Below are 57671 nucleotides of genomic sequence, written 5' to 3'. Positions count from 1 at the left end.
TTGAGGGCGTTGTCCTCCCCGTCGCCGATGAGCAGCATGATCGCGGCGACCGCGCCCGTGAGCACGCCCCAGAACACGACCACCATCCTGCCGGGTTCGAGCGAGCCCTTCTGGGAGAGCGTGCCCATGACGATCGACGCGGCGTCCGCGCCGGACACGAAGAAGATGCCGACGAGAATCATCACGAGCAGGCTGGTGGCCGTCGCGATGGGGTACTCGTGCAGCAGGCCGAAGAGCTGTGCCTCGGGAGTGTCGTCGCCCTTGAGGCCGCCGCCCTCCTTGACCTTCATCGCGCTGCCGCCGAAGACGGCGAACCAGATCAGGCTGACGGTGCTCGGCACCAGGATGACGCCACCCACGAACTGCCGGATGGTGCGGCCGCGGCTGATGCGCGCGATGAACATGCCGACGAAGGGCGTCCAGGAGATCCACCAGGCCCAGTAGAAGACCGTCCAGCCACTCAGCCAGGCCGCGACGCCTTCACCGCTTGAGGCCTCCGTGCGCCCGATGAGCTGCGGCAGATCGTCGAGGTACGCGCCGATCGAGGTGGGCAGCAGATCGAGGATGATGACCGTCGGGCCCGCGATGAACACGAAGACGACCAGGAGCAGCGCGAGCACCATGTTGATGTTCGACAGCCACTGGATGCCCTTCTCCACACCGGAGACGGCGGACGCCACGAACGCCACGGTGAGGACGGCGATGATGCTGACGAGCAGTCCGGTGCCCGCCTTGTCCATCCAGTCCAGTTCCTCGAAGCCGCTGCCGATCTGCAGGGCGCCGAGGCCAAGCGAGGCGGCGGAGCCGAAGAGCGTGGCGAAGATGGCGATGATGTCGATGACCCGGCCCCACGCGCCGTGCGCGTGCTTCTCGCCGATGAGCGGCACGAAGACGGAGCTGATGGTCTGGCGCCGGTTCCGGCGGAACGTGCTGTAGGCGATGGCGAGGCCGACGACCGCGTAGATCGCCCAGGGGTGCAGCGTCCAGTGGAACAGGGTGGTCGCCATGGAGGTCTCCATGGCGGCCGCCTTGTCCGCGGGGTCGGTGCCGGGCGGCGGCGTGGTGAAGTGGGCCAGCGGCTCGCTCACTCCGTAGAACATCAGGCCGATGCCCATGCCGGCGCTGAACATCATCGCGACCCAGGACACGGTGCGGAACTCGGGCTCCTCGCCCTCCTTGCCGAGCGTGATCTTGCCGTACCGGCTGACGGCGAGCCACAGGGCGAATACCACGAAGCCGGACGCCGCCAGCATGAAGAACCAACCACCGTTGTGGATCAGGTCTTCGAGCATGTCCGACGAGATGTCTTCGAGGGTGTCCGTCGCGGTGGCGCCCCAGACCACGAAGGCGAGGGTCAGTCCGGCGGTGACGCCGAAGACCACGCGGTCGGTCTGCGGGGGCCGGCCGCCGGGGAGGCCCGCCGATGTCGGCGGGCCTCCTCCGGCGTCCGCTTTCTGGGATTCCTGGGTCACAAGTGCACCTTTCGCGGAGTGTTTGATCGTCGTGGTGTTTCTCCGCTACCCCCTACCACATGTGACGTGCGCTCCGATGCCTCAACAGTCGGTGTCGGGCTGCCCCGTGACGAGGTGATAGGGCGCGCGTTCGTCCAGGAGCAGCGGTACGAGCGCACGTGCGGGCTGCCGCAACGGCACGAGCAGGCCCGTGCCGTCCCGCTTCACGGTAACGCCGTGGAGGCCGAGTTCATCCTTGACGTCGGCGAACTGTTGAGGTGTCAGCCGGTAGCCGCAGGCCGGATCGTCGATGACTTCGCCGGGTTCGGCGGGGTCGTTGTCGGCGCCGCCCAGGTAGACGGGTCCGCGGTCGCGCAGTCCGGCGAGACGGGATGCGGTGCTCGCCGCCTCGAGCTGCCACCGGTTCTCGTCCGCGTACGAGAACAGGCCGTCGAGGGCGGAGAGTTGGGAGTGCACCCGGCGGCGGTTGTTCAGGGCCTCGTCGTTCTTCTCGGCGTCCGTGAGGGGGTCGACGCGGCTTTCTATGAGGAGCCCGGCGGCGTGCTTGAGGCCGGAGGCGTTGCGCAGGATGCGCTCCTGGCCGTCGCCCGCGACCTGTTTGATGGGCTCACCGGTGACGGGGTCGGTCCAGATGCCGTACGTGCCCGTGGTGTAGCCGTCGGCCTCGGCGGCGGGCCTGACGTAGTCGAGCGAGAGCTTCTTGGCCTCGTCGTGCACCGCGCCGTAGGTGTTCAGGTTGCGCGGCCAGAGGTCGAAGAGGTCCTTGTCGTAGAACTTGGGGGTGGCGCCGTACTCGTGCAGGTCGTAGATGGCGTCGGGCTTGCGGTCGCGGATGACGGCGGCCATCGCGCGGCCCTCGGCGGTGGCGAGGGCGATGTGGTCGCGGTTGATGTCGACGCCGTCGGAGTTGCCGCGGGTGTTCGCGGCGCGCCCGTCGGGGTTGGCGGTGGGCACGACGAGGAGCGTGGTGCGGGACAGGAACCGCTTGGTCTTCTTGTCCTTGGCGTACGCCAGGTCGCGGACGGTGGTCAGGCAGGCCTCGCGGCCCGACGGTTCGTCGCCGTGCTGGCTGCACACGAGCAGCACGGTGCTCGCGGTGCGGCGCTCGCCTATGCGGACGAGCTGCACGGGCCGGTCCTGCTTGGTGGTGCCGATGCGGGTCAGGGACACGCGGTCGGTGGCCTTGTCGATGGTCTTCAGGAGCTTCTGCTCCTCGGGCCGGCTGGTCCAGCGCGCCCCGTTGGTCTCCTCGAAGCCGGTGCGCGGCGGTGCGGGCGCCGCCTGCGCGGGCGCCGCGAGGAGCGGCGCGGCGAGGACGGCACAGGCGCCGGTCAGGGCGAGGGCGCGGATGCGGGGTCTCATGAAGTACGGCCTCCAGGGACGCGGTCGATCGGACGCGGCGGTGCGACACCGTCGAGCCGGGACTCGCGCGGTGCGGGGATACGCGGGGCGGTGGTGAGGGCCTTGGCGCCGCCGACGAGCGGGACGCGGGCGACGGTGCGGGCGAGGTCGACGGTGAGGCCGGGGGTGTCGGCCGGGGGCAGGATGAGGTTCCGGTCGGTGCCGCCGACGATCAGCGCGAGCCGGTGGCCCTTCGGTACGACGTGGTCGCTCGCGGCGAGGTCGAGGGTGATGGTGTACGCCTTGCCGGGGGTCAGCGGGCCGCCCTGCTGGTCGGAGGCGTGGTTGCCGAGGTCGGCCCAGCCGCGGCTGAAGATGGTGTAGTCGACGTCGGCGGTCCTGGCCGCGGTGTTCTTGAAGCAGGAGCTGTCGCCGGTCGTGCTCGACCCCCAGCAGGAGCGGTCGGGGAGCGTGTTGATGCCCTCGTCGTCGTGGGCGTAGTCGCGGATGGTGTCGGGGCCGAGGTCGACGAGGACGGCGCTCAGGTGGGCCGTGGGCGTCGTGGGCGTCACCGTGACGGTCACCCGTGAGGAGCCGGAGACCCGCAGGTCGCGGGTGAGCGGCTTGGTGGTGAACCCGGCCTTGGCGGGCGTGGACGTGTCGATGGCCGCGGCCCAGTCGGTCTCGCCGAGCCGCCGGTCGTCGGTGAACGTCTCGGTGCCCTTGCCGCGGCTCGTGCCGAGGGTGCCGACGCCGGGCGCGGTGCCCTTGGCGGGGCGCAGCGCGGTGGTGTGGGTGGAGCGGGGCGGCCAGGTGCGGTCGGTGGTCCAGCGGTCGGGGGCGCGCTCGATGTCGGCCATGGGCTCGCGGTCGATGCCGTTGCGGTAGCCGAGGAGTTCATGGTCGAACCAGCGGTGCAGGGTGCGCACCCAGTCGGCGCGCCGGAAGTCGAACGGGTCGACGTGTCCGGTCTGGCTCAGCCAGATCTTCCGCTGCACGCCCGCGTCGGCCAGCGCGTCCCACCACCGCCCGAAGTGCTTGGTGCGCACGTTCAGGTCCTGAAGCCCGTGCACCACGAAGACGCTGGCCTTGACCTTGCGGGCGTCGGGGACGTGGTCGCGCTCGGTCCACAGGGGGGTCCAGTCGCCGCTGCGGGGCGCGCCGTCGATCAGCTTCTTCTGTACGTGGCCGCAGCGGGCGCGGGCCTCGGGGCTCTCCACGTAGTCGGACAGCCACTCGGGGCCGCCCTGCAGCGGGGCGCCCTTGGCGAAGTAGTAGTCGTACCAGGAGGAGATGGCGCCGATCGGCACGATCGTCTCCAGGCCCTCGACGCCGGTCGCGGCGACGCCGTTGGCGACGGTGCCGTCGTAGCTCTTGCCGATCATGCCGGTGCGGCCGTTGGTCCAGTTCGCGTCGGCGCGCTTCTCGCCGGTGCGCGAGGTGTAGGCGCGGGCGCGGCCGTTGAGCCAGTCGACGACGGCCTTGGCGGACTTGACGTCGGAGCGGCCGCCGACGTCGACACACCCGGCGGACCGGTTGGTGCCCGCGAGGTCGACGGCGACGAAGGCGTAGCCGCGGGGCACGAAGTAGTTGTCGTAGTAGAGCGGGAACCGCACGGGCTTGCCGCTCGCGTCGTACGTCTTCTTCTGGCTCTCGTTGCCGCGCCCGCAGCAGGAGTAGTACGGGCTGGCGTCCATGATCACGGGTATCTTCCGGCCCTGCCGGGCCGGTTCGCGGGGCCGGACTATGTCGACGGCGACGCGGTCGGGGGTGCCGTCCGCGTCGCCGTCGATCCGGATGTCGACCCACACGGACTCGCGTATCGCGTCCGCGTAGGAGTAGACGGGTCTGCTCTCCTTGGCCCGGCCTGCCGCCTCGGGGGCCGTCTGCGTGCGCGGCGCGGAGTGCGCGGCGCCGCCCGGCGACAGGAGGGTGGCGAGCAGGGCGGCAAGGGCCGCCGCCAGGAGAGTTCTCCAGGTCGTCGAGGTCGTCAGGCGCGTGCGTCGCGCGCGTATCGGCATGCGCGGAAGGTACACGCGTCAACAGCCGCCGGAAAGAGGGCCGCAGGTGTGTCCGAAAGGTCCATGGGGCGTGTTCGCACATGTCGGCCGAATGGCGATCGTGTGACATATGCGGCCATGGACATGGCCAGGGGTGACAGTGCTCAATAGGGTCGTCGCATCGTGAGCTTCAACCCCCCGCACCGCTCGTTGACTTGATGACTTGGAGAAACTCCGTGCACCGCAGACTCATCGCCCCTGGCGCGCTCGCGGCCTCGCTCGTCCTGCTGGCGATCCCGGCATCGGCCGCCGACTTCTCGCCCGGGGCCCCCGGGGCGGGCGACCCCTATTACCCGGACGCCGGCAACGGCGGTTACGACGTCTCGCACTACGACCTGCGCCTGAAGTACCAGCCGAAGACGGACCTGTTGGAGGGCACGGCCACCCTGCAGGCCACCACCACGCAGGACCTCTCGCGCTTCAACCTCGACTTCGGCCTGAAGGTCAGCGAGGTCCGCGTGAACGGCAAGAAGGCGGCGTTCGCGAAGACCGGCGAGCAGGAGCTGGAGATCACGCCGAAGGCGGGCCTGGCCAAGGGCAGTTCCGTGTCGATCGTGGTCCGCTACGCGGGCAAGCCCTCCGAGGTGAAGATCCACGGCTTCACCGCGTGGCAGCGCACCCCCGACGGCGGCGTGGCGGCCCAGGAGCCGGAGTCGTCGGCCTGGTGGTTCCCGGGCAACGACCACCCGCGCGACAAGGCGACGTACGACGTGTCGGTGTCCGTGCCCGACGGCACGCAGGCCATCTCCAACGGCGTGCTGCAGTCGCAGTCCTCCAAGCTCGGCTGGACGCGCTACAACTGGCGCTCCAACAAGCCGCAGGCCACGTATCTCGCGACGCTCGCCGTCGGCAAGTTCGACATCACGACGGACAAGACCGAGAACGGTCTGCCCGTCCTCAACGCCTACAGCAAGGACCTCGGCGACAACGCGGGGGCCGCGCGCGCCAGCATCGAGCGGACCACCGAGGTCGCCGAGTGGCTGGAGGAGGTCTTCGGCAAGTACCCCTTCAACGCCCTTGGCGGATACGTCCCGAACGTGCCCACCAGCTTCGCCCTGGAGACCCAGACCCGGCCGTTCTACAGCCCGAAGGCCTTCGCCAACGGCTCCAACGTCTCCATCGTGGTGCACGAGCTGGCCCACCAGTGGTACGGCGACAGCGTCTCCGTGGAGAACTGGAAGGACATCTGGGTCAACGAGGGCTTCGCCCGCTACAGCCAGTGGCTGTGGTCCGAGAAGGAGGGCGAGGGCACGGCGCAGGAGCTCGCCGACTACGTGTACGCGAACAACGCGGCGGACTCCCCCTTCTGGCAGGTCAAGCCCGGTGACCCGGGTCCGGACAACCAGTTCCACATCGCCGTGTACGACCGCGGGGCGCTCGCCCTGCAGGCGCTGCGCAACGAGATCGGCGACAAGGCGTTCTTCCGCATCCTGAAGGGCTGGCCGAAGGACCGCGCGTACGGCAACGCCTCGGTGCGGGACTTCGTGACGTACGCCGAGAAGGCCAGCGGCAAGCCGCTCTCCGCGCTCTTCGACACCTGGCTCTACCAGGCGGGCAAGCCGGGCAAGCCCGCCGCGACGGACGCCGGGGTCGCCCGGTCCGCCGCCGCGGGCGCGGTGGCGAAGCCGAAGTCCTGGAAGAAGATCGCGGCGACGAACTCGCTGCACGACCACGAGGCCGGGGCCGGGCACGCCAAGGGCCACGACCACTGACGTCGGCGCCGCTTCATGGCGGTCCCCCGCCCGTCCGTTCAGCGGGCGGGCGGGCGGGACCGCCGGGCGCGGTGGGCCAGTGGGGCGTAGCGGAGGCGCGAGGGCAGGCGGGGGGACACCCAGCGGACCACGCGGCCGAAGCGGCGCAGGCGGCGCTCCTGCGCGGGCGTCCACGCGAGGCCGATCGCCGCGCGGGCGTCGGCGGGCATCAGGCCCACGGTGAGGAACCGCCGGAACCGGGCGAGGCCGGGCAGCAGCACGGGCCACAGCACCCGCAGGACGAGCCGGACAGCCCGTGGGCCGCGGTCGGGCGGCGGCACCCAGCGGTCGACGGCGACGAGGTCACGTACGACCTCCGTCTCTTCGAGCTCCTCGGCCAGCACACGCCGGTAGTACGGCCAGAACTCCTCCAGGGACTGCGGCATGTCCCGGTCGTGGAGCCCGAGCACCCGGCCCACCTGGAGCCACTCCGCGTACAGCTGCCGCTCCTGCGCGGGCGTGAACGGCTGCCCCAGGTAGACCCGGGAGTGCCGGTAGACGGGGAACCCGGTGGCGTGCACCCACGCGTAGTTCGCGGGTGTGAGCGCGTGATAGTCCCGCCCGCGGGTGTCGGTGCCCCGGATGTCCCGGTGCAGCGCGCGCAGCCGGCGCCCTTCCGCCGCAGCGGCCTCTCCCCCGTACACCCAGAGCTGCAGGGACCGCAGCGACCGCTCGCCCCGGCCCCACGGGTCGGTGCGGAACACCGAGTGTGCGTCGACGCCCGCCCCGACGGCGGGATGCGCCACTTGCATGGCCATCGCGGCGGGCAGGGCGAGGAGCGTGCGGTACTCACCGGCGATGTCCCACAGGATCCCGTCGGGCGGGGGCGGGGGCGGCTCGGGGTCGGGCACGTCTCCAGTATGCGGCGGTGTGCCCGCCCGGTGCGCGGCGCCCGGGAGCCGTGCGGACACGGCAGCGGGCGGCGCCCCGAAGGACACCGCCCGCTGCCGAAATCCCCGCCCCGGCGGGAACTACTTGCTGAGCTCGGCCGCCTCGCGCTCGGTGTCGCGGTCGGCCTTGCGGCGGATCGCCCACCAGCCGACGGTGAGCGCGGCCGCCACGATCGGGATGAGGAAGAGCGTCTTGCGGCCCACCTCGGCGTCCTTCCACATCAGGCCGAGCACGGCCAGCAGGAAGGCGATCGTGACGTACTGCGTGACGCCACTGCCGGGAAGGCGGAAGCTCGGCCTGGTCAGGTGGCCTTCCTTGGCCCTGCGGACGAAGGCGAGGTGGCAGACCATGATGCTGATCCAGGTGCCGATGATGCCGAGCGACGCCACGTTCAGGACGATCTCGAAGGCCTGGTCCGGGACCACGCGGTTCAGCGCGACGCCGAGGACACCCACCGAGGCGGTGAGCAGGATGCCGCCGTAGGGCACCTGGTTGCGGTTCATCTTCGCCGTGAACTTCGGGGCGGAGCCCGCCATCGCCATGGAGCGCAGGATGCGTCCTGTGGAGTACAGGCCGGAGTTCAGCGAGGACATGGCGGCGGTGAGGACGACGAAGTTCATCACGTCACCGGCGCCCGAGACGCCGATCTTGGAGAGCACGGTGACGAAGGGGCTCTCGTCGGCCGAGTAGACCGAGCCGGGGAGCAGCAGCGCGAGCAGCACGACCGAGCCGACGTAGAACACACCCACGCGCCACATGATCGAGTTCACCGCGCGCGGGACGACCTTCTGCGGGTCCTTGGTCTCACCCGCGGCGACACCGACCAGCTCCAGGGACGCGTACGCGAAGACGACGCCCTGGAGGACGATCACGACCGGCATCAGGCCGTTCGGCAGGAAGCCGCCGTGGTCGGTGATCATGTTCATGCCCGGCGTCTCGCCGCCCACCTTGTGCTGGGTGGAGACGAGGAAGATGCCGATGAACATGAAGGCGACGAGCGCCGCGACCTTGATGATCGCGAACCAGAACTCCATCTCGCCGAACCACTTCACGGAGATGAGGTTCACGGCGAGGACCACAGCGAGCGCGGCCAGCGCGAGCAGCCACTGCGGGATGTCCGTGAAGAAGCTCCAGTAGTGGGTGTAGAGCGCGATGGCCGTGATGTCGGCGATGCACGTCGTCGACCAGTTGAGGAAGTACATCCAGCCGGCGACGTAGGCGCCCTTCTCGCCCAGGAACTCACGGGCGTAACTGACGAAGGAGCCGGACGAGGGCCGGTAGAGGACCATCTCGCCGAGGGCGCGGACCACGAAGAACGCGATGATGCCGCACACGAGGTACGCGACGGCGAGCGCGGGGCCCGCCGAGTGGAGGCGGCCACCCGCCCCGAGGAACAGGCCGGTACCGATCGCGCCACCGATCGCGATCATGTTGACGTGGCGGCCCTTGAGGTCCTTGCTGTAACCGGCGTCGCCCGCGTCCGCGGGGGCGGCCTGGGACGCGGTGCGGGCGTCCGCGGCCGTGTCTACGGCGTCGTTGCTCACGTGGAAGATCCACTCTGTGGTGCCCGGAAGAGGTTCCGGGGTCCGGATGTGCTGCGGGCCCGCCACACCCCTGACGTGGGCGGACCAACGCGACACCTTCCCTCAGAGGCCCCTCCGGATGCGGTGGCACAGATCACATAGCGGCACTTCTCACATACCGGGCGCCGTCTGTACAGGCCTACGTCATGCGGTGTACAGGCCTTCGATGACGTCTGCGTACCTGTCCCTGATGACCCGGCGGCGCAGCTTCATGGACGGGGTCAGCTCCCCGGACTCCGGGCCCCATTCCCGGTCGAGCAGGCGGTACTTCTTGACCTGCTCGGTGCGGTTGAGGCGCGCGTTGGCGGCCTCCACGGCGCGGGCGATCTCGTCCTGCACGGCGGGGTGGCCGACCAGATCGGTGCCGTCGGTCTCTATCCCCCGGGCCGCGGCCCAGGCGGGTGCCATCTCCGCGTCCAGGACGAGCAGCGCCACCAGGTAGGAGCGGCCGTCGCCGTGGACCAGGGCCTGGCCGATCAGCGGGTGCTCCTTGAGGGTGTTCTCGACGAGCGCGGGCGCCACGTTCTTGCCCGTGGACGTCACGATGAGCTCTTTCTTGCGGTCGGTGATCCACAGGAAGCCGTCGTCGTCGAGGCGCCCGACGTCGCCGGTCGCGAACCAGCCGTCGGGGTCCCGCAGGCTGTCGACGCCGCCGTCGGCCCGCACGTAGCCCTCGCACACGAAGGGGCCGCGCACCAGGATCTCGCCGTCGTCGGCGACGCGTACCTCCATGCCCTCAAGGGGCCTGCCCACCGATCCGACCCTGAAGGCGTCGGGGCTGTTGGTGGTGACCACGCCCGTCGTCTCCGTGAGCCCCCACGCGTCCACGATCACCAGGCCGAAGCCCGCCCAGAACCGGGCCACGTCCACCGGCATCGGCGCCGCCGCGCTCCCCGTCCACAGCAGCTGGTCGAATCCGGCGAGCGTGAGCAGCGGGTCGAGCACCTGTTCCTTGGCCGCGCGGTACGCCGCTTCCAGGTCGGCGGGCGGCTCCTCGCCGCGCTCGCGGCAGTCGACGTGCGCGCGGGCCGTCTCGTTGGCGGCCTCGATGGCGCGCCGCCGCTCCTCGGGCAGCCCGGCGAGCGCCGCCTTCACCGCCGCGGCGAGCTTCTCCCACACGCGGGGCACGCCGAAGAACTGGCGTGGGTGCAACTCGCGTGCGGTGGCGGCCACTTGGGTCGGTTCGGCGCACAGGTAGACGTGGGAGGCGCGCAGTATCGGCAGATAGATGCCGAGCATGCGCTCGGCGATGTGCGCGAACGGCAGGTAGGAGATGTGGCCCACGTGCCGCGGGAAGTCGATCACGGAGTCCAGGGCCATGCCGTTGCCCACGACGTTGCGGTGGGACATGCGCACGCCCTTGGGCTCGCCGGTGGTGCCCGAGGTGTAGACGACGGTCAGCGGGTCCGTGGCGCGGTTCTCCCGCCAGGCCTTCTCGAAGGTGTCCGGGTTGAACAGGCGCGCGCCGGTGGCGTGCAGCGAGCCGTACGTGCGGTGCGCTCCCGCGGCGGCGGGGTCGACGACCACCAGGCGTTCGAGGGGCGCGGTCGCGTCGTCCAGGAGGGGCTCCCAGCGCGGGAGTTCGCGCTCGCCCTCGATGATCGCGAAGCGGGCGCGGCTGTGCCGGACGATGTGCGCGATCTGCTCGGGCGCGGAGCTGCCGTACACGGTGACGGGGACGGCGCCGAGGTGGGTGAGGGCGAGGTCGCTCAGCCAGTGCTCGGGGGTGTTGCGCATCATCATGAGGACGTGTTCGCCGCGGCGCACGCCGAGCGCGGCGTACCCGGCGGCGAGGACCGCGGTCTTGCGGCGCGCCTCGCCCCACGTGAGCGTGGTCCAGCCGTCGCCCTCGCGCCAGGAGAGCGCGGGCAGTTCGGCATGGTCCTCGGCGTTGCGGAGCAGCAGGGCGGGGAAGGTGATGTCGGCCGGGTCTGCGGGAAGTCGCAGGATCGTGGTCATGACCGCCTCCTGGCACCATCGGTTCGCGCGCGGCTACATGGTGTGACTGGCCCGGAGACTTTCACAACAGTGGTGGCACAGCAATACTGTTGCACCGCATTGCTGCACAGCGGGTGCACCGCATTGCCGCACAGCCGGGGAGGTGACGCGGAGCCATGACGACGGGCACGGAGCGGTCGACGGAAACGGACGACGACGCGACGTTCACGGTCGACGAGCTGGCCGCGCACGCGGGGGTCACGGTCCGCACGATCCGCTTCTACAGCACCAAGGGCCTGCTGCCGCCGCCGGTGATCGGCCCGCGCCGCGTGGGCCACTACGGCCAGGAGCATCTGTCCCGGCTCGCCCTCATCGAGGAGTTGCAGCACCAGGGCATGACGCTGGCCGCGATCGAGCGCTATCTGGAGCAGTTGCCGCCGGGCCTGAGCGCGCACGACCTGGCCATTCACCGCGCGGTGGTGGCCTCGTGGGCGCCGGAGGGCGCGGAGGACATGTCCCGCGCGGAGCTGGAGCGCCGGGCGGGGCGCGCGCTGTCCGGCGCGGACGTGGACCGGCTCGCGGCCATGGGGGTCGTCGCGTACGCCGAGAAGCCCGAAAACACAGAGAACCCCGAAGACACAGAGAACGCCGAGGACGCAGACCGCTACCGCGTGGACACCGGGCTGCTGCGGCTCGGCGTGCAGTTGCTCGGCGTACCGATCGCGCACGAGACGATCCTGGCCGCGCGCACGGTCCTGATGGAGCACACGCGCTCGGCGGCGCACGAGCTGTCCCGGCTGTTCCGGGACGAGGTGTTCGGGCCCTGCCGCGAGCGGGAGTCGGACCCGGAGCACGTCGCCGCGATGCGGTCGCTGTCGGCCCATATGCAGCCGCTGGTGGTGCAGGCGCTGGTGACAGCGTTCCAGCGGTCGCTCAAGGAAGAGCTGAGGGAGTGGCTCAAGGAGACCTGAGCCACTCCCCCGCGGACGTCTCCGGCGCGATCAGCCGTCGCTGAACTTCTCGCCCTTGTCGGCCTTCTCCACGAGCAGCGCGGGCGGCGTGAACCGCTCTCCGTAGCGCTCGGCGAGCTCACGCGCGCGGGCCACGAACCCGGGCAGCCCTCCTTCGTACCCGTTGATGTACTGAAGGACACCACCCGTCCACCCCGGGAAGCCGATCCCGAAGATGGAGCCGATGTTGGCGTCGGCGACCGACGTCAGGACGCCCTCCTCCAACAGCCGCACCGTGTCGAGCGCCTCGGAGAACAGCATCCGCTCCTGCATGTCCCGGAACGGGATCTCGTGCCCGGGCTTCCCGAAGTGCTCGCGCAGCCCCGGCCACAGCCGCGCGCGCTTGCCGTCCTCGCCGTACTCGTAGAAGCCCGCGCCGCCGCTGCGGCCGGTGCGGCCGAACTCGTCGACCATGCGGTCGATGACGGCCTCGGCGGGGTGGCCCGCCCAGGTGCCGCCGGCCTCCTCGATGGCGCGCTTGGACTCGTTGCGGATCTTGCGGGGCAGCGTGAGGGTCAGCTCGTCCATGAGGGAGAGGACCTTCGCGGGGTAGCCCGCCTGGGCCGCCGCCTGCTCGACCGACGCAGGCTCGACGCCCTCACCGACCATCGCGACGCCCTCGTTGATGAAGTGCCCGATGACACGCGAGGTGAAGAAGCCGCGCGAGTCGTTGACGACGATGGGCGTCTTGTTGATCTGGCGTACGAGGTCGAAGGCGCGGGCAAGCGCCTCCTCGCCGGTGCGCTCGCCCTTGATGATCTCCACGAGCGGCATCTTGTCGACGGGCGAGAAGAAGTGCAGGCCGATGAAGTCGACCGGCCGGGACACGCCCTCGGCGAGCGCGGTGATGGGCAGCGTCGAGGTGTTGGAGCACAGCAGCGCGTCCGGCTCGACGACGTCCTGGATCTCCTGGAACACCTTGTGCTTCAGGGCCGGGTCCTCGAAGACGGCCTCGATCACGGCGTCGCAGCCCGCGACGTCCCCGGGGTCGGCGGTCGGCGTGATGAGGGCGAGCAGCGCGTCCGCCTTCTCCTGCGTCGTACGGCCCCGCGATACGGCCTTGGCGCACAGCTTCTCCGAGTAGGCCTTGCCCTTCTGCGCGGCCTCGGCCGACACGTCCTTCAGGACGACCTCGATGCCCGCGCGGGCGCACGAGTAGGCGATGCCCGCGCCCATCATCCCGGCGCCGAGCACGGCGACCTTGCGGACGGTCTTCGGCTCGACGCCCTTGGGGCGGTTGGCGCCGGAGTTGACGGCCTGGAGGTCGAAGAAGAACGCCTGGATCATGTTCTTGGAGACCTGGCCGGTGACCAGCTCGGTGAAGTACCGGGCCTCGATGGTCAGCGCCGTCTCGAAGTCGACCTGCGAGCCCTCGACGGCGGCCGCGAGGATGTTGCGCGGCGCCGGGTAGGGGGCGCCCGCGAGCTGCTTCTTCAGGTTGGCGGGGAACGCGGGCAGGTTGGCGGCGAACTTCGGGTTCGCCGGGGTGCCGCCCGGGATGCGGTAGCCGGGGACGTCCCAGGGCTGCTGCGACTCGGGGTGGGCGTCGATGAAGGCGCGGGCCTTGGCCAGCATCTCCTCCTTCGTCGCCACCACCTCGTGCACGAGGCCGTTCTCCAGGGCGCGCTTCGGGCTGTACTGGGTGCCCTGGAGCAGCACCTTCAGGAGCGCGTCGGCGATGCCCATGAGGCGTACGGTGCGGGTGACGCCGCCGCCCGCGGGGAGCAGGCCCAGGGTGACCTCGGGCAGGCCGATCTTCGAGCCGGGCGCGTCGAGGGCGACGCGGTGGTGGCTGGCGAGGGCGATCTCGTAACCGCCGCCGAGCGCCGCGCCGTTGATGGCGGCGACGACGGGCTTGCCGAGGGTCTCGATGCGGCGCAGCGAGTTCTTGATGCCCGTGCCCGTCTCGAACGCCTGCCGGGCGTTCTCCGGGCCGACCTGGATCATCTCCTTGAGGTCGCCGCCCGCGAAGAAGGTCTTCTTGGCGGAGGTGTAGATGAACCCGCGGATCGCGTCCTTGTCCGCCTGCACGGCGGCCTCGGCGCGGTCGGCGATCGCGGCGATGGAGTCCTTGAACGCCTGGTTCATGGTGTTCGCGGACTGGTTGGGGTCGTCCAGGACGAGGGTGACGACACCGGTGTCGTCCTGTTCCCAGCGGATGGTGGTGCTTTCGGTCATGTCATGTCTCCGTGAAGTCTGGCGCGGGGGACGGCTGTTGGGGGAAGCGCGGCGAAGCCGCTGGCGCTACAGCCGTTCCACGATCGTGGCGATGCCCATCCCGCCGCCCACGCACAGCGTGGCCAACCCGTACCGGAGGTCCCTGCGCTCGAGTTCGTCGACGAGCGTGCCCAGGATCATCGCTCCGGTCGCGCCGAGGGGATGACCCAACGCGATCGCGCCGCCGTTGACGTTGACCTTGTCCAGGGACAGGCCCATGTCCTTGACGAAGCGCAGGACGACGGCCGCGAAGGCCTCGTTGATCTCGACGAGGTCGATGTCGTCGATGCTCAGTCCCGCCTTGGCGAGCGCCTTGCGGGTCGCGGGCGCCGGGCCGGTCAGCATGATCAGCGGCTCGGACCCGGAGACGGCCACGGAGACGATCCGGGCGCGCGGGGTGAGCCCGTAGCGCTCGCCGATCTCCTTGGTGCCGATGGCGACCAGCGAGGCGCCGTCGACGATGCCCGAGGAGTTGCCCGCGTGGTGGACGTGGTCGATCTCCTCGACCCAGTGGTACTTCTGCAGCGCCACGGCGTCGAAGCCGCCGAGGTCGCCGATGTCCTTGAAGGACGGCTTCAGCCGGGCGAGCGAGTCGGCGGTGGTGCCGGGGCGCAGGTGCTCGTCGTGGTCGAGGACGACGAGGCCGCTGCGGTCCTTGACCGGTACGACGGACCTCTCGAAGCGGCCTTCCTTCCAGGCCGCGGCGGCCCGCTCCTGGGAGAGGGCGGCGTACTCGTCGACGTCGCGCCGGCTGAAGCCCTCGATGGTGGCGATCAGGTCGGCGCCGATGCCCTGCGGCGCGAAGTTCGTGTCCCAGTTGGTCATGGGGTCGGCGAACCAGGCGCCGCCGTCGGAGGCCATCGGCACCCGCGACATCGACTCGACGCCGCCCGCGAGCACCAGGTCCTCCCAGCCCGAACGGACCTTCATCGCCGCGAGGTTGACCGCTTCCAGGCCCGAGGCACAGAAGCGGTTCTCCTGGACGCCCGCGACCGTGTCGGGGAGTCCGGCGGCGATGGCGGCGATCCGCGCGATGTCGGACCCCTGGTCGCCGACGGGACCGACCACACCGAGCACGATGTCGTCGATGGCGGCCGGGTCGAGGCCGGGGAAGCGGGCCTGGATCTCGTGGATCAGGCCGACGACGAGGTCGATCGGCTTGGTGCCGTGCAGGGCGCCATTGGCCTTGCCGCGTCCGCGCGGGGTGCGGATCGCGTCGTATACGTACGCTTCGGTGGTCACGCGTCAAGCCTTTCGAGGGTGTTCCGGGGGGATACGAGGGGTACCCCGGAAGGGTTGTCCGGGGCGGGTGCGGAGGAGGTCAGCCGAGGAGGGAACGGCCGATGATCTCCTTCATGATCTCGGTGGTGCCGCCGTAGATGGTCTGGATGCGGCCGTCGGTGAACGCCTTGGCCACGCGGTACTCGGTCATGTAGCCGTAGCCGCCGTGCAGTTGCAGACAGCGGTCGGCGACGCGCTTCTGGAGCTCGGTGGCCCACCACTTCGCCATCGACGCGTGGACCGCGTCGAGTGCCCCGTCCGAGTGATCGGCTATGCAGCGGTCGAGGAACGTGCGCGTGACGGCGCACTCGGTGGCCATCTCCGCGATCTCGAAGCGGATGTGCTGGAGCTTGGCCAGGGGGCGCCCGAAGGCCTCGCGCTCCTTGACGTACGCCGTGGTGATCTCAAGCAGATACTCGGCGGCGGCGATCCCGGCGACGGCGATGCCCATGCGCTCCTGCGCGAGGTTCGTCATCAGGTGCACGAACGCGCCGTCGAGCTCGCCGAGGAGGTTCTCCTTGGGCACGCGCACGTCGTTGAAGAACAGCTCGGCGGTGTCCTGGGCCTTCTGGCCGATCTTGTCGAGGTTGCGGCCCCGCTCGAAGCCCGCCGTGCCGCGCTCGACGACCAGGAGGGACAGGCCGTGGGCGCCGCCCTCCGGGGTGGTCTTGGCGACGACGATGACGAGGTCGGCGAGGATGCCGTTCGAGATGAACGTCTTGGAGCCGTTGAGCAGCCAGTGGTCGCCCTTGTCCTCGGCCGAGGTGCGGATGCCCTGGAGGTCGGAGCCCGCGCCCGGCTCGGTCATGGCGATCGCCGTGATGATCTCGCCGGAGCAGAAGCCGGGCAGCCAGCGGCGCTTCTGCTCGTCGGTGGCGAGGCCCGTCAGATACGGCCCGATGATGTCGTTGTGCAGGCCGACGGCGAGCCCTGAGGCGCCCGCGCGCGTGAACTCCTCGGCGAGCACGGCGGCGTAGCGGAAGTCGGTGTTCCCGCCGCCTCCGTACTCCTCGGGCACGGCGAGCCCGAGCAGCCCCTGCCGCCCGGCGGCGAGCCACGCGTCGCGGGAGACGACGCCGTCCTTCTCCCACTGGTCGTGGTGCGGAAGCACCTCCTTGGCGAGGAAGGTGCGCACGGTCTCGCGGAACGCGTCGTGCTCGGGGGCGAAGATCTGCCGCTTCATCTGTGTGTGGCCTCCTCGGCCCTAGAGCCAGCCCTTGACGGTTTCGATCAGCCCGGCCGGGTCGGGTCCCACCGGGATCACGTTGAGCATCGTGACGCCGGCGGCACGGAACACCTCGACGCGCTCGCGTACGTAACTCGCCGGGCCGCACAGCGACATCAGCTCGCAGAACTCGTCCGGAACGGCGGCCTCGGCCTCCTTCTTGCGGCCCGCGAGGTAGAGCTCCTGGATGCGCGCGGCCTCCTGCTCGTAGCCGTACGCGACCGCCAGGTCGTTGTAGAAGTTCTTGCCGACGGCGCCCATTCCGCCTACGTAGAGGGCGATCTGGGGCCGGGCCAGGTCGCGTGCGGCCGCCGCGTCGTCGCCGATGGCGAGCAGTCCGCCCGCGACGACCTGGAGCGGGCCGAGTGCCGGATCGCGCCGGGCGCGGCCCTCGGCGAGGGGCTTGCCCCACACCTCGTGCGCCTTCTCCGGCAGGAAGAGGGTGGGCAGCCAGCCGTCGGCGATCTCGGCGGTCATCGTGACGTTCGCGGGCCCCAAGGAGGCGACGTACAGCGGGACTTCGGCGCGCACTGGTTTGGTGAGGATCTTCAGGGGCTTGCCGAGCCCGCCGGGCCGCGGCATGTCGGTGATGCCGTGGTGGTCGATGACCTCGCGGCGCAGGATGCGGCGGGTCAGCTCGATCGCCTCGCGGGTGCGGCCGAGCGGCTTGTCGTACGCCTTGCCGTGCCAGCCCTCGACGACCTGCGGCCCGGACGCACCGAGGCCCATGATCGCGCGGCCGCCGGAGATGGCGTCGAGCCCCGCGGCGGTCTGCGCGATGAGGGCGGGGGTGCGCGAGTAGACGTTGAGGATTCCGGCGCCGATCTTCATGTGCTCGGTGCGGGCGGCCAGATAGCCCATGATCGTGGGCGAGTCGAAGCCGTACGCCTCCGCGACCCAGACGGCGTCCAGGCCCGCCCGTTCCAGGGCCGCGACGGCGTCGGCGGCCTCGCGCGGGTCTCCCGCGTAGGCGAGCGGGGTGGAGATCTCCATCAGGCGCCTTCCTGGGTGGGGTCGTGGGGGTTCTCGCCGGAGTGCGAGGGCGTGTCCGGGCCGAGCAGCGCCGATACGTCCCAGCCGCGGGCCACCTCGGCGGTGTCGGCGCCCGGCCGGGCGGGGCCGGTGCGTACGGAGGCGGGTGTCGCGGAGAAGCGGGGCGCGGGTGCGGGCTGGGTGATGCCGCCGTGGTCGGTGAAGGTGCCGCGGGCGGCGAGGTGCGGGTGGTGCGGGGCCTCGCGCAGCGAGAGGACGGGCGCCACGCACGCGTCGGAGCCTTCGAAGTGCGCCGTCCACTCCGCGCGGGTGCGCGTCTTGAAGCGGGCGGTCACGGCGTCGCGCAACTCGCCCCAGCGGGCGAGGTCCTTGCGGGCGGGGGCGATCTCACGCAGGCCGATGAGCTCGATGAACTCGTCGTAGAACTGCTGCTCAAGGGCGCCGACGGCCATGTACTGCCCGTCGGCCGTCTCGTAGGTGCCGTAGAACGGGCAGCCGCCGTCGAGGAGGTTGGCGCCCCTGCGGTCCTGCCAGCCGCCCGCCGCCACCATGCCATGGATCATCGCGGACAGATGCGAGGCGCCGTCCACGATGGCGGCGTCCACGACCTGTCCGGTGCCGGTCGCGTGGGCGTGGTGCAGCGCGGCGAGGACGCCGACGACCAGGTACAGCGAGCCGCCCGCGTAGTCCCCGACGAGGTTCGCCGGGACGGCGGGCGGCTGATCCGGACTGCCGATCATGCCGAGCGTTCCGGTCAGGGCGATGTACGCGATGTCGTGCCCGGCGCGCTGCGCGAGGGGGCCTTCCTGGCCCCAGCCGGTCATCCGGCCGTAGACGAGGCCAGGGTTGCGGGCGTGGCAGGCCTCCGGGCCGACGCCGAGCCGCTCGGCGACCCCCGGGCGGTAGCCCTCGATCAGCACGTCCGCCCGGTCGACCAGGGCGAGCACGCGGTCCGCGCCGTCAGCGGCCTTGAGGTCGACGACGACGCTGCGTTTGTTGCGGTTCGTGACGTCGTACGCGGGGTCGATGGCGAGGCCCGCACCGCCAGGGCGGTCGACGCGCACCACGTCCGCGCCCAGGTCGGCGAGCAGCATGGCGGCGAACGGGCCGGGCCCGATCCCCGCGAGCTCGACCACGCGCACCCCGGCCAGCGGCCCGTGAACGCCCTTGTCCGGCACTGCCATTGAGCCCCCAGCGCTGTGACACAACCGATGTAACACCAGTGATGCCAATGATGCTAAGAACGCGTTCCACTCCGCACAAGCCCCTGGCGAGCAAGCGCTTAGCCGGATTGGGGCGTGCCGCGCTCTTCCAGCTCGGTGACGCGCTTCTTCGGGGCGATCGTGCGGTAGCTCTCCTCCACCCAGTCGCACAGCAGGTCGGCCCGTGGGGCGCCCTTCTGCTCCAGGGGGATCTGGACCCAGCCGGACTTGCCCAGGCCGTACCCCGCGGGCTCGGCGCCTGGAGCGGTGAGGGCGTGCGCGTGCGCCGCCTCGTCGGTGAGCTTGACGGTGACGCCGAGCGGATAGCTGCCGTCGTCCACTCCGAGGAAGACGAACACCTTCTTGTGAATCTTCGCGACCGTCTCGCCCCAGGGGAACTCCTCGGTGGCGCCGGGCAGATCGAGGGCGAAGGCCCGCACCCGCTCCCACTTGGCAAGCGCGGCCCGGGAGGGCTTTTTCGGCTTGCGTCCCGGCTTCGGTCCCGCCTTGTCCGCGGCCTCGGGCATGGCACCTCCTCGGCACCTCGATGGGCACCCTTCGCGTCGGCATCCCCTGCGCCACACGCTAGCCTCAGCCACCGACAACGGCGCGGGACACACGGCTGAGAGGTGCCATGACCAGTCACGACCAGGACCGTCCGTACGACCTCGTGCTCTTCGGAGCCACGAGTTTCGTGGGCGCGCTGACCGCCGAGTACCTGTCCGCGCACGCGCCCGACACCCTGCGGTGGGCGATCGCGGGACGCGACGCGGGGAAGCTGGAGCGGCTGCGCGAGCGGCTCGCCGCGGACCGTCCGGGCTGCGCGGAGCTGCCGGTCGTGCACGCGGACGCCGCGGACCCCGCGTCGCTGCGCGAGATGGCCGCGCGGACCCGCGTCGTGGCCAGCACCGTCGGCCCGTACCTCACCCACGGCCAGGATCTGGTGGCCGCGTGCGCGGAGGCCGGCACGGACTACACCGACCTTTCCGGCGAGCCCGAGTTCGTGGACCTCATGTACGTGCGGCACGACGCCCGCGCGCGGGAGACCGGCGCGCGCCTGGTGCACGCGTGCGGCTTCGACTCGGTCCCGCACGACCTGGGCGCGTATTACACGGTGCAGCAGTTGCCGGAGGGCGTGCCGCTGCGCGTGGACGGCTTCATCAGCGCGGGCGCCCGCTTCTCCGGCGGTACGTTCGCGTCCGCGCTGCAGCAGTTCGCGCGCGGCCGGCAGATGATGGCCGCGGCCCGCGACCGGCGGCGGCACGAACCGCGCCTGGTGGACCGCAAGGCGTACGCCCCGCCGAGCGCCCCGCGCTACGCGAGCGAGGTCGGCGCCTGGGCCCTGCCTCTGCCGACCATCGACCCACAGGTCGTGCAGCGGTCCGCGCGGGCGCTCGCCCGCTACGGCCCTGACTTCCGCTACCGCCACTACGCCGCCGTGAAGTCGCTGCCCGTCGCCCTCGGCGGTGTGACCGCCGTGGGCGCGCTGTTCGCGGCGGCGCAGGTGCCGCCCGCGCGGCGCTGGCTTGGCGGCCTGGTCAAGCCCGGGGACGGGCCCGACGCGGCCCGGCGGGCGGCCAGTTGGTTCTCCATGCGCTTCGTCGGCGAGGGTGGTGGGCGGCGCGTGTTCACCGAGGTGTGGGGCGGCGACCCCGGATACGGCGAGACCGCGAAGATCCTCGCGGAGGCCTCGATGTCGCTGGCCCTGGACGAACTGCCCGAGGTCGCGGGGCAGGTGACGACGGCGGTGGCGATGGGGGACACGCTGACCGCGCGGCTCACGGAGGCGGGAATCGGGTTCCGGGTGGCGGCGGTGCGGCCCGCGATCGCGGCTCAGGGGGACGCCACTTAGCCCGCTGTCGCCTCGCGCAGGGCCGACCTGCACAGCGCGTCGGCCCTGCGCGTGGTCTCCGGGAGGCGGTAGCACGGGGTGAGGTGGAGGGTGTGGGCGCGGGCGTCGGCGAGGGTCACGCGGTGGCCCACCGAGACGAACACCGGCTTCACGCCCTCCCGCGTGCGCAGCGCGCTGCCGACCTCCTCCGCGCCGTCGAGGAGCGGCGCCGCGCTGCCGCGTGCGGCGCCCGGCGCCTCGTACGAGAAAGTGAAGGGGTTCTTGGCGACGCCGATGGTGGGCCGCCCGGTGAGCACGCCGAGGTGGCTCGCGAGGCCGAAGCGGCGCGGGTGCGCGATGCCGTATCCGTCGCACACGACGAGCCCCGGGTCGGACGTGAGCGCGTCCAGCGCGGCGAGCACCGCGGGGACCTCGCGGAACGCCAACAGGCCCGGAACGTAAGGAAAGGCGACGCGTCCGACCGCCGTCGCCTCCTCCACGACGTCGAGGCTCGCCCCGTCCAGGACGACGACCGCAGCGGCGACCACGTCCCGCTCGTCGTCGTACGCCACGTCGACTCCCGTGACGTGTCCGGTCCCCGGGCGCGGTCCCGGCTCGTCCCGCACCACCCGCTCGCGCAGGGCGTCCTGGACGGCACGCGCCGCGGACTCGTCCGTGGGCCAGTCGGCGGGCAGCGGAGGGATCGTGACGGTGGGCGTGTTCATGGTGTGCCGAGCCTAAAGGGTGGGCTCACCCGCGACGCCGGAAGGTCATGGGCCGGCAGCCCATCGGGCCGGAGCACAAGAAAGGCGAGGATCTCGTCCTCGCCGTGCTCAAGGTATAGCGCACCGGGGGGCTTGCGGCAAGGCCCCGGGCATGCCGCACAATCATCGGCCTAAGCCATGACCTGCGGAAACAGATGAGGTTCGTAATGATCGACGTGATCGTCGTCGGCGGTGGCCCGACCGGCTTGATGCTGGCCGCCGAACTCCGGCTCCACGAAGTGAACGTGGTGGTGCTGGAGAAGCTGACCGAGCCGACCAAGGAGTCCCGCGGTCAGGGCCTGCACGTGCGCAGCGCCGAGGTGATGGACCAGCGCGGCATATTGGACCGCTTCCTCGCGGTCAGTGAGAAGTTCCAGGTCGGCGGTCTCTTCGGCGGCATCATGAAGCCGTGGCCCGCGCAGTTGGACACGGCGCACCCGTTCGGCGTCGCCGCCCCGCAGCCGGTCACCGAGCGGCTGCTCAACGAGCGCGCCCTCGAACTGGGCACCGAGATCCGGCGCGGCGTCGAGGTGGTCGGGCTGAGCCAGGTCGAGGACGGGCCCGATGCCGGGGTGACCGTCGAACTCGCGGACGGCACGCGGCTGCGCTCGCGCTACCTCGTCGGGTGCGACGGCGGCCGCAGCGCGGTGCGCAAGCTCATCGGCGTCGACTTCCCCGGCCTGCCGGCCACGGTCGAGACGCTGCTCGGCGACATGGAACTGACCGAGGACCGGGCGACGATCGACGCCGTGGTCGCGGAGGTCCGCAAGACCCAGCTGCGGTTCGGCGTCGCTCCCCAGGCGGACGGGACGTACCGCGTCGTCGTGCCCGCCGACGGCGTGTCCGAGGACCGTGCCGCGCCGACCCTGGAGGAGTTCAAGGAGCGGCTGCGGGCGGTCGCGGGCACCGACTTCGGCGCGCACTCGCCGCGCTGGCTGTCCCGGTTCGGCGACGCCACCCGGCAGGCCGAGCGCTACCGGGTGGGCCGGGTGTTCCTCGCCGGCGACGCCGCGCACATCCACCCGCCGACCGGTGGGCAGGGGCTCAACCTCGGTGTGCAGGACGCGTTCAACCTCGGTTGGAAGCTGGCCGGGGCGGTCGGCGGCTGGGCGTCGGAGGAACTGCTCGACACCTACGAGACCGAGCGGCACCCGGTGGGCGCCCGCGTCCTGGACAACACCCGCGCGCAGATCACGCTGCTCGGGACCGACCCGGGCGCGACCGCGCTGCGGGAGCTGTTCGCGAAGTTGATGGACTTCGAGGAGGTGAACCGGTACGTCACCGGGATGATCACCGCGGTCGACGTCCGCTACGACCTCGGCGAGGGCCACGAACTGCTCGGCCTGCGGCTGCGGGACCTGGAGCTCAAGCAGGGGCGCCTGTACGAGCTGATGCACGGCGGCCGCGGGCTGCTGCTCGACCAGACCGGCCGCCTCTCGGTGGCGGGTTGGGAGGACCGGATCGACCACGTCGTCGACGCCGGCGGTGAGCTGGTGGACCTGGACGTGGCCGCGGTGCTGCTGCGGCCGGACGGCCATGTGGCGTGGGTCGGCGAGGACCAGGCGGAGTTGGTGGGCGAGCTGGGCCGGTGGTTCGGCGGCGCCGGTGCGGCGGGTACGGGTGCGGCCGGTGCGGGGGCCGTCCGGTCCTCCGTGCCGGAGTAGCCCCGGAGTAGCCGGAGTAGCCGGAGTAGCCGGAGTAGCCGGAGTAGCCTGACGATCATGTTTGTAATGGAGCTGACCTACACCGCCCCGGTCGAGCGCGTCGACGCCCTTCTCGCCGACCATGTCGCCTGGCTGGACGCGCAGTACGCGGCCGGCGTGTTCCTCGCCTCGGGGCGCAAGAACCCGCGCGACGGCGGCGTGATCATCGCCGTGGGCGAAAGCCGCGCGGCGATCGAGGAGCTGGCGGCGAGCGACCCGTTCACCGTCGGGGGCGTGTGCGAGTACCGGATCACGGAGTTCCTCGCGACGAAGACGGCGGAGGGCCTCGCGCCGTACCGGCAGGAGCTGCCCGCCTGATTCCGGATGGCGGGGATGGGGCGGGGCGGGGGCGGGGCGAGCGCTGAAGCAGGCCATAGGCCTCGGCGTCCGCCCCGCCCCCGCCCCTTTCGTCAGTCCCGCCCGCCCTCGTCAGCCCCGGCGGCCTCGTCAGCCCCGGCGGCCGAACTCCAGCCGGGCCACCCGCCCCTTCTCCCCCGCCGCCCAGCAGCCCAGGTCGCGGGCGCAGTCCACGGTGTCGTACGAACCCGTGTCCACCGTGCGCCAGGTGCGGCCGCCGTCGGTCGTGAGGTCCGTGCCCGTGGGGCCGACCGCGAGGGCCGTGCGGCGGGTGTGCGGGAGCCAGGTGACGCCCGAGCGGTAGGCGGGGACGGGCCGCGCGGCGGCATCCCATGTGCGGCCGCCGTCGCGGCTCACCGCGGCGGCCTTCGGCGACTGCTCGCCGGGCCGGTAGTCGCCGCCGACCGCGATGCCGTGCGTACGGTCGCGGAAGGCCACGCCGAAGACGCCGCGGGCCGGGTCGCCCGCCGGAATGGGGGCGTCCGTGGCCTTCCAGGTCAGGCCCCGGTCGGCCGAGTGCAGCACGCGCGCGCGGGCCGCGCCGCCCGTCGCGAGCCATACGTCGCGCGGTCCCGAACTCACCAGGCACTGGCCGCTCGCGGCGAAGCCCGCCTCGCCCTGCTGCGCCGCGGGCATGCCCTTGTCCGGAAGTACCTTCCAGGAGCGGCCGCCGTCCGCGGTCGACAGGATGCGGTACTTGCCGTCCACCGGGTCGCTCATGGCCAGGCCGTGGCGCCGGTCGAAGAACGTCATGCAGTCGTAGAACGCCCGCGGGTCGGTGTTGCGGAAGGACTCCGTCCAGGTGGCGCCGCCGTCGGTGGTGCGGAAGACCCGGGACGCCTCGCCCTCGCCGATCGCGAGGACGACGGCGCGACGCCCGTCGAAGGCCTCGACGTCCCGGAACTCCAGGCCCGTCTCGCCGGGCGCCACAGGCGGCGACACGTTCCGCCAGCTCGCGCCGCCGTCGGTCGTACGCAGCACGGTGCCCTTCGATCCGGCCAGCCACGCGGTGCTGCGGCTGACGGCCGCGAGGCCGCGGAAGCGGGCGTCCGTGCCGGTGCTCTTGAGCGACCAGGCGGGCCCGTGCTTGGTGACCGTGGCGGGGTCTGCTGCCGGGTTTCCTGCCGGGTTTCCTGCGGGGTCCGCCGCCGGGACGGCCGCGACCGACGTCAGCGCGAGCGCCGCCGCGCCGAGGCCCGCCCACACCCCGCGCCGCGTACGCCCGGCGCTCGCCGCCCGTTCCTGCCCAGCCCGCCCGCCCGTCGGTCCCTCCGTACGTCGCTCCGTACGTCCCCTACGCATCGTCCGCATCGCGCGCCCCTCCCGGTCCACCTGCCCCATGCCCCTCATGGCGGGGCGAAGCTAGCCCACCCCCGGGGCCTCGTCCAGATGGCCGTACCGGTCCTTTCGGGGGTCGCCCGGGCGGCGGTGCTCGGGAACCGGTCGCGGTTCCCGGGTGTCGCGGTGACAGAGGTCACTCGCTCCGGAGGGGTACTCGCGTGCACGGATCTTCCGTTTCCGACGTCTATTCAAGTGACCGACCCCGGTCGTGCACACCCCGGTCGTCCAGCAGTCAGAGTTGAGGGAGCAGGCGTTGTCCACTGTCATCGAGCAAGCCGTTGAGGCCCGCCTGGTCGCCGCCGCGCCACGGATGCCGACCATTCCCGCCACGCTCCACTACGACCGGCGCGACCCCTTCGCCGTCCGGATGAGCTTCCCGGCCCCGGCGACGCTGGAAGGCGTCGAGGTCTACTGGACGTTCGCCCGCGAACTGCTCACGCACGGCGTGGAGACGGCGGTGGGCGACGGCGACGTGCGCGTCAGGCCGTACGGGTACGACCGCACGGTCCTGGAGTTCCACGCCCCCGAGGGCACCGCCATCGTGCACGTCCTCACCGGCGAACTGCGCCGCTTCCTGCAGCGGACGACCGCCCTTGTGCCGGCCGGGCAGGAGCACCTGCACGTCGACCTGGACCAGGACCTGGCCGACCTGATGCGGGACGCCTGCTGAGCCAGGCCCCTACAGGCAGGCCTCCACAGGCACGCCCGCTCAGGTTCGTCTGCTCAGGCACGTCTGCTGAGCCACGCCCTCCGTGCCCACCGCGCCCGCCTCACCTGCCGAGCAGCCCGTTCAGCTCCCCGTAGTCGAGCCCGCCCGCCAGCGTCCCGTACGTGCCCTCGGTCAGCAGTTCCCGGGCGGCTTCGCGGACCAGCGCATGCGCCGCCTGCGCGATGCCCGAGCCGACGCTGACGCGTGCGACGCCGAGACCGGCGAGTTCCGCGACCGACGGCGCACCCGGCCCCGCCATCACGTTGACCGGCCCGTCGACGCCCTCGACCAGCGCCTTCACCGTCGCCGGATCGACCGCTCCGGGCACGAAGACCCCGTCCGCGCCCGCCGCGAGGAACGCGGCGGCCCGCTCCAGAGTCTGCGCGAGCCGGGCGTCCGGCCCCTCCCCCACACCCCGCAGATACGTGTCGATCCGCGCGTTCAGGAACAGCGGCACCCCGGCCGCGTCTGCGGCACCGCGCGCGGCCGCGATCCGCTCGGCCTGCTCGGCGGTGGCCCGCAGCGGCTGGTCGGCCCCGTACAGGGCGTCCTCGATGTTCACGCCGACCACGCCCGCGGCCAGCGCGGCGCGCACCGTGTCGGCGACGCCCGCCGCGTCCGCCGCGTAGCCGCTCTCGATGTCGGCGGTCACCGGTACGTCGACGGCCGCGGCGATCCCGGAGACGGCGGCGAGCGCCCGGTCACGGGTCAGCCGGTCGCCGTCGGCGGCGCCGAGCGCCCAGGCGAGGCCCGCGCTGGTGGTGGCGACGGCTGCGGATCCGGCGGCCTCGACGATGCGGGCGCTGGCGATGTCCCAGGCGTTGGGCAGGACGAGGGGGGTGCCGGGGGTGTGCAGGGCGCGGAAGGCGGTGGCGGTGGCGCTCTGGTGCTGCTGGCTCTGGTGCTGGTTCGTCATGCGGAGAACTCAAGCAGGGGCCCGGGGAGCAGGTCTGGCGAAAATCCGACACCTACGGCGGGCGGGGCAGAGGCACGGAAAAACTCCTTTGCGCGACTGCGGACCAGCCCGGCAGGCTTGTACCCGTTAGCCCGCCAGCCCGTTGACAGAGCCCCACACCTCCTTTACGGTGTATAACGCTTCTGTTGCCGTCGATCGGAGTAGGACGTTGCTCGTCTGAGGTCTTGAGACACCGCGTCACAGCTTTCGCGAACCCTTTCGCTCTCTTGCGAACCCCTTCGCTGCCATCGAGCTGTGCACGTCGCGTGCGACCTCGGCGTACGAGCCGTCCGTCCCGGCGCAGGGCCCTTCTCCACCTTCCGGCCTCTCGCGGTGTCCCGCACGCGTTGCCCCTCACCCGCGTACCACGAATGCAACCGCGAGGCCTGTATGTCTCTGTCCCCCACCACGTCCATCACCTGCACGTCGCTCGCCTTCACCTGGCCCGACGGGACCATCGTCTTCGAAGGCCTGCAGGCCGCGTTCGGCCCCGGCAGGACCGGCCTCATCGGTCGCAACGGGTCCGGCAAGTCGACGCTCCTGAAGCTGATCGCCGGCGAACTCGCCCCGGGCGAGGGCGCCGTACGCACCGCGGGCGACGTCGGCTACCTGCCGCAGAACGTCACTCTCGACACCACGCTGCGCGTCGACGAGGTCCTCGGCATCGCCCGGACCCGCGCCGCGCTGCACGCCATCGAGGCGGGCGACCCCAGCGAGGAGCACTTCACGGCCGTCGGCGACGACTGGGACGTCGAGGAGCGCGCCGCGGCCACCCTGGACCAGCTCGGCCTCGGCCACATCGGCCTCGACCGCACCACCGGCGAGGTCTCCGGCGGCGAGTCGGTGCTGCTGCGCCTGGCCGCACTGCTCCTGAAGCGGCCCGGCGTCCTGCTGCTCGACGAGCCCACCAACAACCTTGATCTGCACGCCAGGCGGCGCCTGTACGCGGCCGTCGACGCATGGTCCGGAGTGCTCGTCGTGGTCAGCCACGACCGGGAACTCCTCGACCGCGTGGACCAGATCGCCGACCTCCGGGACGGCGAAGTGACCTGGTACGGCGGCAACTTCAGCGCGTACGAGGAGGCGCTCGCCGTCGAACAGGAGGCGGCCGAGCGCATGGTGCGCGTCGCCGAGTCCGACCTGCGCAAGCAGAAGCGCGAACTCGCCGACGCCCAGGTCAAGTTGGCCCGCCGCAAGCGGTACGGCCAGAAGATGCACGATCAGAAGCGCGAGCCGAAGATCGTCATGGGCGAGCGCAAGCGGGCCGCCCAGGTGTCCGCGGGCAAGCACCGCATCATGCACGAGGAGAAGCTGACCGAGGCCAAGGAGCGACTCGACGACGCCGTCGAGGCGGTGCGCGACGACGACGAGATCCGCGTCGACCTGCCGTACACCGCGGTCCCGCCGGGCCGCACCGTCCTGACGCTCCTTGACCTGACACTCCGTTACGGAGCGCGCGTGAAGGGCGGGTTCGACCTGCGCGGACCCGAGCGGATCGCACTGGTCGGCCGCAACGGCGCAGGCAAGACGACGCTGCTGAGGACCATCAGCGGCGAACTCGACCCGCTCGGCGGGGAGGCGAAGGCGCACGTCCCGCTGCGTTTCCTGCCGCAGCGTCTCGACGTACTCGACGAAGAGCTGACCGTCGCCGAGAACGTCGCGCGGTTCGCGCCGGACGCCACGAACAACCGGGTCCGGGCACGTCTGGCCCGCTTCCTGTTCAAGGGCGCGAAGGCCGACCAGCGGGCGGACACGCTCTCCGGCGGCGAACGGTTCCGGGCGGCGCTCGCGGCGCTGCTGCTCGCCGAGCCCGCGCCGCAGCTCCTGATGCTCGACGAGCCGACGAACAACCTCGACATGGCGAGCGTCCACCAGCTCTCGACGGCCCTGGAGAGTTACGAGGGCGCGCTGATCGTCGCCAGCCACGACCTGCCGTTCCTGGAGTCGATCGGCATCACGCGCTGGCTGCTGCTCGACGGCGAGCTGAGGGAGGTCAACGGAATCGAGGCGATCACGGACGCCATTGCCAACGCTGAAGAAAACACGACAGAAGCTGTCGGGTATCCCGGCTAGCTTCGCGTGCATGGAGCACCAGCACATCACCCTCACCGGAGCCCGTGAGAACAACCTGAAGGAGGTGAGCCTGCGGATCCCGAAGGGCCGTCTCACGGTCTTCACCGGGGTCTCGGGGTCGGGAAAGTCGTCGGTCGTCTTCGACACCATCGCCGTCGAGTCGCAGCGCCAGCTCAACGAGACGTATCCGTGGTTCGTCCGCAACCGGCTGCCGAAGTACGAACGGCCACAGGCGGACGCCATCGAGGACCTCGCGCCCGCGATCGTCGTCGACCAGAAGCCGATCGGCGGCCACTCCCGCTCCACCGTCGGCACGATGACGGACATCTACTCGGTGATCCGGGTGCTGTTCTCGCGGCACGGCACGCCGAGCGCGGGCGCGGCCACCGCGTACTCGTTCAACGACCCGAGCGGGATGTGCACCGAGTGCGCGGGGCTCGGCCGCACGGTACGGCCCGACTACGACCGCATCCTGGACCCCGCCAAGTCCCTGGCGGGCGGCGCGATCCTGTTCCCGCCGTTCGCCGTCGGGACCTGGCAGGGCCAGACGTACACGAACACCACCGGCCTCGACACGCACAAGCCGGTCGGTGAATTCAGCGCCGCGGAACGGCAGTTCCTGATGCGCGGTGGCAAGCGCGGCAAGAAGGCAAACAAGGTCAACGTCGACAACACCGGCGGCGCCCGCGACATCGACTACGAAGGGCTCGCCGACCGCTTCGAGCGGCTGTATCTGCACCGCGACCTGTCGGCGCTCTCCCAGAAGACCCGCGACACGGTGCAGCCCTTCCTCGTCGAGGGCCACTGCCCGGCATGCGACGGCGCCCGCCTGAACCCGGCCGCGCTCGCCACCCGCGTCGAGGGCCTGTCCATCACCGACTGCACGCGCATGGAGGTCACCGACCTGATCACGGCGCTCGGCCGGATCGAGGGCCCGGTGGCCGGTCCGATCGCCGGGGCCGCCGTCGCCGCGCTCGAACGCGTCGAGGCCATCGGGCTCGGCTATCTGAGCCTGGACCGCGAGACGTCCACGCTCTCCGGCGGCGAGGGCCAGCGCCTGAAGATGGTGCGGCACCTCGGCTCCAGCCTCACCGGCATGACGTACATCTTCGACGAACCGAGCGTCGGCCTGCACCCGCGGGACGTGGGCCGCCTCAACGACCTGCTGCTGCGCCTGCGCGACAAGGGCAACACCGTACTCGTCGTCGAGCACGACCCGGACGTGATCGCCGTCGCCGACCACGTCGTCGACATGGGCCCGGCCGCGGGCGCCGACGGCGGCCTCGTCGTCTTCGAGGGCACCCCCGAGGAGCTGCGCGCCGCCGACACCCTCACCGGCCGCCGCCTGCGCCGCGCCGGCGGCGTCAAGGAACACCCGCGCGAGCCCGTCGGCGGCGAGTGGATCAAGGGGGCCGACCTGCACAACCTCAAGGACGTGAGCGTGCGGGTACCCACCGGCGTGCTCACGGCCGTCACCGGGGTCGCGGGCTCCGGCAAGAGCACGCTGATCTCCCGGGCCTTCATCGAGCAGCACCCCGACGCCGTGGCCGTCGACCAGTCCGCCATCGGCATCTCGGCGCGCTCCACCCCGGCGACGTATCTCGGCATCATGGACCGGGTCCGCGCCCTCTTCGCCCGCAGGACCGGCACCGAGCCGGGCCTCTTCAGCTTCAACTCGCACGGGGCGTGCGAGAGTTGCCAGGGCCGGGGGATCATCTACAGCGACCTGGCCTTCATGGATCCGGTCACGACGACGTGCGAGGCGTGCGCGGGGCGGCGCTTCAAGGAGGAGGTGCTGCGGCTCGTGGTGGGCGGACGCTCGATCGCCGACGTCCTCGACATGACCGCCGAGCGGGCCCTCGCCTTCTTCGAGGACTTTCCCGACACCGCGGTACGTCGCCGGCTCGGCGCCCTGCGTGATGTGGGCCTGACCTATCTCACCCTCGGCCAGCCGCTGTCCACGCTGTCCGGCGGAGAGCGGCAGCGCATCAAGCTGGCCACCCAGCTGCATCGGACGGGGACGACGTACGTCCTCGACGAGCCGACGACCGGACTGCACATGGCGGATGTCGACGGTCTGCTCGCGATGCTGGACCGGCTCGTCGACGCCGGGAACACTGTGCTCGTCGTCGAGCACAACCTGGAGGTCGTCAAGCACGCGGACTGGGTCATCGACCTCGGGCCCGACGGGGGCAAGCACGGCGGGCGGATCGTCTTCGAGGGGACGCCGCGGGAGCTGCTGGGGGCGCGGGGGTCGTTCACGGCGGAGCATCTGCGGCGGGCGGCGGGCTGACCGGGTTTCGGGGGCTCTGTCCCGTCCCGGGCCGGGGCCCCTCCCGGACCCGGTTTCCGGGGGCCTTTACGGAGGGCTTAACCTACGGGTACGTAACCTACGATGCCGTAGGTACAAACCGCTCGCGGCTCCGTGCGACCCCCGGCGCCGCATCCACACCACTCCCGTCCCCAGGAGCCCCCGTGACGATCACTTCTCCCCACCTCGGCAGCCCGGACACATGGACCGACGCCCGGCTTCTGTACGCCCTGGAGGAAGTGGTCGAGAAGGAGCTGAACCGGCATCTCGGTGTCGCCAAGGACTGGATGCCGCACGAGTACGTGCCGTTCTCCGACGCCCGGAACTTCCCCGGCTTCTTCGAGGACGGCGAGGCCTGGGAGAAGGGGCAGTCGCCGGTCACCGACATCGGCCGCGTCGCGCTCGTGGTGAACCTCCTCACCGAGGACAACCTCCCCAGCTACCACCACGAGATCGCCTCCCTCTTCGGGCGCGACGGCGCCTGGGGCACGTGGGTGCACCGCTGGACCGCGGAGGAGGGGCGGCACGGCATCGTCATGCGCGACTACCTCCTCGCGTCCCGGGCCGTCGACCCCGACCAGCTCGAGCAGTTCCGCATGTCGCACATGAGCGAGGGCTTCGAGTCCGACAACCGGCACTCGATGCTGCACTCCGTGGCGTACGTCGCCTTCCAGGAGCTGGCCACCCGGATCTCCCACCGCAACACCGGCCACCAGTCCGGGGACCCCGTCTGCGACCGCATGCTGGCGCGCATCGCGACCGACGAGAACCTGCACATGGTCTTCTACCGGAACCTCCTGCGGGCCGCCTTCGAGCTCGCCCCCGACCTCACGATGTGCGCCGTCCGCGACGTCGTCGTCGGCTTCCGCATGCCCGGCCACGGCATCCCCGGCTTCGAGCGGGCCGCCGCGCAGATGGCCATCGGCGGGGTGTACAACCTGCGCATCCACCACGACGACGTGCTGCAGCCCGTCCTCCGCTTCCTCAAGATCATGGAAATCCCCGGCCTCGGCCCCGAGGGCACCAAGGCCCAGGAGGAGCTCGGCCTCTTCATGGGCGGGCTCGACTCGGAGGCATCGAAGTTCGACGAGCGCTTGGCCGCGCGACGGGCTCGGGCTGCCGCACGCGGCGCGTGACGCTGCGCTGAGCGGGACGCTGCGCTGAGCTGGGCGGGACGCCGACCGGGCCACTTGCTTGCGCGCGGCTTGGGTCGGTTGTTCCCTGCGGGGTGCCTGGGCGCCCTCTCGGTGCCGCCGCTGCGCGGCGGATCTGCTCCCACCCGCCCAATACTCCGCACGTCAGGTGCGGCGGGGGTGGGCGGGGCAGTCCGTCCCGCCCGGCGGGTCAATCCTGCGGCGTGAGGGACACCGCCAGGGCTCCGTCCCTGACGTCGGGGGACGGGTGGTCGCGGAGGGTGTTCAGGAGGGTGCGCCACTGTGAGGGCCAGGAGAGGCGGGTGCCCTCGGCTGTCGTGAGGGTCAGGGCCAGGAGGCCCTCGGTGGGGGTGCCGGACGCGGTCAGGTGACGGGCCGCCGGGAGGAGTGCGTCGCCGGACTCGGCAGGTGCCGCCCGCAGGCGTTCGGCCAGGTTCCGGCAGGTCATGGGGGCCAGCGCGGGACGGTCCCGGTGCAGTTCCGCCAGGCGGGAGAGGGCAGCGCCCAGGTCAGGGTCCCTGCGGCCGTCCCGATCACCATCCCGGTCCCCGTCGAAGCTCAGGGCGGCCACCAGCAGCCGCGCCGCCTGCGGCACGAACCCGACGCCTTCGGCCAGGAGTTCACCGGCCCGCAAGCAGACCGCCCGCGCCGTCACACCACGCTCCCCCACAAGCTGCTCCACCACGAACTCCACCCGCCGCCGCGCAGGCAGGTCCCGCACCTCGCCGGGCCCGGCACTCACCTCACCCGCTCCGGCGGGCCCCGCACCCACGCCCGCGGAAGACCCATCCAGCTCCCTCTCGGCCACCCGAACCAACTCACCCAGCGCTCCACACAGCCCCGCCCCACCCCCCTCAGTACTCACAGCCGCCGTCACCAGGCCGCGCGCCGCCGCCCGCCACACCACCCGCCCCCGCGTGAGATCCACGCACGCCGCGCCCAGGACCTCCACCGCCTCGGGGGCCCACGGCGACCACCGGGGCAGGGTCTGGAAGGCGAGGGCAGCCGTCTCCGCGTCGTCGGTGGCACTGACCTCCTGAACGAGGTGGGCGTAGCGGCGGCGGTGGGCGGGGGCCATGTCCAGGGGGCGCAGGGCGAGGACGGCGGTGCGGAGGACCTGTTCGCCGTGGGCGGGGTGCGCGGCGTCGGCGAGGAGGTGCCACACGGCCTCCTCGCCGAGGAGCCCGCCGGCGAAGGCCACGCACGCGGCGCGCACATCACGGTGGGCGCCCGGAGCGTCGTACGCCTCTCGGAGCAGCACCGCGGCCCGCGCCGCGGGCAGCCGGGTCGCCGCGAGCCGCGCGGCCTCCTTTCGGCTGGTGACCTTGGCGCCGGGCCCTGTCAGAACGTCGCGCAGCCACGGCGCGAGCCGTGACGGCGGGGCGTACCGCGAGGCCCGCGTCGCCGCGTACACAGCGACCCGCGCCCGCTCCCCGCCCGCGTGCGCGAGCAGCTCGGGCACCGCGTCGCCGGGCCGGTCGGTGCGGGCGAGCGCCCCGAGCGCGGCCTCCGCGAAGCGGATCTCGGGGTCCGCGGCCCAGTGGCGTACGAGATCGGGCCCCGCGCCCGGCACGTCCGCGCAGCGTGCGACGGCCGCCGCCCGGTCGGCCTGCGGCTGCCCCGTGTCCCGCGCGGCCCACTCCAACTGCCGCAGCCACGCCTGCTGTTGGCGCGGCACCCAGCGCCGCACCTGCGCCGGCCCCGCCGGCACGGTCCACGCGGAACCCGCCGCGAGGAAGCGCCCGTACGGCGGCGCGCCGCCGAGGAGCCGGTCGAGGAGGTCGGTGCGGCGGGAGGTCAGGACGCTGTGGACGGGGTGCAGGACGGCCGCGGACGGCTCCTGCGCGAGGACGTGCGCGACCCGCTCGTCGCGGGTCGCGGGCGCGTCGAGCCACAGGCCGATCGCCGTGGACACGGTGGGGTTGTCGCCGAACCGCACGGCCTGCCACAGGAGTTCCTGCAGCGCGGCCATGCCGTGGGCGCGCCGTCCGACGGCGCGGGCGAGCGTGAACGCGAGGCTGTAGTCGGCCTTCTCCGCGCCCGCCTCGATCCAGGGCCGCAGTGCCTCGTACACCTCGTGCTCCTGCCCCCGGCGGAGCGTGCGGTCGAGGCGGCCGAGGTCCACGCGCCGGGTGCTGCCGGAGATGCGGGTGAGGGTGCGCAGGCTCCAGCCGACGAGTGCGCGCTGCCCGCTCGCGGCGTGTTCGCGCAGCACGGCGACGGCGAGGGAGCTGAGCGCGTCGCGGCTGTCGCGGGAGCAGTCGCGGGCCGCGAGCGCGTCGGCCACGAGCTTGTCGAGGTACGGCGCGGCGGCCTCGGTGAACAGGGCGGGGCGTACCCGCGACAGGCTGAGCAGAGCTTCGGAGCGGACCAGGTCCTGCTCGTTGGTGAGGCGGGCCGCCATGTCGTCGAGGAGGCGTACGGCTTCCGCGCGGTCGCCGAAGCGCGCGACGTTGAGGATCAGGAACGGCCAGGCGTCCGCGCGGTCGTCGGCGGCGGGGCGCCGGGTCGCGGCGACGAGTGCGTCGCGGGCCTCCGCGCACGGCAGGTACGACTCGGCGGCGAGCACGGTGATCCAATAGGCGCCGCTCGCCCGGGTCGCGGCGGCGACGCGGCGCCCCTCGTCGGCGGCGGCGCGGCGCGGCAGCGCGTCGAGGACGGCGCCGTCGACGGTGGCCGGCGGGGTGCCGCGGCCCTCACGGCCGGCCGCGAACACCGCCGCGCGTCCGGCCGGCGGGTGCGCGGCGAGGAGCCGGCCGAGGGCGCTGGAGTCGTCGCCGACGGAACGGGCGTACGCGTGGATCCCGGCGGTGGCGTCGGGGTCGCCGGAGCGGGCGAGCGCGCGCAGGACGGAGCGGGTGACGTGCCCGCTGACCCGGATCTGGTGGCCCCACGGGCCGGTGAGCAGGCTCAGTACGCGGGCGGGTCCCGCGGTCGCGAGCGGGCGCAGGTGCGGCAGGAGCCGGGGCGGGAAGCGGGTCGGCGCGTACCGTTCGAGCAGGTCGAGCACGCGCTCCGGGGCCCGGTCGGCCGTGGCCTCCAGGGCGCCCGCGCACCCCTCCCAGCAGGCGTCGCGCAGCGCTTCGGGCGCCGCGGCGAGCTGCCGGGCGACGAGGTCGAGCAGCAGTTCGCCGTGGGGCTTGGCCAGGGCGCTCCAGCCGCGTACGGCATGGAACAGCTCGGGCAGCAGCCGCGCCGCGACCTCCTCGGAGCAGCCGGGGAGCAGGCGGGCGGCGGCCGCGTCGCCCCAGTCCCGCCTCACCCCGTCGACGAGGCGGTCCGCGAGCGCGGTGCGCCGCCCGGCGACCACCGCCCGGCAGAGCTGCCTGCGCACCGCCTCCGGCGCGTCGTCGAACGCGGCCTCGAAGGCGGCGTCGGGCACGCGGACGGTGTCGGCCGCGCGCAGCGCCTGCCCGCGCACGAACGCGTCGGGGTCCGCGAGGCGGGCGGCGATCCAGTCGGTGTCCCGGGTGAGGGCGGCGAGGAGGATCGCGATGCCGCGTTCGTAGGGGCGGCCGGGCAGGAAGGGGGGCGTGGCGGGCCGGGGCGCGCCGCGCTGCGCGCCGTGGGGCTCGGCCCGGCCACGGCGCCCGAAGCCCCAACGGCGGCTGCCGCCCGGGTCGTTGCCCAGGTCGGGCGCGGGCTCACCACGGCCGACGGGCGCCCTGAACCCGCCACTCCCGTCGGCGCCGGGCCCACCACCCCCAGCGACCCCACCACCCTCCAACTCCGCCATAACCCCACGCGCCACCCCGGCACGCCCCAACTCCCGGCCCCTCCGCGCGAGTTCCCGCATCCGCTCCGGATACGGAAGCGGATCGAGCCCGGCGACAAGGGTGCCTGCTGCGGACGACGTCTCAGGGGCTGCCATCCCGCGATTCTGCCCGGCGGGCACGCGGCGCCGTAGCGATTTACGGTCCTGCCCGGCGGTGCCATGTTGGGCAGACGGGCACAGCCGCCGTCGACCCCAGGGGGTGCACGGAAGTGGCACGGACCCATGAGTGGATGTTCTACGAGGTCATGTGGCGCAGTTGGGCGGACCGGGCGCGGGTGCCGTACCCGGTGCCGTGGTGGGCGCAGGCCGCCTTCCGGCGCTGGAGCGACGACTTCGACTCGGGCACGTACGAATCGAAGGAGGCCGCGTTCTCCTCGAACGCGCTGTACCGCTACTGGCACATGGTGGGCGTGAAGGACCACCGCCAGGAGTCGCTGATCGGCCAGGCCGGGGAGATCGAGCCGGTGTACGACAAGTACTGCCTGGCGTTCTTCCTGTACGAGCCGGTGTCGGGCACCGTCGGCGTGCCGCAGCTCGCGGAGTGCGGGACGGTCGCGCAGCGCATGGAGGCGCCGCATCTGCCGGTGGTGGTGACGACGTTCCGCACGCCGGGCGGCGTGGAGTTCACGCAGCGGACCTTCGCGGCGCCGGTCGGCCCGCGGCAGCGGGACCTCACGGTGACCCGGCTGAGCGTCACCGCCCCGGGCGGAGCGCCGCGCGAGGGCTGGCTGTGCGCGGCGGTGCTGCCCGCGGGGCCGAGCGGTTTCCAGCGGCACGACCGCGGCGACCCGGGCGGCACCGACCGCAGGCTGACGTTCCTCAGGTATCTGCCGGACGAGGCTCGGGTGGAGACCAACAGCGGCTGGGGCCCGGCGTTCGACACCGCGCCCACGCACTACGGCGTGTACGGCAACCCGGACTTCGCGTCCGACCCGGCGGCGTATCTGACGCGCAGCCCGTTCCACGACCTGGCCGTGGGCGGCAAGCTCAACGCGGCGCTGCAGGCGCAGGACCAGGTCGCGGGTTTGTGCAGCGCCGCGTTCGCGTGGCCGTTCCGGGTGGCGGACGGCACGGCGTTCGAGGTCGACGTGCGGCTGCCGGTCGACCTGTACAGCGGGGCCGCCGACCTGGCCGAGATCCGCGCCACGCCGGCCGCCGAACTGGAGGAGAGCAACCGGCAGTTCTGGACGGCGAAGGTCCTCGGCCAGGGCGTGCAGCCCGGGCTCCCGCAGCCCGTGGCCCACTTGACCGACCTGTTCCGGCAGGCGCGCTCGCAGTTGCTCGTCCTCTCCGACCACGGCGAGATCCACCCGGGTCCGACCGTGTACGACTCGTTCTGGATCCGGGACTCCTCGGTGGAGGCGACGGCATGCTCGCTGGTGGGCGACGCGGCGCTCGCGGAGCACCAGCTGGGCACGCACTATCCGCTGCGGTTCAACCGCGGCACCGGCCGGATCGGGCCCTGCGCCGAGTACGGCTTCTACGGCGGCCCGCACGAGCGCGACGACCGCGAGTGGGACAGCAACGGCCAGGCGCTGTGGGCGATCGGCCGCTTCGACCGCACGGCGGGCCCCGGCACCGCCTTCGGCGCCAAGCTCTACACGCCGTACGTCGTCGACGGCGCGCGCTGGCTGCGCGACAACCGGGACGCGTACGGCCTGCTGCACAGCGGCTGGAGCGCCGAGCACCTCGGCGAGCGCGACAAGCCGCACTACTGGGACGACCTGTGGGGCCTCGCCGGTCTCTATGAGGCGGCGCGCCTCGCCGAGCGCCTCGGCACCCCCGAGGTCCGCGAACTCTGGGCCGCGTTCGACGACCTGAAGCAGGCCACGGCCGCCTCGATCCGCTGGGTCCTTGCGGAGCAGCAGCGGCGCGGCGAGTGGGAGACGTACATCCCGACCGGACCCGGCGACGTCGGGCGGCGCGACTCGACGATGATCGGCGCGGCCGCGTACTTCCATCCGCTGCGGCTGCACATGGGCGGCAAGCTGGGCGACGACGTCGACCGGGCGGCGCGGTTCACGCTGGACACCATGTACGGACGTTTCGTGACGGGCGGCTTCCGGCACGAGGCGGCCTGGAACGCGTACGGCCCCTACCTGACCATGCAGTTGGCGCACGCGTATCTGCTCGCCGGGAACGCCGCGCGGATGGACGAGCTGCTCGGCTGGACCGTGGCCGCCTCGCTGCCGCGCACCGACGACCGGGCGGTGGCGCTCGGCGCGTGGAACGAGCAGCACGCGTTCCCGATCGCGTCCGGCTTCGCCGAGGTCCCGCACCGGCACTGGTACATGGGCGACATTCCGCACGGCTGGGCGGCGGCGGAGTATCTGCTGCTGCTCCGCGACATCCTCTTCTTCGAGGCCGACGAGGATCGCGATCCGCATCTGTACGTCGCCCCGGGCATCCGCCCGCACTGGGTGCCGGACGGGGAGCCGGTGACCGTCGACTCCGCGCCCACGCTGTTCGGCGCGCCCTTCGGCTACCGGCTCACGCACGACGCGGCGGCCCGCACGGTGACCGTGGACATCACGCGGTCACCCGAGCGGGTGCGGTACGTCTACCCGTGCCGCTTCGGCTCCGTGCGGGCTGCGTCGGCGGACGGGCGTGAGCTGCCGGTGTCGGGCGACGACGTCCATGTACCGGCGGGTGCCGGGCAGTTCACGGTGACGTACGCCTAAGGGCCCCGAAGCCGGAGCGCAGCACCCGGAGCCCGGCGCGGCCGCGCCCTCTCAGGCCCGGTCGCGCCGCAGGCTCTGCCGTTCCTTCTCGGAGAGCCCGCCCCAGACGCCGAACCGCTCGTCGTTGTCGAGGGCGTACGCCAGGCAGGTCTGGCGCATGTCGCAGAGGCGGCAGATGTTCTTGGCCTCACGCACCGAGCTGCCGGGCTCGGGGAAGAAGAAGTCTGGCCCGGTCTGCGCGCACAGCGCCTGCTCCTGCCAGGCGAGTTCGGGCACGGGCAAAGTGGTGTCATTGTGCATGCCGTGATCCTGAAGGATGGCGCGAAACAACCGATCAACGTTCGATCAACGCGGCGCGCCGGGTGTTTCAGGACCGGGCGGCGGGGGCCCTTGACGGCCCGGCATGGGGCCTCGACTCGGCGGGGCCCCACGATAGCGGCTCAGCCCTGCTGCGGCTCGGGCTGCATCAGCGCGAACTTCGCGCCGTGCGGATCGGCGAGCTTCGCGAACGCGCCCACACCGGCGAGGTCCATGCGCTCGGCCCGGACCGTGCCGCCGGTCGTGCGCGCTTTCTCGACCACCGCGTCGATGTCGGCCACCTGGAAGTACGGCATCCAGTAGACACCGGCTTCCTGCTCGACGGGGTCCTGGTCGAGGGGCCACAGGCCGCCGAACATGTCGTCCGCGGTGCCGCCGCCCGGGTACACCATGGTGTACGAGCCGCCCTCGAAGGGCTGGGCGATCGTCTTCCAGCCGAACACCGCGTCGTAGAACGCGGCGCCCGCCTCGATGTCCGGGGTGTACAGCTCGGTCCAGATCAGTCCGCCGGGCACGTTCACCACGTCCAGGCCCTTGTTCTGTCCGGGCTGCCACACGGAGAAGGCGACACCGGCGGCGTCGGCGAAGCCCGCCATGCGGCCGTAGTCCAGGACGTCCATCGGCTCGAAGAGCGTGCGGCCGCCCGCCTGCTCGACCTTCTTGGCGGTGGCGTCGGCGTCCGGCGTGCAGAAGTACAGCGACCAGGAGGGGCCGCCCGTCGCGCCCATCTCGGGCGTGACCGCCATTCCGCCGGCGGCGGCCTTGCCGTCGATCTGGAACGTGCCGTACCCGCCGACTTCCTCGCCACCCTTCTCGAAGTCCCAGCCGAAGACGCCCTTGTAGAAGGCGGCCGCGCCGTCGATGTCCGTGGTGCCCAGATCCACCCAGATCGGGGCTCCGGTGAGTGTGAGATCGCTGAGCATGATCGACTCCTTTGTCGCGCTCGTCGTACTCGTTGCGTCTGCCGTACTCGTCCGCACTCGTCGCAATCCGTCGCTTCCGAGTCTTCCACCGGGCACTGACAATCCGCGCGCGCTGGCCCCGGCCGGGCACACACCGTCACCGGCCGCCCCGGACCCGCGGCCGGTTTCCCGTCACTCTCCGCGCTCGGCCTTCATCACCTTGTGAACACCGAGCAGTTTCTGAGAGCGCTCTCAGCCACACCTCTTGACGGCGGCTTTTCACCGCGGCAACAGTGGGGGCACGTCGACGCACCACCGCGCGCCCGGGCCGCACTCCTGCTCAACTCCCCCCACATTCAAGCCAGGAGAGAAATACCGTGATATCGCGCAGAGTGTTCCTGACGTCGTCCGCGGCCGCCGCGGGCGCCCTCACGTACCCCGCGTGGGGCAGCGCGCTGAGCCCGGACGCCTCGGCCGCGCCCGCGACCTGTGAACTCGCGTTGCAGAACAAGTCCCTGCCGGGCCAGGTCCGCGCGTACGTCACCGGCCACGAGCCGGGCACCGACCGCTGGCTGCTCCTGAAGCCGGACGGCGGCGTCTACCGCCCCGAATCGCCGTCGGCCCCGCAGACCCCGCTGCCGGTGGACTGCGCCATCCCGCTGGGCGCGGCGGGCTCCGCCCCCAAGGTGCTTACGCTTCCTCAAATGTTCGGCGCCCGCGTCTACTTCGTCCGCGACGACAAACTTGACTTCTTCCTCAACCCGGGCCCCTCCCTCGTCGAGCCCGCGTTCGCCACCAAGGAAGACGCGAACTACGGCCGCACGTGGTCGTTCTGCGAGTTCACCTTCAACAGCACGCAGTTGTACGCGAACATCAGCTACGTGGACCTGGTGACCGCGCTGCCCATCGGTCTGACGCTGGAGGGCGACGCCAAGCACACCGTCGCACCGCTGCCCGACGGGGCCGTGGACAAGATCGCCGCCGATCTGGTGGCGCAGGCGGGCCGGGACGGGCAGCCCTGGGACAAGCTGGTGATCCGCGGCGACGGCGGCGTACTGCGCGTCATCTCGCCGCAGAACCTCATGGCCCCGCACTTCGGCGACCCGAGCAAGATGCCGTTCCGCGACTACTTCAACGGCTACATCGACCAGGTCTGGAACAAGTACCGCTCCACCGACCTGCGCATCGACCTCCAGGGCGGACGGGGCGTGCGCGTCGGCCGGGTCTCGGGCGACACCCTCACCTTCGAGGGCGGCCACACCTTCACCAAGCCCACCTCGAAGGACATCTTCACCTGCAACCACGGCCCGTTCACCAACAACCCGGGCGACTCGGACGACAAGAAGGGCCTCCTCGCCCGCCTCGCCGCCGGGTTCAACCGCAGCATCATGCTCACCCACCCGTCGCAGCCGAACGGCACGACGGCCGGCGACTACTACCGCGGTGACGTCACCAACCACTGGTCCCGCGTGGTGCACGCCAACTCGCCCATCGGGTACGCCTTCCCGTACGACGACGTACGCCCGGACGGCCAGCCGGACGTGTCGGGCGCGGCGCACGACGGCAATCCGCGCCGGTTCACGGTGTCCGTGGGGGCGTAGCACTGAAGGCATGAGTCCGGGGACGTGACCCCATCGGCTTGCGCCCCGGTCCGGCAGTGGACCGGGGCGCAACACGCGGTGCGCCTAGTGCACGCGCTCCGCGAGGAAGTCCTCCCAGGTGCGCTCGCCCACGGCGGCGCCGTCGAGCGTCAGGTTCTCCCCGGCCCGGTACGCCCGACCGACCTTCCCGGGCATCCGGACCGGCATCATCAGGCGGTGCTTGCCGCGGGCCGCCAGGTAGCCGCGGCTCAGCTCGGCCATTCCGTACACCTTCGGTCCCGCCAGGTCCGGCACCAGGCCGGCGGGCTCGCCGAGGGTCAGCTCGACGATCCTTGCCGCCACCTCGCGCGCGTCGACCGGCTGGAAGCGCAGGCCTCCGGGGACGGGGAGCACCGGCATCTTGGCCATCTTCGACACGACGTTCAGGACCAGGTCGTGGAACTGGGCGGCCCGCAGGGTCGTCCACGGCACACCCGAGTCGGCCACGGCACGCTCGGCGCCGAGCTTCTCCTTGAACCAGCTGATCGGCATGTGGTCGGCGCCGATGACCGAGATGTACACCAGGTGCCGCACTCCGGCCGCCGCCGCTGCCCGCGCCAGGTTCCGGGTGGCCTCCTCGTCGCCCTTCGGGCCGCCCGCGAGGTGCAGCACGGTGTCGGCGCCGGCCACCGCCGCCTCGATTCCCTCGCCCTTGGCCAGGTCGCCGGTCACGTACGCGACGCCGTCCTGCCCCGCGCGCTCCTTCCGGGTGAGCACGCGCACGTCGCGCCCCGCCGCGCGCAGCAACGGCACCACGAGGCTGCCGAGCGTGCCCGTACCACCGGTGACCAGGATCGTTGCCGCCATGACTGCTCCCCACTCGTCATACCCGAGAGTCGCTGCTCCCGGCCGCCCCACGCTTTTCCGTGGGTCTCACTGCCATGACGGACGGGGCGCGGGAAGTGTGACCGGGGTACGGAAAGAATTTCCGCGGACGGCTGCCCGAGGGCTGACCGGGCGGGCTCCCGCCGGGCGGGGACCAGGACTAGGCGGACTCCCGCCGGACGAGCTCCGTGGGCAGCACCACGCACGCGCCGTCGTCCTCGACGTCGACCTCGCCGTACGCCGCGTCGCCCTCTTCGGCTGTCCCGGCTCCCCCTCCTCCCCCTGCCTGCCCCTGGCCACGCAGCAGCATCGCCGCCATCAGCCGCCCCATCTCCTCGATGTCCTGTCGCACCGTCGTCAGCGGCGGGTCGGCCTGCTCGGCCACGGGCAGCATGTCGTCGAAGCCGACGACCGCGACGTCCTGCGGCACCCGCCGTCCGGACTCCCGCAGCACGCGCAGCGCGCCCGACGCGGAAAGGTCGTTGGCGGCGAAGACGGCGTCGACATCGGGGCGGCGGTCGAGGAGCAGGCGCATGGCGCGCTCGCCGCCCGCGGGGGTGAAGTCGCCCGTGGCGGTCAGGTCGGGGTCCGCCGTCGGCAGGACGTCGCGGTAGCCGTCGTGGCGGTCGACGGCCGAGGTCTGGTCCGGGGGGCCGGTGATGTGCGCGACGCGGGTGCGGCCGAGGCCGACGAGGTGGCGTACGGCCTGCCGGGCGCCACCGCGGTTGTCGCAGTCGACGTACCGCGCACTGCCCACGCCGCCCGCCCAGCCGGGCCGCCCGCCGAACACCGTGGGCACGCCCGCGCCGTGGATGATGCCGGGCAGCGGGTCGTCCAGGTGCAGCGAGAAGACGAGCGCGCCGTCCACGTGGCCGCCCGCGAGATAGCGCCCGACCCGCTCGTGGTCGTCACGCCCCTCCGTGAGGAGCAGCACGAGTTGTACGTCACGTGCCGTCAGTTCCTTGCTGATGCCCCGTAGTTGGAGCCCGAAGAAGGGATCGGCGAAGACCCTGGTCTCGGGCTCGGCGATGACCACGGCGACGGCGTCGTGACGCCGCGTGACGAGACTGCGGGCGGCCCGGTTGGGAACGTAACCGAGCTCCTTCACGGCCCGCCGGACCTTCACGGCGAGCACCTCCCGCACCCCGGCCTCGCCGTTCACGACCCGGGACACCGTCGCCCGCGACACCCCCGCCCGCGCGGCCACTGCCTCCAGCGTGGGACGCGCTGCTGCCTGGGGCACCTCGGAACTCCTCATCGACGGTTGCCGATCAGGATAGCCAGCGGCTTCTTCCGCGTCGGCGGCCGTGTGCCGGGTCATCCCTCAATCTGGGGATGGCGAGCCGCTTCCACCGTACGTCACCATCAAGTGACGGAACGTGAAAGATCGCGGTGCCGGGCCCAGTTGTCCCCGCGCCGCCACGGGGAGGGAGCACGCATGAAGGCCGTACGCCGGAGGAAGTTCAGCCATCGGTTCAGCCATCAGTTCACCCGCCGGGTCGGCGTCCTGACGGCGGCCGTGGTCGCCGTGGCGGCCGGTGGGGTGCTCGCGGGCACGGCGTCCGCGCAGGTCGAGCCCGTCGGCTCCGTCGGATCGGCCGCCGCGACCGCCGACGCCGGGAGCCAATGGCGCAACGTGGCCAACGGCCTGTGCATGACCACGGCCGAGGACCCCGCCAACGGCTTCCAGGGCACCGCCACGCTCGCTCCGTGCGACGCGGGCGATCCCCGGCAGAGGTGGCGGCTCGGGCTCGACAATGCCTTCGCGTTTCAGATCGTCTCGGTCAGCAACGGCAAGTGTCTCGCCGACGTCGGCGGATGGGGTCTCGCCTGGATGGCGACGTGCGAGAGGAGGGACATTCAGCAGGCCTGGGGCATTCCCCCGGACAGCCTCGAGGGGCAGATGTTCACTTCGTGGGACGACGGGAAGCGGTTGAGCACGCCCTACAAGGCGGGCACCTCGTACGCGACCGTGCGCGACGACCTTCCCGTGGAGGACGCCCGGTACCGGTGGTGGCTCATCCGATAGCTGCGGCTCATCCCATGGCTGCCGGGGACGTCAGCCGGACCGGCGCCGACAGCGGGGCCTGCTGGGGGCGGGCCTCGAACGCCTGGATCACGTAGGCCGCGAACCGTCGGGCGGCCGCGACCTGCGCGGCGGGTGACGCCACGCGGATCCCGCAGTTGCCCATGAGCATCAGGAGGATGTCGTCCAGGACGAAGTCGGGGCGCAGCCGCCCCGACTCCATGGCCCGCTGGGCGAGTTCACCGACTGCCTTCATGGCGAAGGCACGCTCCTCGGCGATCTCCGTCGCCCCCGGATACGCCGTCAGAAAGGCTTCGGTGAAGCCCCGGTCACGGGCGTGCATCTCGCAGGTCTTCTCGATCAACAGGCAGAAGCCGTGCCATGGATCGGGATCGGAGCACCCTTCCTCGACGATGGCACGGCACTCGCGCACCTGGTCGGCGAAGACCGCCGCCACCAGCGCCTGCTTGGTCGGGAAGCGGCGGTACAGAGTCGCGGGTCCGACCCCGGCTCCTCTGGCGATCTCCCGCATCGGCACCTTCAGGCCCTCCGTGGAGAACAGCCTGCGGGCCGCGTCGAGGATGCGATCGCGGTTGTCCAGCGCGTCGGAACGCAGCGCGTGAGGCAATTGATCGGCCATGTCTCTCACTTTAGCGAAGTGGACGGGGGCGTCCGTTAGCGTCCGGACATGGCAGCCCGCCATCGACGAGGACGTGGAGAACGGCATGAAGGCAATTGAGATCCGGACGTACGGAGGCCCTGAAGGTCTGGCAGTGGTGGATCTGCCGACTCCGGCACCCGCTGCCGGGCAGGTGCTCATCGCGACGGAGGCTATGGGCGTCGGCGGCGTCGACGTCGTGATCAGAAAGGGGGCCCTGTCGGCCCTCGGCTTCAAGGAGGGCCATGTGCCGGGCAGCGAGGTGGCGGGCACCGTCACCGCGGTCGGCGAGGGCGTCGACCGCTCGTGGATCGGCCGACGGGTGTGGGGATTCACGGGCAGGGGCGGCGGCTATGTCGAACAGGCCATCGCCGAGGTCCACGACATCGTTCCCCTTCCCGCGGACCTCTCCGCCGTCGACGCGGTGACGCTCGGCAGCTCGGGAGTCGTCGCCCACTACGGGCTCGCCCACGCCCGGTTCGCGCCCGGGGAGTCCGTACTGATACGTGGTGCGGCCGGGAGCATCGGCATCGCGGCGGTGCAGCTCGCCGCCCGGCGCGGTGCCGCCGCGGTGGCGGTCACCACGTCGTCCGCCGAACGCGGCGAGCGGCTGCGCCGGCTGGGCGCGAGCCACGTACTTGACCGCTCCGGCAACCCGGTCCGCTCCACCGACGGCAGGGACGCGGGCGACGCCCCCGAGGGCTACGACGTCATCGTCGACGTCGTCGCCGGCCCCGACATGCCCTCGTTCTTCGACAGGCTCAATCCGAACGGCCGCATGGTCGCCGTCGGCGTCGTCGGAGGCTGGCCGCCCGCCGACTTCGGCACGAAGCTCATGGCCGCGTTCCAGAAGTCGCCGACCTTCGCCTACTTCAGCGCCGACTCCGTCACCGCGGCCGACCAACGCGCCGTGCGGCGCGAACAGTTCGCCGCCGCGACCCGGGGTGAGCTCAAGGCGGTGGTGCACGAGGTGCTCCCGCTGGACCAGGCCGTGCTGGCACACCACAAGATGGACGCGGGCGAGGTCTTCGGCAGGATCGTGCTGACGCCGTAGCCGCAACGAACGGCGCGGCGGGCAACAGCGGGCAACTGAAGCCAACGGACGCCGCCGAGCGCGCGCAAGGGCCGACTAGTGGTGCGCGTGATCCGACCCGGCCCCCTTGGCCCCGGCGTCACCCTTGGCCTCAGAACCACCCTTCGCCTCAGACCCACCCTTCGCCCCGCCGTCACCCTTCGCCCCATGCGGATGATGCGGCTCATAATCCGGAATAGTCCCATCCGGCTTCTTCACCAGGAACAGCCCCACCATCCCCATGTCCGAGTGGCTCTGCACATGGCAGTGGTACATCCACGCCCCCGCTCCCACCCCCTCGCCCGCGATCACCTGGAAACCGAAGGAGTCCCCGGGGCCGGTGATCTTGTCGTCGAGGACCTGGCTCGGGTCGTCGGGGCCGGTGAGCAGGCCCGTGCGGTTGTCGGCCCAGCGGTGACCGTGGATGTGGAACGTGTGGTAGTACTCGCCGTGGGTGATCGACACGAACTCGACCCGATCGCCCACGGTGGCCTCGAAGTCGGGGCCGGAGTGGGCCGGCTTGTTGTTGATCATCATGTCGTTGAAGACGATGACGCAGGTCTGGTCGGGCAGGATGTCGCCCTTGCGGCGCACGATCACCGCGCCGTACAGGCCCTTGCGGACGCCACCCGTGCCGTGCTCCGTGCCGACCACGTGGTCGTGGTAGTGCCAGTACCCCGCCGTGCCGGGCCGCCAGGTGCCGTCCTTGCGGCGGCCCGGCGCGTGCGTGCGCCACGTGTAGGTGCGCTTGCCGCCGGGCGCCACCTGCGACTTGGTGTGCTTCGTGCCGTCGCTGGAGATCTCGTAGTCCATGCCGTGCACGTGCAGGCTGACGTCGACGTCCGTGGTGTTCTCGAACTCGACGTGCAGGGTGTCCCCTTCGTTGAGTTCGAGCAGCGGCCCGGGAATGGAGGCCTTGCCCTTCTCCAGGCCGTAGCCCATCTGCCCGTCGGGAAGCTTCTCCGCGTACATCTTGATCCGGCGCACCTCGCCGCCCGCGGGGGCCGTTTTCGGCGGATCCGCCACCGCTCGGGGGGCGTCGGCCGCGGAGTCCGACGCCATGGCGGACAACGATGTCACGCCGACCGTGGCAACCGCTCCCCCGACCAGCATCCGGCGGTTGAAGCTCCGTCTGTCCATGGCGAACTCCCCACTGAGGCACGGAAACTGACGCTACGTACGGACCTGACCGGGGCGCACGAGGCACCGGATTCCGGCCACACGCTAGCGGCAGTGCTCCGGTTTATCCACACGCAGGACAAAGTTCGTGTGAAGTGCTGTCGTAGCTATTGGCTAGCCGTCAAAAGAGGGCTAGCTTCGTCGGCGCCAGCCCTCCAAGGAGGCTAGCTTCTCCGGTGCTGTTGATGTATTCGCCGTAGCCGTGACCGACGATGGGTGGGTGTACTCATGCGGCTGAAACCGCATCAAACGCCCCCAACCGTACGAGGGTTGGGCAGAACCAGACACAGATCCACACGCCGCGCCTGGGCGGCGGTCCTGGCCGCCGGGGCCGTGGCCGCCGGCCTCCTCACGGGCCCCGCTGCGACCGCGCGGCCCTTCCCGGAACCGCCCCCGGACGCGGAGGCGATGAAGACAACGATGTCACGCGCGCTGCCTGCTCCCCCGGGCAGCGCGAACGTGCGTGTGCTCGCCTTCTACGGCTCGGCCGCCGGCGGCGACGAGTCGCCGGTCGTGGACGCGGCCATCGCCGCCATCGAGAAGATCGGCCAATCCGGCCCGGCCGACCAGCAGTTCACGGTCACGGCCACCGACGACCCGGCCGTGTTCACCAACGCCAAGAAGCTCGGCAAGTTCAACGCGGTGACGTTCGTGACCGGCGGCGGCGATGTGCTCGACGCCGAGCAGGAGGCGGGCCTGGAGGCCTACATGGAGGCCGGCGGCGGCTTCCTCGGCCTGCACGACGCGGCCCGCGCGGAACCGTACTCGTCCTGGTTCACCGGCCTGGTCGGCGCCCGCCCCAAGGACGCGAGCCCCACCGCCGTCCAGCGCGCCACCGTCGAGGTCGGCGACCGCGAGAACCCCGCCACCAAGGACCTTCCCCTGGAGTGGAAGCGCCCCGACAAGTGGCTCAACTGGGAGGCTGGTCCGTCGGGGCCGTCGGGCAACGTGCACACCGTGGCCCGCGTGCGCGAGGCGACGTACAAACCGGGTGAGGGCGCGAACGGCGCGGACCACCCGGTGTCCTGGTGCCGCGACTACGACGGCGGCCGGTCCTTCTACACCGGCATGGGCGGCACGCCCGACGCCTACGACGAGGCGGACTTCCGCGGCCATCTGCGCGGCGCCCTGCTGTGGACGACCCGCATCGCCCGCGCCGACTGCAAGGCGACCATCAACGCGAACTACAAGGCCGAGCGCCTGACCCAGCCCAACAAGCCGGGCCAGAACGACCAGATCGGCGAGCCGCACGGCCTGGTCACGGCCCCCGACGGCCGGGTGTTCTACATCGGCCGCGGCGGCGCCGACTCCTCGCAACCCGTGATCACCGACTGGAACAACCCCGACATCGGCAAGGGCAAGGGCGAGATCCACGTCTACGACCCGAAGACCAAGCAGGTCACGCTCGCCGGGGCGCTCAGCGTCTTCGGCAACAAGGGCGGCGGCGGCGAGCTGATCAAAGTCGAGGAAGGGCTGCTCGGCATCGAGCTGGACCCGAAGTTCGCGCAGAACGGCTGGGTGTATCTGCACTACACGCCGCACTCGCAGCTGAACCGCGACACGCACATGGCCGAGCGGTACATCTCCCGCTTCACCCTCGACCAGGCCACCAACAAGCTGGACCCGAGCAGCGAGAAGGTGCTGCTCAAGTGGCCGGTGCAGGTGCACAGTTGCTGCCACTCCGGCGGCGGGATGTCCTGGGACTCCAAGGGCAACCTGTACATCGCGACGGGTGACAACAACTCCTCCGGCTTCAGCGACGGCTACTCGGGCAACAACCCGCAGCCGAGCTTCAAGGGCGTCTCCTTCGCCGACGCCCGCCGCACCGCGGGCAACACCAACAACCTCAACGGCAAGATCCTGCGCATCCACCCCGAGCCCGACGGCACGTACACCCTGCCCGAAGGCAACCTCTTCACCGGCAAGGAGCCGGACGAGGGCGGCGGCAAGACGCGCGGCGAGATCTATGTGATGGGCGTCCGCAACCCCGCGCGCATCTTCGTCGACAAGAAGACCGACACGCTGTACGCGGGCTGGGTCGGCCCCGACGCCGGTCAGCCGTCGACGACCTGGGGCCCGGCGAAGTACGACACGTTCGCGGCGATCACGCACGCCTCCAACCGCGGCTGGCCGTACTGCATGGGCAACAACCAGCCCTACCGCGACCGCAATCTGCCGGACCCGAGCAAGCCGCTCGGCTGGTACGACTGCAAGAACCTGCGCAATGAATCGCCCAACAACGACGGCCTGGTGAAGATCCCGCCGGCCGAGCCCAACACCATCTGGTACTCGCCGCAGGGCGGCGGCATCGACTACCCGCGCGACGCCAACGGCGTCCCCAGCTACAAGCCCGAGGAGCAGAAGCAGCTCCTGCCGTGGCTCAAGGGCGGCGGCCAGGCCACGATGAACGGCCCGGTCTACCGCTACGACGAGGCGAGCGCGAGCGCCGACAAGTGGCCGTCGTACTGGGACGGCAAGTGGTTCGTCGGCGACTTCTACGACGGCGACCAGCCGCGGCACGCGGTGCTCACCGACCCCAAGACGGTCGGCAAGGGCGGTCTGCCGGTGCACGCCGAATCGCTCAAGAAGATCATTCCGGTGGGCAACGACAACATCAAGAACCTCATGGACTGGAAGTTCGCGCCGGACGGCTCGCTGTACGTCCTCGACTACGGGCGCGGCTTCTTCACCTCCGACGCCAAGTCGGCGCTGTGGCGCGTGACGTACAAGGGCGGTGCGGCCACTCCGGCTGCGGCGGACCTGGCGAGGAAGGCGGGACGATGAGATCCGTGAGACCCATGAGACCCGTGGGATCCGCTCGCCGCGGCAGGGTCTGGACGGCGCTGCTCGCCGCGCTCCTCATGGCGGTGGGCCTGACGTCGGCGGCGAGCGCGCGGCCCGACAACAGCGGGCTCGCCGCACAGCAGCAGACGCTCACCTGGACCGGCGACAACGACATCACCAAGTACAAGTCCGCGCCGGCGACGGCGGTCGCGGGCAAGACGACGATCGTCTTCGAGAACAGCGTGGCCACCGGCAACACCACCGGCATGCCGCACACGCTGACGTTCGACGTCTCCGACCCGGAGTACAACAACGACGTCCCGCTGAACATCCTCGCCAACCCGGGCGACGACAAGGGCGGCAAGCACACGGCCGAGGTCACCCTCAAGCCGGGCCGCTACCGCTACTACTGCACCATCCCCGGCCACGGCGCGATGCAGGGCATCCTGGTCGTCACCGAGGGCGGCGGCGAGGACACCACCGCCCCGGAGACGAAGGCGAAGGTCGACGGGGCGACCAACTCCGACGGCGCTTACGTCGGTTCGGCGACCGTCACGGTGACGGCGACCGACGAGAGCGGCGGCTCGGGCGTCGAGAAGGTCGAGTACGCGGTCGGGGCCGACGGCGCCTGGCAGCCGTACACCGCGCCCGTGGTCGTGAACACGGTCGGCACGCACAAGATCCGCTATCGGGCGTCCGACAAGGCGGGCAACGTGGCGGCGGAGAAGGCCGTCGACTTCAAGGTCGTCGCGCCGCCGACCGACGACAAGACGCCGCCGGAGACCTCGGCGACGGTCAGCGGCGAGCAGAACGGCCAGGGCCAGTACCTCGGCATGGCGACGGTGACGGTGTCGGCGTCCGACGCGGGCTCGGGCCTCAACAAGGTCGAGTACGCGATCGGTGACGGCGACTGGCAGCCGTACACGACACCCGTGATGGTCCACGAGGTGGGCAGCCACAAGGTCCGCTACCGCGCCTCCGACAAGGCGGGCAACGTCGCCCCGGAGAAGTCGGTGGAGTTCACGGTGGTCGCGCCGCCGACCGAGGACAAGACGCCGCCGGAGACCTCGGCGAAGGTCGAGGGCGACAAGAACTCCGACGGCGCCTACATCGGCAAGGCCAAGGTGACGGTCACCGCGACCGACTCCGGCTCGGGCGTGGACAAGGTCGAGTACTCCCTGGACGGCGGTCCGTACGTGGCGTACACGGCGCCCGTGGTCGTCGACCGCGTCGGGCGGCACACCGTGGCGTACCGGGCGAGCGACAAGGCGGGCAACACCGCGCCCGCGAAGTCGGTGGCGTTCACGATCGACGAGGGCGGTGGGGTCCCCGGGCCCAACTGCCCTGAATACGACGAGCGGTTGACGGTGTTCGTCGGCACCGTCGACACAGGAATCCCGAACCGGGTGACCAACAACCGTTGCCGGATCGGCGAGTTGATCGAGGACGAGAAGGACTGGTCGTCGCACGCGCTGTTCCTCAAGCACGTGAAGACCGTCACGGACCGCCTCAAGAAGACCGCCGAGATCGACCAGCGCGAGTACAACAAGATCAACAGGGCGGCGAAGCAGTCGGGCATCGGCAAGCCGGGCCAGACCGAGGGCTACCGTCACCTCTTCGACGGCACGCAGAAGTCCTTCGCCAAGTGGCAGCACGTGGGCGGCGGTTCGTTCGGCCTGAACACCGACGGATCGATGACCTCGGGCACCACGAAGAACGGGCTCGGCATGCTGTGGTTCCCCGAGCGCAAGTACGGCGACTTCTCGCTGAAGCTCCAGTGGCGCGACGACGCCCCGGCCGCCGGGAACGCCAACTCCGGTGTGTTCGTGCGCTTCCCGCAGATCCACGACCACCCGGAGGAGTCACGTCCGGAGTGGGTCGCCATCAAGTACGGCCACGAGGTGCAGGTGCTCGACCGTCCTGACGGCGACATGTACAAGACCGGCTCGGTGTACGGCTTCGACCGCGTCGGCCTCGCGGGCGCGGGCGTGACACCCAAGGGCACCTGGAACGACTACGAGATCCGCGTGGTCGACCAGCACTACTCGGTCTACCGCAACGGTGTCCTGCTCAACGAGTTCGACAACTCCGGCGGCCAGCTCTTCGAGCCGCCGCGCGGCGACGACCCCGGCACGGACGGCCGCCGCTTCGCGTCCGGCTATGTCGGGCTCCAGGTCCATGGCGTGACGGACGTGGTGTCGTACCGGGACATCCGGATCAAGGAGCTGTAGCGGCACGTGAGTTGTGCGCGGGGCCCTTCTTCGTACGCGGAGAGGGGCCCTTCGCACGTCAGTCGTCGTCGTGCCGGGCGCGGCTCGGCTGGACCCGCTTCGGCTCTCCCGGCATCTTCGGGTACTCCGGCGGATAGGACATGTCCCCGAGCCCGTGGTCGTGCTCATCGCGGTCGGCCTGTTCGAGGAGCCCCTCCAGGGAGAAGGCGTGCTCGTCCATGTCCTTGTGTACGTCGCCGACCTCGGCGAAGCGCCCGGGCATGGTGCCGATGTCGAAGTCGGTGGGCACGGCGTCGTCGATCTCGTCCCAGCGCAGCGGCGCGGAGACGGGGGCGTGCGGGCGTGCGCGTACCGAGTAGGCGGAGGCGATGGTGCGGTCGCGGGCGGTCTGGTTGAAGTCGACGAAGATGCGCTCGCCGCGCTCCTCCTTCCACCACGCGGTGGTCACCTCGTCCGGATGGCGCCGTTCCAGTTCACGCCCGCAGGCGATGGCGGCGCGGCGCACCTCGACGAACGTCCACCTGGGCGCGATGGGCACGAAGACGTGGATGCCGCGCCCGCCGGAGGTCTTGGGCCAGCCGCGGAGCCCGAAGTCGTCCAGGACCTCCTTGAGTCCGTGGGCGGCGCGGACGGCGTCGGCGTAGTCGGTGCCGGGCTGGGGGTCGAGGTCGATGCGCAGTTCGTCGGGGTGGTCGGGCTCGGCGCGGCGGACCGGCCAGGGGTGGAAGGTGAACGTGCCGAACTGGGCGGCCCAGACGACCGCGGCGACCTCGGTGGGGCAGATCTCGTCGGCGGTGCGGCCGCTGGGGAAGGTGATGGTGCCGGTGGGGATCCAGTCGGGCAGGTTCTTCGGGGCGCGCTTCTGGTAGAAGTGCTCGCCGCCGAGGCCCTCCGGGTAGCGCTCCAGGGTGGTCGGCCGGTCGCGCAGCGCCCGCACGATGCCGTCGCCGACGGCGATGAAGTACTCCGCGAGGTCCCGCTTGGTGAAGCCGCGCTCGGGGAACAGCACGCGGTCGGGGCTGGAGAGCCGCACCTGCCGCTCTCCAGCCGTCAGCTCCACCGCCGCTCCGGCGCCCATGCGTGCCACGGTAGACGCGTACGGCAAATGCCGCACACCGGGCAATATGGCCCGGCCGGTCGCAGAATCGGACCATGGATCTCCCGGTGATGCCGCCCGTGAAGCCCATGCTCGCCAAGTCCGTGGGGCGGATTCCGCCGGGTATGCAGTACGAGGCGAAGTGGGACGGGTTCCGGGCCGTCGTGTTTCGGGACGGGCCGGAGATCGAGATCGGCAGTCGCGGCACGAAGTCGCTGACGCGGTACTTTCCCGAGCTGGTCGAGGCGCTGCGGGAACGGTTGCCCGAGCGGTGCGTGGTCGACGGGGAGATCGTCATCGCGCGCGACGGGCGGCTGGATTTCGACGCCCTCACCGAGCGCATCCATCCGGCGGAGTCCCGGGTGCGGACGCTCGCCGAGCGGACACCGGCGTCCTTCGTCGCCTTCGACCTGCTGGCCCTCTTCGACGAGGCGCTCCTCGACGTGCCGCTCGGCGACCGCAGACGGCTTCTGGCCAGGGCGCTCGACGGGGTGACCGCGCCCGTGCACCTGGCGCCCGCGACGCTGGACCGGGACGTGGCCGAGCGCTGGTTCTCGGAGTACGAGGGTGCCGGGCTCGACGGGGTGATCGCGAAGCCCGTCGACCTGCCGTACCGGCAGAACGAACGCCTCATGTTCAAGATCAAGCACGAGCGGACCGCGGACTGCGTCGTCGCGGGTTTCCGCTTCCACAAGAGCGGGCCCGTGGTGGGTTCGCTGCTGCTGGGCCTGTACGACGACGGGGGGACGTTGCAGCACGTCGGGGTGTGCGCCGCGTTCTCCATGAAGCGGCGCGAGGAGCTGGTGGCGGAGCTGGAGCCGCTGCGGATGGAGTCCGCGGCGGGGCATCCGTGGGCCGCGTGGACGGAGGAGTCGGCGCACGAGGGGGCCCGGCTGCCGGGGGCGGTGAGCCGGTGGACCGGCAAGAAGGACCTTACCTGGGTGGCGTTGCGGCCCGAGCGGGTGTGTGAGGTGGCGTACGACCACATGGAGAACGGGGCGCGGTTCCGGCACACCGCGCAGTTCCGGACGTGGCGTCCCGACCGTACGCCCGAATCCTGCACGTACGCCCAGCTGGAGGAGCCCGCGGGGTACGACCTGACGGCGGTCCTGGGCTCACCGCCGGCCTGAGGCCCACGCACGCCGAGGCCCACCCACGCCGGGCCACCCCCGCAGTCGAAAACGCGCCAAGCAACATCGCATCGCTTCCGGCGCCCCGTCCACAACCGTAAGCTCCGCCCCCGACAGCCGAGTTACCACCGGTAAGGGGGACGACACGTGGGGCACGCACATACGTCAGGAAGCACTCGCAGGACCTTCGTCGCGCGTACGGCGGCCGTCGGCGGCGTGGCCGCGCTGGGGGTCGGGGCCCTGTCGGCCCCGGCACGCGCAGCCGACTCCGCACCCCGCGCCAGGCAGACGGTCGCCGTGCTCGGCGGCGGCGTCGCGGGCCTGACCGCCGCCCACGAGCTGGCGGAACGCGGCTTCGCCGTGACGGTGTACGAGCGCCGCGCGCTGGGCGGCAAGGCCCGCAGCATGGACGTACCGAACAGCGCGAAGGGCAACCGCAGGCCGCTCCCGGCCGAGCACGGCTTCCGCTTCATCCCGGGCATCTATCACAACCTGCCGGACACCATGCGCCGCATCCCGTTCCCGGAGAACGCGAACGGCGTCTGGGACAACCTGATCAGCCCGCCCGAGATGAGCTTCGCCCGGTCGGGCGGCCGCGAGGACATCCGGCTGCCGATCCCGCAGCACACGGGCGACCCGGCCCGCCTCACCAAGGACGACATCGCCCGCGCGCTGACCGCCCTGCTCGACACGGCCACCAGCATCCCCGCCCACGAGGTCGCGTACTTCGTGAACCGCGTCCTGGTCTTCCTCACGAGCTGCGACGAGCGCCGCGACGACGACTGGGAGTCCACGCCCTGGTGGAAGTTCGTGCGCGCGGAGCAGATGTCGAAGGACTACCAGCGCATCCTCGCCATCGGCATCACCCGCAACATCGTGGCGACGAAGGCCGAGGTGGCGAGCACCCGCACGGTCGGCGCGCTCGGCGAGGCGTTCGTGTTCAACGCACTCGGGCGCGGCGCGGACGGCCCGCCCGACCGCATCCTGAACGCGCCGACGAACGAGGCGTGGATCGACCCGTGGGTGACGCATCTGAAGTCGCTCGGCGTCACCTTCCGCGTCGGCTGGACGGTGCGCGAACTCGCCTACGGCGGCGGCCGGATCACCAAGACGGTCGTCGAGAACCCCGACGGCAAGCGCGAGGACGTCGTCGCCGACCACTACGTACAGGCCATGCCCGTCGAACACGCCCGCAGGACGTGGAGCCGTGAACTCAAGGCGGCGGACCCGCAGTTGGCGCGCTGCGACAAGCTGGAGACGGACTGGATGACGGGCATCCAGTTCTATCTCACGGCGCGCCCGGGGACCGTCGAGGGCCACTTCAACTGCGTCGACTCGCCCTGGTCGCTGACCGGCATCGCGCAGGCCGCGCACTGGAAGGGCCGCGACTTCCCGGCCGACTACGGCGACGGCACGGCGGTGGACTGTCTGTCCGTGGACATCTCCGAGTGGGACAAGCCGGGGATGCTCTACGGCAAGACCGCCAAGCAGTGCACGCGCGACGAGGTCGCGCGCGAGGTCTGGGCGCAGTTGAAGGCGCACCTCAACGACACCGGCAAGACGGTCCTGAGCGACGCGAAGCTGCACTCGTGGTTCCTCGACCCGGGCGTCGACGGCATCGGCGGCCCGAACCCCACCAACGACGACGAACTCCTCATCCACCCCGTGGGCACCCTGCACAACCGCCCGTCGGCCGACACGAAGATCCCCAACCTCTACCTCGCGGGCGACTACGTCTCCGTCGACATCGACCTCGCCACCATGGAGGGCGCCAACGCCGCGGCCCGCCAGGCGGTGAACGCCCTCCTCGACCGGGCGGGCTCGGACGCCAAGAAGTGCGAGGTCACGCCGATGTACCGGGCCCCGGAGATCGAGGGCCTCAAGCGCCACGACCGCTTCCGGTACCGGCTCGGGCTGCCGAATGTGCTCGATCTGGGCTGAGCGGGGTACATCCCCCGCATGACACGGCGAGCACAGGGGCGCATGCGGGGGCTGGTACGGGTGTGGCGCGCGGTGACGGCGGCGACGGTGCTCGCCGCCCTCGCCGCGGGCTGCACCCTGGAGACGGATCCGGACGGCGACGCGAAGCGGTCCAGGGACGGCGGCCGCGTACTCGCCGTGAAGATCGACAACGTGGGCCCGGCCCGCCCGCAGACCGGCCTCGACGCGGCGGACGTCGTGTACGTCGAGCAGGTGGAGGCGGGTCTGAGCCGGCTGATGGCGGTGTACGCGACCAAGCTGCCGCCCGTCGTCGGCCCCGTGCGCAGCGCCCGCGAGACGGACCTGGACCTGCTGCGCCAGTTCGACCGCCCGGCGCTCGCGTTCTCCGGCGCGCAGGGCAAGCTCCTGCCGCTGATCGACGCGGCCCCGCTGCGCCCGCTGCCGCCGGGCGACGCCTCCGCCAAGGCGTACTACCGCGACAACGGCAGGCCCGCCCCGCACAACCTCTATCTGCGGCCCGCCGCGCTCGGCGTACGTCCCAAGGCGAGCGGCCTGGACAGCACCGGCTTCACGTTCGGCCCGCGCCCGGCAGGCGGCACGCCCGAGACCCGGCGCACGGTCCGCTTCCCGTCGGCGCGCTTCACCTTCACCTGGGTCGAGTACGAGGGCCGCTGGCACATCGCGATGGACGGCACCCAGGCCCGCACCCAGGCCGGCAAGGCGCTTGCCGCCGCGACCGTGGTGGTCCAGCGCGTCGACATCCGCGACTCCCGCTTCCACGACCGCTCGGGCAACACCTCGCCCCTGACCCGCTCGGTGGGCTCGGGCACGGCCCAGGTGCTGCGCGACGGCCGTTCCTACGAGGCGCGGTGGGAGCGCCGGTCGGCGGACGACGGGACGGAGTTCACCACGCCCAAGGGCAAGCCGCTGGACTTCGCGAAGGGCCCGGTGTGGGTGGTGTTCACGAAGGCGTGACGGTGCGGGACACGGCCGTCAGGGCGTGACGGTTTCGGCCAGCGGGTCGCGCAGGCGCTCGGCGGCGTCGGCGACGCGCTGGATCAGGCCGAGGAACAGCGTCCGCTCCTCGTCGGCCAGCGGCGCGAGCATGACTTCGTTCATCCGGGCCGCGCGCACCGTCAGGCGGCGGTGGACGCGCCTGCCCTCGGCCGTGGGGCGCAGCAGGGCGCGGCGGCCGTCGTGCGGGTCGCGGACCTTGTCGAGCAGGTCCCTGCGGGTCAGCCTGCCGACGAC

General features: G+C 71.6%; 42 protein-coding genes (2 of these 42 cut by a window edge). 18 read left to right on the top strand and 24 right to left on the bottom strand.

The genetic code is table 11. The features are described from left to right. The 3 genes from IEY91_RS04895 to IEY91_RS04885 all read right to left on the bottom strand — a co-directional run. On the bottom strand, positions 1-1472 hold the 5' portion of the coding sequence (locus IEY91_RS04895; RefSeq protein WP_373287887.1) for a BCCT family transporter. It extends 268 nt beyond the left edge of the window; only the first 1472 of its 1740 coding nucleotides appear in the window; the start codon lies at positions 1470-1472; its stop codon lies beyond the left edge, outside the window. 81 nt (positions 1473-1553) lie between these two features. Beyond that, positions 1554-2834: a M14 family metallopeptidase gene (locus IEY91_RS04890; protein ID WP_189172991.1), complete on the bottom strand. Its 1281-nt coding sequence runs from the start codon at positions 2832-2834 to the stop codon at positions 1554-1556. Further along, positions 2831-4834, bottom strand: coding sequence for a Xaa-Pro dipeptidyl-peptidase (locus IEY91_RS04885; RefSeq protein ID WP_189172990.1), 2004 nt, complete (start codon positions 4832-4834; stop codon positions 2831-2833). Before IEY91_RS04885 ends, IEY91_RS04890 begins: the two co-directional genes overlap by 4 nt. A 215-nt stretch (positions 4835-5049) precedes the next feature. On the opposite strand from IEY91_RS04885, the gene IEY91_RS04880 reads away from it, so the two are divergent. After that, positions 5050-6585: a M1 family metallopeptidase gene (locus tag IEY91_RS04880; protein WP_164318355.1), complete on the top strand. Its 1536-nt coding sequence runs from the start codon at positions 5050-5052 to the stop codon at positions 6583-6585. 38 nt (positions 6586-6623) lie between these two features. Here the strand turns inward: IEY91_RS04880 and IEY91_RS04875 are convergent, their stop codons facing one another. From IEY91_RS04875 to IEY91_RS04865, 3 genes are all read right to left on the bottom strand, one after another. Further along, positions 6624-7475: an oxygenase MpaB family protein gene (locus IEY91_RS04875; RefSeq protein ID WP_164318357.1), complete on the bottom strand. Its 852-nt coding sequence runs from the start codon at positions 7473-7475 to the stop codon at positions 6624-6626. 120 nt (positions 7476-7595) lie between these two features. Then, positions 7596-9059 carry an amino acid permease gene (locus tag IEY91_RS04870; RefSeq protein ID WP_164318359.1) on the bottom strand — a complete coding sequence of 488 codons (1464 nt, stop codon included), beginning with the start codon at positions 9057-9059 and terminating at the stop codon, positions 7596-7598. Between the two features lie 183 nt (positions 9060-9242). After that, a complete protein-coding gene (locus tag IEY91_RS04865; protein ID WP_189172989.1) occupies positions 9243-11057 on the bottom strand; it encodes an AMP-dependent synthetase/ligase in 1815 nt (604 codons plus the stop codon). 155 nt (positions 11058-11212) lie between these two features. On the opposite strand from IEY91_RS04865, the gene IEY91_RS04860 reads away from it, so the two are divergent. Next, positions 11213-12007: a MerR family transcriptional regulator gene (locus IEY91_RS04860; protein WP_189172988.1), complete on the top strand. Its 795-nt coding sequence runs from the start codon at positions 11213-11215 to the stop codon at positions 12005-12007. A gap of 30 nt (positions 12008-12037) precedes the next feature. Here the strand turns inward: IEY91_RS04860 and IEY91_RS04855 are convergent, their stop codons facing one another. The 6 genes from IEY91_RS04855 to IEY91_RS04830 all read right to left on the bottom strand — a co-directional run bounded on the left by IEY91_RS04855 (position 12038) and on the right by IEY91_RS04830 (position 19491). Continuing rightward, positions 12038-14224 carry a 3-hydroxyacyl-CoA dehydrogenase NAD-binding domain-containing protein gene (locus tag IEY91_RS04855; RefSeq protein ID WP_164318365.1) on the bottom strand — a complete coding sequence of 729 codons (2187 nt, stop codon included), beginning with the start codon at positions 14222-14224 and terminating at the stop codon, positions 12038-12040. A 66-nt stretch (positions 14225-14290) separates the two neighbouring features. Further along, a complete protein-coding gene (locus IEY91_RS04850; protein ID WP_189172987.1) occupies positions 14291-15505 on the bottom strand; it encodes an acetyl-CoA C-acetyltransferase in 1215 nt (404 codons plus the stop codon). Between the two features lie 79 nt (positions 15506-15584). Continuing rightward, positions 15585-16727, bottom strand: a complete 1143-nt coding sequence (locus tag IEY91_RS04845; RefSeq protein WP_164318369.1) for an acyl-CoA dehydrogenase family protein — start codon at positions 16725-16727, stop codon at positions 15585-15587. Between the two features lie 21 nt (positions 16728-16748). After that, a complete protein-coding gene (locus tag IEY91_RS04840; RefSeq protein WP_189172986.1) occupies positions 16749-17762 on the bottom strand; it encodes an LLM class F420-dependent oxidoreductase in 1014 nt (337 codons plus the stop codon). Next, positions 17762-18946 (bottom strand): CaiB/BaiF CoA transferase family protein, encoded by a 1185-nt coding sequence (locus tag IEY91_RS04835; protein ID WP_189172985.1) that lies wholly within the window; start codon positions 18944-18946, stop codon positions 17762-17764. Before IEY91_RS04835 ends, IEY91_RS04840 begins: the two co-directional genes overlap by 1 nt. 98 nt (positions 18947-19044) lie before the next feature. Then, positions 19045-19491 carry an MmcQ/YjbR family DNA-binding protein gene (locus IEY91_RS04830; protein ID WP_164318375.1) on the bottom strand — a complete coding sequence of 149 codons (447 nt, stop codon included), beginning with the start codon at positions 19489-19491 and terminating at the stop codon, positions 19045-19047. Positions 19492-19598: 107 nt separating this feature from the next. On the opposite strand from IEY91_RS04830, the gene IEY91_RS04825 reads away from it, so the two are divergent. After that, complete coding sequence (locus IEY91_RS04825) at positions 19599-20816, top strand: saccharopine dehydrogenase family protein (RefSeq protein WP_189172984.1); 1218 nt, start codon at positions 19599-19601, stop codon at positions 20814-20816. On the opposite strand, the gene IEY91_RS04820 is transcribed toward IEY91_RS04825, so the two are convergent. Beyond that, positions 20813-21520: an endonuclease V gene (locus tag IEY91_RS04820; protein ID WP_189172983.1), complete on the bottom strand. Its 708-nt coding sequence runs from the start codon at positions 21518-21520 to the stop codon at positions 20813-20815. The genes IEY91_RS04825 and IEY91_RS04820 overlap by 4 nt on opposite strands. Before the next feature lie 206 nt (positions 21521-21726). Here IEY91_RS04820 and rox point away from each other — a divergent pair, with 206 nt between their 5' ends. Next, positions 21727-23223, top strand: coding sequence for a rifampin monooxygenase (gene rox / locus IEY91_RS04815; RefSeq protein WP_189172982.1), 1497 nt, complete (start codon positions 21727-21729; stop codon positions 23221-23223). A 57-nt stretch (positions 23224-23280) separates the two neighbouring features. Continuing rightward, positions 23281-23580 carry a YciI family protein gene (locus IEY91_RS04810; RefSeq protein ID WP_189172981.1) on the top strand — a complete coding sequence of 100 codons (300 nt, stop codon included), beginning with the start codon at positions 23281-23283 and terminating at the stop codon, positions 23578-23580. Between the two features lie 129 nt (positions 23581-23709). On the opposite strand, the gene IEY91_RS04805 is transcribed toward IEY91_RS04810, so the two are convergent. Beyond that, complete coding sequence (locus IEY91_RS04805; RefSeq protein WP_229696706.1) at positions 23710-24930, bottom strand: WD40/YVTN/BNR-like repeat-containing protein; 1221 nt, start codon at positions 24928-24930, stop codon at positions 23710-23712. Positions 24931-25213: 283 nt separating this feature from the next. Here IEY91_RS04805 and ssgD point away from each other — a divergent pair, with 283 nt between their 5' ends. Beyond that, positions 25214-25630 (top strand): spore wall synthesis regulator SsgD, encoded by a 417-nt coding sequence (gene ssgD, locus IEY91_RS04800; protein ID WP_164318384.1) that lies wholly within the window; start codon positions 25214-25216, stop codon positions 25628-25630. A gap of 100 nt (positions 25631-25730) precedes the next feature. Here ssgD and IEY91_RS04795 read toward each other — a convergent pair whose 3' ends face one another. Continuing rightward, positions 25731-26585, bottom strand: a complete 855-nt coding sequence (locus IEY91_RS04795; RefSeq protein WP_189172980.1) for an isocitrate lyase/PEP mutase family protein — start codon at positions 26583-26585, stop codon at positions 25731-25733. 429 nt (positions 26586-27014) lie between these two features. On the opposite strand from IEY91_RS04795, the gene IEY91_RS04790 reads away from it, so the two are divergent. The 3 genes from IEY91_RS04790 to IEY91_RS04780 all read left to right on the top strand — a co-directional run bounded on the left by IEY91_RS04790 (position 27015) and on the right by IEY91_RS04780 (position 32144). Continuing rightward, entirely contained in the window at positions 27015-28697 is a 1683-nt protein-coding gene (locus IEY91_RS04790) for an ABC-F family ATP-binding cassette domain-containing protein (protein WP_189172979.1), read from the top strand. A 10-nt stretch (positions 28698-28707) separates the two neighbouring features. Continuing rightward, complete coding sequence (locus IEY91_RS04785; RefSeq protein ID WP_189172978.1) at positions 28708-30990, top strand: ATP-binding cassette domain-containing protein; 2283 nt, start codon at positions 28708-28710, stop codon at positions 30988-30990. Positions 30991-31172: 182 nt separating this feature from the next. Next, positions 31173-32144, top strand: coding sequence for an acyl-ACP desaturase (locus IEY91_RS04780; RefSeq protein WP_164318392.1), 972 nt, complete (start codon positions 31173-31175; stop codon positions 32142-32144). Positions 32145-32352: 208 nt separating this feature from the next. Here IEY91_RS04780 and IEY91_RS04775 read toward each other — a convergent pair whose 3' ends face one another. After that, positions 32353-36033: a hypothetical protein gene (locus tag IEY91_RS04775; RefSeq protein WP_189172977.1), complete on the bottom strand. Its 3681-nt coding sequence runs from the start codon at positions 36031-36033 to the stop codon at positions 32353-32355. 113 nt (positions 36034-36146) lie between these two features. Here IEY91_RS04775 and IEY91_RS04770 point away from each other — a divergent pair, with 113 nt between their 5' ends. Beyond that, the gene (locus IEY91_RS04770; RefSeq protein WP_189172976.1) at positions 36147-38618 is read left to right on the top strand and encodes a prenyltransferase/squalene oxidase repeat-containing protein; all 2472 of its coding nucleotides are present in this window, start codon (positions 36147-36149) and stop codon (positions 38616-38618) included. A gap of 51 nt (positions 38619-38669) precedes the next feature. On the opposite strand, the gene IEY91_RS04765 is transcribed toward IEY91_RS04770, so the two are convergent. Both IEY91_RS04765 and IEY91_RS04760 read right to left on the bottom strand, forming a co-directional pair. Further along, the gene (locus IEY91_RS04765) at positions 38670-38918 is read right to left on the bottom strand and encodes a WhiB family transcriptional regulator (RefSeq protein ID WP_164318398.1); all 249 of its coding nucleotides are present in this window, start codon (positions 38916-38918) and stop codon (positions 38670-38672) included. Positions 38919-39058: 140 nt separating this feature from the next. After that, positions 39059-39859: a VOC family protein gene (locus IEY91_RS04760; RefSeq protein ID WP_164318401.1), complete on the bottom strand. Its 801-nt coding sequence runs from the start codon at positions 39857-39859 to the stop codon at positions 39059-39061. Between the two features lie 356 nt (positions 39860-40215). On the opposite strand from IEY91_RS04760, the gene IEY91_RS04755 reads away from it, so the two are divergent. Beyond that, entirely contained in the window at positions 40216-41439 is a 1224-nt protein-coding gene (locus IEY91_RS04755; RefSeq protein ID WP_189172975.1) for a glycoside hydrolase family 64 protein, read from the top strand. A gap of 84 nt (positions 41440-41523) precedes the next feature. On the opposite strand, the gene IEY91_RS04750 is transcribed toward IEY91_RS04755, so the two are convergent. Further along, positions 41524-42285, bottom strand: a complete 762-nt coding sequence (locus IEY91_RS04750) for an SDR family oxidoreductase (RefSeq protein WP_164318405.1) — start codon at positions 42283-42285, stop codon at positions 41524-41526. A gap of 178 nt (positions 42286-42463) precedes the next feature. Then, positions 42464-43561, bottom strand: a complete 1098-nt coding sequence (locus IEY91_RS04745; RefSeq protein WP_373287886.1) for a LacI family DNA-binding transcriptional regulator — start codon at positions 43559-43561, stop codon at positions 42464-42466. Between the two features lie 180 nt (positions 43562-43741). Here IEY91_RS04745 and IEY91_RS04740 point away from each other — a divergent pair, with 180 nt between their 5' ends. After that, complete coding sequence (locus tag IEY91_RS04740; protein ID WP_189172973.1) at positions 43742-44332, top strand: DNA-directed RNA polymerase subunit beta family protein; 591 nt, start codon at positions 43742-43744, stop codon at positions 44330-44332. A gap of 7 nt (positions 44333-44339) precedes the next feature. Here the strand turns inward: IEY91_RS04740 and IEY91_RS04735 are convergent, their stop codons facing one another. Further along, positions 44340-44969, bottom strand: coding sequence for a TetR/AcrR family transcriptional regulator (locus tag IEY91_RS04735; protein ID WP_189172972.1), 630 nt, complete (start codon positions 44967-44969; stop codon positions 44340-44342). Between the two features lie 85 nt (positions 44970-45054). Between IEY91_RS04735 and IEY91_RS04730 the strand changes: the two genes are divergently transcribed. Continuing rightward, a complete protein-coding gene (locus IEY91_RS04730) occupies positions 45055-46041 on the top strand; it encodes a zinc-dependent alcohol dehydrogenase family protein (protein WP_189172971.1) in 987 nt (328 codons plus the stop codon). A 75-nt stretch (positions 46042-46116) separates the two neighbouring features. On the opposite strand, the gene IEY91_RS04725 is transcribed toward IEY91_RS04730, so the two are convergent. Continuing rightward, positions 46117-47199, bottom strand: coding sequence for a multicopper oxidase domain-containing protein (locus tag IEY91_RS04725; RefSeq protein ID WP_189172970.1), 1083 nt, complete (start codon positions 47197-47199; stop codon positions 46117-46119). Positions 47200-47466: 267 nt separating this feature from the next. Between IEY91_RS04725 and IEY91_RS04720 the strand changes: the two genes are divergently transcribed. Together IEY91_RS04720 and IEY91_RS04715 are read left to right on the top strand one after the other, a co-directional pair. Continuing rightward, on the top strand, positions 47467-50022 hold the full coding sequence (locus IEY91_RS04720) for a ThuA domain-containing protein (RefSeq protein WP_229696705.1): 2556 nt from the start codon (positions 47467-47469) through the stop codon (positions 50020-50022). A gap of 14 nt (positions 50023-50036) precedes the next feature. Then, a complete protein-coding gene (locus tag IEY91_RS04715; protein WP_189173136.1) occupies positions 50037-52253 on the top strand; it encodes an OmpL47-type beta-barrel domain-containing protein in 2217 nt (738 codons plus the stop codon). A 58-nt stretch (positions 52254-52311) separates the two neighbouring features. On the opposite strand, the gene ligD is transcribed toward IEY91_RS04715, so the two are convergent. Further along, entirely contained in the window at positions 52312-53331 is a 1020-nt protein-coding gene (ligD, locus tag IEY91_RS04710; RefSeq protein ID WP_189172968.1) for a non-homologous end-joining DNA ligase, read from the bottom strand. Between the two features lie 74 nt (positions 53332-53405). On the opposite strand from ligD, the gene IEY91_RS04705 reads away from it, so the two are divergent. The 3 genes from IEY91_RS04705 to IEY91_RS04695 all read left to right on the top strand — a co-directional run bounded on the left by IEY91_RS04705 (position 53406) and on the right by IEY91_RS04695 (position 57395). Continuing rightward, positions 53406-54479, top strand: a complete 1074-nt coding sequence (locus tag IEY91_RS04705; RefSeq protein WP_189172967.1) for an ATP-dependent DNA ligase — start codon at positions 53406-53408, stop codon at positions 54477-54479. Between the two features lie 147 nt (positions 54480-54626). Further along, on the top strand, positions 54627-56420 hold the full coding sequence (locus IEY91_RS04700; protein ID WP_189172966.1) for a hydroxysqualene dehydroxylase: 1794 nt from the start codon (positions 54627-54629) through the stop codon (positions 56418-56420). An 18-nt stretch (positions 56421-56438) separates the two neighbouring features. Continuing rightward, positions 56439-57395, top strand: coding sequence for a DUF3048 domain-containing protein (locus IEY91_RS04695; RefSeq protein ID WP_229696704.1), 957 nt, complete (start codon positions 56439-56441; stop codon positions 57393-57395). Between the two features lie 18 nt (positions 57396-57413). Here IEY91_RS04695 and IEY91_RS04690 read toward each other — a convergent pair whose 3' ends face one another. Further along, positions 57414-57671, bottom strand: the 3' portion of a protein-coding gene (locus tag IEY91_RS04690; protein ID WP_164318424.1) for a MarR family winged helix-turn-helix transcriptional regulator. The gene runs 204 nt beyond the window's last position; the window shows 258 of its 462 coding nt (coding positions 205-462); its start codon lies off the right edge, out of view — the gene reads right to left on this strand; it ends in the stop codon at positions 57414-57416.

The sequence above is a fragment of the Streptomyces lasiicapitis genome (genome assembly GCF_014646335.1).
Taxonomy (GTDB): Bacteria; Actinomycetota; Actinomycetes; order Streptomycetales; family Streptomycetaceae; genus Streptomyces; species Streptomyces lasiicapitis.
The sequence above is the reverse complement of the archived record's forward strand: the minus strand, read 5'-3'. Positions and strand labels throughout refer to the sequence as shown.

Excerpts from the sequence above, each read along its gene's own strand:
- IEY91_RS04760 (WP_164318401.1), bottom strand. The coding sequence starts at position 39,859 with ATGCTCAGCGATCTCACACTCACCGGAGCCCCGATCTGGGTGGATCTG.
- IEY91_RS04730 (WP_189172971.1), top strand. The coding sequence starts at position 45,055 with ATGAAGGCAATTGAGATCCGGACGTACGGAGGCCCTGAAGGTCTGGCA.
- IEY91_RS04765 (WP_164318398.1), bottom strand. The coding sequence starts at position 38,918 with ATGCACAATGACACCACTTTGCCCGTGCCCGAACTCGCCTGGCAGGAG.
- IEY91_RS04835 (WP_189172985.1), bottom strand. The coding sequence starts at position 18,946 with ATGGCAGTGCCGGACAAGGGCGTTCACGGGCCGCTGGCCGGGGTGCGC.
- IEY91_RS04745 (WP_373287886.1), bottom strand. The coding sequence starts at position 43,561 with ATGAGGAGTTCCGAGGTGCCCCAGGCAGCAGCGCGTCCCACGCTGGAG.
- IEY91_RS04885 (WP_189172990.1), bottom strand. The coding sequence starts at position 4,834 with ATGCCGATACGCGCGCGACGCACGCGCCTGACGACCTCGACGACCTGG.
- IEY91_RS04860 (WP_189172988.1), top strand. The coding sequence starts at position 11,213 with ATGACGACGGGCACGGAGCGGTCGACGGAAACGGACGACGACGCGACG.
- IEY91_RS04785 (WP_189172978.1), top strand. The coding sequence starts at position 28,708 with ATGGAGCACCAGCACATCACCCTCACCGGAGCCCGTGAGAACAACCTG.
- IEY91_RS04705 (WP_189172967.1), top strand. The coding sequence starts at position 53,406 with ATGGATCTCCCGGTGATGCCGCCCGTGAAGCCCATGCTCGCCAAGTCC.
- IEY91_RS04810 (WP_189172981.1), top strand. The coding sequence starts at position 23,281 with ATGTTTGTAATGGAGCTGACCTACACCGCCCCGGTCGAGCGCGTCGAC.
- IEY91_RS04845 (WP_164318369.1), bottom strand. The coding sequence starts at position 16,727 with ATGAAGCGGCAGATCTTCGCCCCCGAGCACGACGCGTTCCGCGAGACC.
- IEY91_RS04830 (WP_164318375.1), bottom strand. The coding sequence starts at position 19,491 with ATGCCCGAGGCCGCGGACAAGGCGGGACCGAAGCCGGGACGCAAGCCG.
- IEY91_RS04865 (WP_189172989.1), bottom strand. The coding sequence starts at position 11,057 with ATGACCACGATCCTGCGACTTCCCGCAGACCCGGCCGACATCACCTTC.
- IEY91_RS04795 (WP_189172980.1), bottom strand. The coding sequence starts at position 26,585 with ATGACGAACCAGCACCAGAGCCAGCAGCACCAGAGCGCCACCGCCACC.
- IEY91_RS04775 (WP_189172977.1), bottom strand. The coding sequence starts at position 36,033 with ATGGCAGCCCCTGAGACGTCGTCCGCAGCAGGCACCCTTGTCGCCGGG.
- IEY91_RS04735 (WP_189172972.1), bottom strand. The coding sequence starts at position 44,969 with ATGGCCGATCAATTGCCTCACGCGCTGCGTTCCGACGCGCTGGACAAC.
- rox (WP_189172982.1), top strand. The coding sequence starts at position 21,727 with ATGATCGACGTGATCGTCGTCGGCGGTGGCCCGACCGGCTTGATGCTG.
- IEY91_RS04750 (WP_164318405.1), bottom strand. The coding sequence starts at position 42,285 with ATGGCGGCAACGATCCTGGTCACCGGTGGTACGGGCACGCTCGGCAGC.
- IEY91_RS04740 (WP_189172973.1), top strand. The coding sequence starts at position 43,742 with ATGAAGGCCGTACGCCGGAGGAAGTTCAGCCATCGGTTCAGCCATCAG.
- IEY91_RS04725 (WP_189172970.1), bottom strand. The coding sequence starts at position 47,199 with ATGGACAGACGGAGCTTCAACCGCCGGATGCTGGTCGGGGGAGCGGTT.
- IEY91_RS04840 (WP_189172986.1), bottom strand. The coding sequence starts at position 17,762 with ATGGAGATCTCCACCCCGCTCGCCTACGCGGGAGACCCGCGCGAGGCC.
- IEY91_RS04825 (WP_189172984.1), top strand. The coding sequence starts at position 19,599 with ATGACCAGTCACGACCAGGACCGTCCGTACGACCTCGTGCTCTTCGGA.
- IEY91_RS04805 (WP_229696706.1), bottom strand. The coding sequence starts at position 24,930 with ATGCGGACGATGCGTAGGGGACGTACGGAGCGACGTACGGAGGGACCG.
- IEY91_RS04855 (WP_164318365.1), bottom strand. The coding sequence starts at position 14,224 with ATGACCGAAAGCACCACCATCCGCTGGGAACAGGACGACACCGGTGTC.
- IEY91_RS04890 (WP_189172991.1), bottom strand. The coding sequence starts at position 2,834 with ATGAGACCCCGCATCCGCGCCCTCGCCCTGACCGGCGCCTGTGCCGTC.
- IEY91_RS04695 (WP_229696704.1), top strand. The coding sequence starts at position 56,439 with ATGACACGGCGAGCACAGGGGCGCATGCGGGGGCTGGTACGGGTGTGG.
- IEY91_RS04790 (WP_189172979.1), top strand. The coding sequence starts at position 27,015 with ATGTCTCTGTCCCCCACCACGTCCATCACCTGCACGTCGCTCGCCTTC.
- IEY91_RS04820 (WP_189172983.1), bottom strand. The coding sequence starts at position 21,520 with ATGAACACGCCCACCGTCACGATCCCTCCGCTGCCCGCCGACTGGCCC.
- IEY91_RS04715 (WP_189173136.1), top strand. The coding sequence starts at position 50,037 with ATGAGACCCGTGGGATCCGCTCGCCGCGGCAGGGTCTGGACGGCGCTG.
- ligD (WP_189172968.1), bottom strand. The coding sequence starts at position 53,331 with ATGGGCGCCGGAGCGGCGGTGGAGCTGACGGCTGGAGAGCGGCAGGTG.
- IEY91_RS04720 (WP_229696705.1), top strand. The coding sequence starts at position 47,467 with ATGCGGCTGAAACCGCATCAAACGCCCCCAACCGTACGAGGGTTGGGC.